Annotated in this window: 39 protein-coding genes and 1 pseudogene; 23 read left to right on the top strand and 17 right to left on the bottom strand. The window is 67.9% G+C overall.

Annotated features, from left to right (window positions below; genetic code table 11):
- The first annotated feature begins 426 nt into the window (after positions 1–426).
- Positions 427–1,488, top strand: a complete 1,062-nt coding sequence (gene tssA, locus FD678_RS20080) for a type VI secretion system protein TssA (RefSeq protein ID WP_140728022.1) — start codon at positions 427–429, stop codon at positions 1,486–1,488.
- 77 nt (positions 1,489–1,565) lie between these two features.
- Here tssA and FD678_RS20075 read toward each other — a convergent pair whose 3' ends face one another.
- The 8 genes from FD678_RS20075 to FD678_RS20040 form a co-directional block, all read right to left on the bottom strand.
- Complete coding sequence (locus tag FD678_RS20075) at positions 1,566–2,339, bottom strand: OmpA family protein (RefSeq protein ID WP_140728021.1); 774 nt, start codon at positions 2,337–2,339, stop codon at positions 1,566–1,568.
- Positions 2,340–2,341: 2 nt separating this feature from the next.
- Positions 2,342–3,325 carry a type VI secretion system-associated protein TagF gene (tagF, locus tag FD678_RS20070; RefSeq protein WP_140728020.1) on the bottom strand — a complete coding sequence of 328 codons (984 nt, stop codon included), beginning with the start codon at positions 3,323–3,325 and terminating at the stop codon, positions 2,342–2,344.
- Positions 3,322–7,032, bottom strand: coding sequence for a type VI secretion system membrane subunit TssM (tssM, locus tag FD678_RS20065; protein ID WP_140728019.1), 3,711 nt, complete (start codon positions 7,030–7,032; stop codon positions 3,322–3,324). The genes tagF and tssM overlap by 4 nt, the downstream gene beginning before the upstream one ends.
- A gap of 15 nt (positions 7,033–7,047) precedes the next feature.
- Positions 7,048–8,445, bottom strand: coding sequence for a hypothetical protein (locus tag FD678_RS20060; protein WP_140728018.1), 1,398 nt, complete (start codon positions 8,443–8,445; stop codon positions 7,048–7,050).
- 704 nt (positions 8,446–9,149) lie between these two features.
- The gene (locus FD678_RS20055) at positions 9,150–9,545 is read right to left on the bottom strand and encodes a hypothetical protein (protein ID WP_140728017.1); all 396 of its coding nucleotides are present in this window, start codon (positions 9,543–9,545) and stop codon (positions 9,150–9,152) included.
- Positions 9,496–10,203 carry a peptidoglycan recognition protein family protein gene (locus tag FD678_RS20050; protein WP_140728016.1) on the bottom strand — a complete coding sequence of 236 codons (708 nt, stop codon included), beginning with the start codon at positions 10,201–10,203 and terminating at the stop codon, positions 9,496–9,498. Before FD678_RS20050 ends, FD678_RS20055 begins: the two co-directional genes overlap by 50 nt.
- Complete coding sequence (locus FD678_RS20505) at positions 10,200–10,766, bottom strand: PAAR domain-containing protein (protein ID WP_218569898.1); 567 nt, start codon at positions 10,764–10,766, stop codon at positions 10,200–10,202. Before FD678_RS20505 ends, FD678_RS20050 begins: the two co-directional genes overlap by 4 nt.
- Positions 10,767–10,865: 99 nt before the next feature.
- Complete coding sequence (locus FD678_RS20040) at positions 10,866–11,723, bottom strand: M15 family metallopeptidase (RefSeq protein WP_140728015.1); 858 nt, start codon at positions 11,721–11,723, stop codon at positions 10,866–10,868.
- Positions 11,724–11,918: 195 nt separating this feature from the next.
- Between FD678_RS20040 and FD678_RS20345 the strand changes: the two genes are divergently transcribed.
- From FD678_RS20345 to lpxO, 6 genes are all read left to right on the top strand, one after another.
- Positions 11,919–12,674, top strand: coding sequence for a hypothetical protein (locus tag FD678_RS20345; RefSeq protein WP_177497933.1), 756 nt, complete (start codon positions 11,919–11,921; stop codon positions 12,672–12,674).
- 25 nt (positions 12,675–12,699) lie between these two features.
- Complete coding sequence (bioF, locus tag FD678_RS20025) at positions 12,700–13,911, top strand: 8-amino-7-oxononanoate synthase (RefSeq protein ID WP_140728012.1); 1,212 nt, start codon at positions 12,700–12,702, stop codon at positions 13,909–13,911.
- A gap of 108 nt (positions 13,912–14,019) precedes the next feature.
- Positions 14,020–14,781: a pimeloyl-ACP methyl ester esterase BioH gene (bioH, locus tag FD678_RS20020; protein ID WP_140728011.1), complete on the top strand. Its 762-nt coding sequence runs from the start codon at positions 14,020–14,022 to the stop codon at positions 14,779–14,781.
- 67 nt (positions 14,782–14,848) lie between these two features.
- The gene (locus FD678_RS20015; protein ID WP_140728010.1) at positions 14,849–15,631 is read left to right on the top strand and encodes an SDR family oxidoreductase; all 783 of its coding nucleotides are present in this window, start codon (positions 14,849–14,851) and stop codon (positions 15,629–15,631) included.
- Positions 15,632–15,688: 57 nt separating this feature from the next.
- Positions 15,689–16,576, top strand: coding sequence for a malonyl-ACP O-methyltransferase BioC (bioC, locus tag FD678_RS20010; protein WP_140728009.1), 888 nt, complete (start codon positions 15,689–15,691; stop codon positions 16,574–16,576).
- 96 nt (positions 16,577–16,672) lie between these two features.
- Positions 16,673–17,575, top strand: a complete 903-nt coding sequence (lpxO, locus tag FD678_RS20005; protein ID WP_256661983.1) for a lipid A hydroxylase LpxO — start codon at positions 16,673–16,675, stop codon at positions 17,573–17,575.
- Here lpxO and FD678_RS20000 read toward each other — a convergent pair.
- The 4 genes from FD678_RS20000 to FD678_RS19985 form a co-directional block, all read right to left on the bottom strand.
- Positions 17,562–19,079 (bottom strand): ArnT family glycosyltransferase, encoded by a 1,518-nt coding sequence (locus FD678_RS20000; protein ID WP_140728007.1) that lies wholly within the window; start codon positions 19,077–19,079, stop codon positions 17,562–17,564. The two genes, lpxO and FD678_RS20000, sit on opposite strands and share 14 nt — an antisense overlap.
- A 76-nt stretch (positions 19,080–19,155) precedes the next feature.
- On the bottom strand, positions 19,156–19,572 hold the full coding sequence (locus FD678_RS19995; RefSeq protein WP_140728006.1) for a ketosteroid isomerase-related protein: 417 nt from the start codon (positions 19,570–19,572) through the stop codon (positions 19,156–19,158).
- A 160-nt stretch (positions 19,573–19,732) separates the two neighbouring features.
- Positions 19,733–20,341, bottom strand: a complete 609-nt coding sequence (locus FD678_RS19990; protein ID WP_218569897.1) for a YdcF family protein — start codon at positions 20,339–20,341, stop codon at positions 19,733–19,735.
- The gene (locus tag FD678_RS19985) at positions 20,338–21,288 is read right to left on the bottom strand and encodes a pyridoxal-phosphate dependent enzyme (protein ID WP_218569896.1); all 951 of its coding nucleotides are present in this window, start codon (positions 21,286–21,288) and stop codon (positions 20,338–20,340) included. Before FD678_RS19985 ends, FD678_RS19990 begins: the two co-directional genes overlap by 4 nt.
- A 174-nt stretch (positions 21,289–21,462) precedes the next feature.
- Here FD678_RS19985 and FD678_RS20500 point away from each other — a divergent pair, with 174 nt between their 5' ends.
- From FD678_RS20500 to FD678_RS19970, 3 genes are all read left to right on the top strand, one after another.
- Positions 21,463–21,870: a hypothetical protein gene (locus FD678_RS20500; RefSeq protein WP_218569895.1), complete on the top strand. Its 408-nt coding sequence runs from the start codon at positions 21,463–21,465 to the stop codon at positions 21,868–21,870.
- A gap of 587 nt (positions 21,871–22,457) precedes the next feature.
- Positions 22,458–24,341, top strand: a complete 1,884-nt coding sequence (mnmG, locus tag FD678_RS19975) for a tRNA uridine-5-carboxymethylaminomethyl(34) synthesis enzyme MnmG (RefSeq protein ID WP_140728003.1) — start codon at positions 22,458–22,460, stop codon at positions 24,339–24,341.
- Positions 24,342–24,488: 147 nt separating this feature from the next.
- Positions 24,489–25,016, top strand: coding sequence for a DUF4142 domain-containing protein (locus FD678_RS19970; RefSeq protein ID WP_140728002.1), 528 nt, complete (start codon positions 24,489–24,491; stop codon positions 25,014–25,016).
- 5 nt (positions 25,017–25,021) lie between these two features.
- Here FD678_RS19970 and pcaD read toward each other — a convergent pair whose 3' ends face one another.
- Entirely contained in the window at positions 25,022–25,807 is a 786-nt protein-coding gene (gene pcaD, locus FD678_RS19965; RefSeq protein WP_140728001.1) for a 3-oxoadipate enol-lactonase, read from the bottom strand.
- A 252-nt stretch (positions 25,808–26,059) separates the two neighbouring features.
- Between pcaD and FD678_RS19960 the strand changes: the two genes are divergently transcribed.
- The 6 genes from FD678_RS19960 to FD678_RS19935 all read left to right on the top strand — a co-directional run bounded on the left by FD678_RS19960 (position 26,060) and on the right by FD678_RS19935 (position 31,332).
- Complete coding sequence (locus FD678_RS19960; protein WP_140728000.1) at positions 26,060–26,605, top strand: gamma carbonic anhydrase family protein; 546 nt, start codon at positions 26,060–26,062, stop codon at positions 26,603–26,605.
- Complete coding sequence (locus tag FD678_RS19955) at positions 26,602–27,447, top strand: AAA family ATPase (protein ID WP_140727999.1); 846 nt, start codon at positions 26,602–26,604, stop codon at positions 27,445–27,447. The genes FD678_RS19960 and FD678_RS19955 overlap by 4 nt, the downstream gene beginning before the upstream one ends.
- Positions 27,448–27,450: 3 nt before the next feature.
- Positions 27,451–27,762, top strand: coding sequence for a DUF2164 domain-containing protein (locus FD678_RS19950; protein WP_140727998.1), 312 nt, complete (start codon positions 27,451–27,453; stop codon positions 27,760–27,762).
- Between the two features lie 15 nt (positions 27,763–27,777).
- The gene (locus FD678_RS19945) at positions 27,778–28,956 is read left to right on the top strand and encodes a vWA domain-containing protein (RefSeq protein ID WP_140727997.1); all 1,179 of its coding nucleotides are present in this window, start codon (positions 27,778–27,780) and stop codon (positions 28,954–28,956) included.
- Between the two features lie 113 nt (positions 28,957–29,069).
- Entirely contained in the window at positions 29,070–29,981 is a 912-nt protein-coding gene (locus FD678_RS19940) for a DUF2167 domain-containing protein (RefSeq protein ID WP_140727996.1), read from the top strand.
- A 157-nt stretch (positions 29,982–30,138) separates the two neighbouring features.
- Positions 30,139–31,332 (top strand): serine hydrolase domain-containing protein, encoded by a 1,194-nt coding sequence (locus tag FD678_RS19935; RefSeq protein WP_140728023.1) that lies wholly within the window; start codon positions 30,139–30,141, stop codon positions 31,330–31,332.
- 399 nt (positions 31,333–31,731) lie between these two features.
- On the opposite strand, the gene FD678_RS19930 is transcribed toward FD678_RS19935, so the two are convergent.
- The 3 genes from FD678_RS19930 to FD678_RS19920 form a co-directional block, all read right to left on the bottom strand.
- On the bottom strand, positions 31,732–31,989 hold the full coding sequence (locus FD678_RS19930) for a YkgJ family cysteine cluster protein (protein WP_218569899.1): 258 nt from the start codon (positions 31,987–31,989) through the stop codon (positions 31,732–31,734).
- 66 nt (positions 31,990–32,055) lie between these two features.
- Positions 32,056–33,237: a glutathionylspermidine synthase family protein gene (locus FD678_RS19925; protein WP_140727994.1), complete on the bottom strand. Its 1,182-nt coding sequence runs from the start codon at positions 33,235–33,237 to the stop codon at positions 32,056–32,058.
- Between the two features lie 35 nt (positions 33,238–33,272).
- Positions 33,273–33,833, bottom strand: a complete 561-nt coding sequence (locus FD678_RS19920; RefSeq protein ID WP_140727993.1) for a DUF1190 domain-containing protein — start codon at positions 33,831–33,833, stop codon at positions 33,273–33,275.
- Between the two features lie 175 nt (positions 33,834–34,008).
- Between FD678_RS19920 and ilvD the strand changes: the two genes are divergently transcribed.
- Positions 34,009–35,847: a dihydroxy-acid dehydratase gene (gene ilvD, locus FD678_RS19915; protein ID WP_140727992.1), complete on the top strand. Its 1,839-nt coding sequence runs from the start codon at positions 34,009–34,011 to the stop codon at positions 35,845–35,847.
- Positions 35,848–35,857: 10 nt separating this feature from the next.
- Here the strand turns inward: ilvD and FD678_RS19910 are convergent.
- Positions 35,858–36,892 (bottom strand): annotated as a pseudogene (locus tag FD678_RS19910) (integron integrase).
- 176 nt (positions 36,893–37,068) lie between these two features.
- On the opposite strand from FD678_RS19910, the gene FD678_RS19905 reads away from it, so the two are divergent.
- The 6 genes from FD678_RS19905 (at position 37,069) to FD678_RS19885 (ending at position 41,704) form a co-directional block, all read left to right on the top strand.
- Positions 37,069–37,656 carry a hypothetical protein gene (locus FD678_RS19905; protein ID WP_140727991.1) on the top strand — a complete coding sequence of 196 codons (588 nt, stop codon included), beginning with the start codon at positions 37,069–37,071 and terminating at the stop codon, positions 37,654–37,656.
- 76 nt (positions 37,657–37,732) lie between these two features.
- Complete coding sequence (locus tag FD678_RS19900) at positions 37,733–38,401, top strand: hypothetical protein (RefSeq protein WP_140727990.1); 669 nt, start codon at positions 37,733–37,735, stop codon at positions 38,399–38,401.
- A gap of 117 nt (positions 38,402–38,518) precedes the next feature.
- A complete protein-coding gene (locus FD678_RS19895) occupies positions 38,519–39,832 on the top strand; it encodes a HEPN domain-containing protein (protein WP_140727989.1) in 1,314 nt (437 codons plus the stop codon).
- A gap of 736 nt (positions 39,833–40,568) precedes the next feature.
- Positions 40,569–41,009, top strand: a complete 441-nt coding sequence (locus tag FD678_RS19890; RefSeq protein ID WP_218569893.1) for a hypothetical protein — start codon at positions 40,569–40,571, stop codon at positions 41,007–41,009.
- A 62-nt stretch (positions 41,010–41,071) separates the two neighbouring features.
- Positions 41,072–41,356 carry a DUF6959 family protein gene (locus FD678_RS20935; RefSeq protein WP_372237542.1) on the top strand — a complete coding sequence of 95 codons (285 nt, stop codon included), beginning with the start codon at positions 41,072–41,074 and terminating at the stop codon, positions 41,354–41,356.
- 57 nt (positions 41,357–41,413) lie between these two features.
- Positions 41,414–41,704, top strand: a complete 291-nt coding sequence (locus FD678_RS19885) for a hypothetical protein (RefSeq protein ID WP_140727987.1) — start codon at positions 41,414–41,416, stop codon at positions 41,702–41,704.
- Positions 41,705–41,861: the final 157 nt, after the last annotated feature.

The following is a 41,861-nucleotide window of genomic DNA, read 5'->3' as shown; positions in this document are numbered from 1 at the left end:
CGTCCACCCAGTAGTCGTACCCCCGCGAGACCTCCTCGCGCCCGTACCACCGCTCCACCACCTGCGCCGGCAACCCCGCCAGCTCCAAGCGGTGCAAGCGGCTCGCGTCGGTCAGACGCGCCGACTGGGCCAGCAACTCCTGCAGCGATTCCATTTGCTCCACCTGACTGTCCGGGCCAGACGAGCGCCGGCCGATCCTGGTCCTCATGCCTGGGAAAGCGGCGCCCCAGGCACCTCCATCCGCCGAACCATGCCTGGTCGGCCGGCCGGCAACCTGCGCTACACCGTTCGGGCACATCCTTTCATGGCCCCCGGCAGGCATGCGCCATGCCGTTTGGCCCAAGCCTTGCATGATACTGGATGGCGGCCGATCGCACAGGCCACGACAGGCTAGAATCGGCGCCTCCGTTCCCTGTGAGACCCGCCATGCTGGATCTGGATGCCCTGCTGGCCCCGATTTCGGACGACGCCCCTGCGGGGCAGGACCTGTCCTTCTCCACCGAGTTCGACCGCATACAGGAGTACCGCCGCGCGGACGACCCCACGCTCGACCAAGGCGAGTGGCAGACCGAGATCAAGTACGCCGACTGGTCGAACGTGCTGCGGTCCTGCACGGAGCTGCTGCAGACCCGGACCAAGGACCTGCGCCTGGCAGGCTGGCTGGCGGAAGCCGCCACGCAGGTCCGTGGCTTCCCCGGTCTGACCGACGGCTACCGGCTGATGGCCGGACTGTGCGAGCGCTATTGGGACCAGGTGCACCCGGTGGCCTACGACGGCGACCAGGAGGAGCGCATCGGCAACCTGAGCTGGCTGTTGTCGAACTCCCTGCAATGGCTGCGCAACGTCCCCATCGCCGCCGCGCCGCAAGGCCGTTTCTCCCTGGGCGACTTCGAGGCCGCCCACTCGCGCCATGGTCACGAGGATGCCGGCGACGGCCGTCCCAGCCTGGAGCAGTTGGACGCGGCGCGCCGCGACACGCCGGCCGAGTTCTACCGGCAGGTACTGGCCGCGCTGCCCGAATGCGGCCAGGCACTGGCGGCCCTGCAGGCGGCCGTGGACGAACGCCTGGGGCTGGATGGCCCGAGCTTCAGCGCGGTGCGCGAGCAGATCGAGCATCTGCAGCGGACCGTGCAGCGGTTCGCGCGCGAATCCGGCCTGCTGCTGGATGGCGACACCGGCGCGGACGAAGCCGACGCGGATTTCGCGTTCGCGGGATCGGCCGCGGACGAAGCCGCGCCGCCGGCACCGGCGCGCGGCGCGGCGGGAGCGCCGACCACGCGCAAGGAGGCCTTGGCGCAGTTGCGGCAGGTCGCCGAGTTCTTCCGCCGCACCGAACCGCACAGCCCAGTGGCCTACCTGGCCGAAAAAGCCGCGCGCTGGGGCGAGATGCCGCTGCACGTCTGGCTGCGCCGCGTCATCAAGGACGACATGGTGCTGAACCAGATGGAAGAGATGCTGGACCTCGACCAGAACCGCGACGGCCAATAGGCGCCGCGACGGGGTGCAGGCCCGCTGCCGGAGCGGTGCTGCCGGCAGCGCCGCCGTTGCCCGGCGGGGCCGCGCTTCTACTGCACCTTGAACTCGATACGGCGGTTGCGTGCGCGCCCGTCGGGAGCGTTGTTGTCCGCGACCGGCTCGTCCGGGCCTTTGCCGAGCACGTCCATGCGGGCACCGGCGATGCCCTTCTGCACCAGGTAGGCCTTCACCGCCTGGGCGCGCGCATGGCTGAGTTCGAGGTTGCTCTCGCGCAAGCCGACGTTGTCGGTGTGGCCGATGATCAGGAAGCGCGCATCCGGCATCTGCGACATCTTCTCGACCATCTCGTCGAGGATGCGCATGCCCAGCGGAGTCAGGCGGGCGCTGCCGCTCTGGAACTCGATGATGCGGTTGGCCAGGGTCTGGTCGAGCACCTCCTGCGCCGAGCCGTCCGCGCGCAGTGCGTTGGTGACGGTATAGGCGGTGTTGCTCGCCAGGCTCAGGTCGCTGGCGACCTGCTGGCGCTGCGCCTCGTTCACCACCTGTCCGCTGATGCGCACGGCCTGGCCGTTGACCTCCAGCTTGCCCGGCGAGACGCGGCGCAGGCCGGGGGTGATCATCGCCCCCACGTACTCGCCCCAGTTCGGCGGGGTGGGAATGGATTCGACCTGCACGCGGTCCACCACGCGCGCGTCGCCGTAGACGCTGCGCAGGTTGCCCAGGATGCGCTCCTTGGTGGCCTGGTCGGGCACGACGCCCTCGGCTATGACCGTGCGTTCGCCGCTGCCGGCGGCGGTCTGCGCGTGCGCGGCCGGCAGCCACGTCACGGACAGGAACAGGGCGGTGAGAAAGTGGAGTCGCATGCTCATGTTCCCAGGAAGGTTTCGCCGAACAGCTTGCGGGCGGTACCCAGCGCGAGCGTGTCGCGCTCGAGGTAGCTGGCGAAGCGGTTGAGGTTGTAGTCCGCCTGCAGGTAATCCTCGACCCACTCCGCGGCCTGCACTTGGATCAGGAAATCGCCGGCCTCGCGCGGGTCCAGCGCCGCACGCAGGACCTGGTGGTCGGCGCCGTTGAAGCCGACCAGCATGCGCGGCGCCGCATCGTTGCGGATCAGCACGGCCAGTTCGAAATCGCCGCGCGCGACGAAGCAGGCGACCACGTCCAGCCAGAATGCGGCCACCAGCGGCCGATACAGCGGGTCGCGCGGCAGCGGGAAGTCCAGTGCCTTGTCCACGCTGACGTTGCCGCCGGCCAGGATCGGCTGCAGCAGCAGGCCCAGGGCGGGCAGGACCTGGCGCAGTTTCACGTCCGTGTGGCCTGCCGCGTGCAGCAGGCCCTCGAGCGAACCCAGCGTCTGCATGTCGAGGAAGTCGGCGAACGTGGCGTTGTACGCCTTCGCGTCGGGGTTGAGCACGAAGCGCGTCTCGGCCATCTCGGCCAGCACCGCGGTGGCGTCTTCCTGCGCCACCGCTTGCGCGGCCAGGCGCGAAAGCCCGGCCCAGGCCTTGTTCATCGCCAGCGGCGCGCGGCCGATGAAGGCGAGCGGATCGCCCACTTCCAGGCGTACCGCCGACAACAGCGGGAACCGCCGCTGCGAGGCGTCGCGGCTGGGTTGCAGCTGCCCGCCCAGCACGGTGCGGCTGCGCGATCCGAGGAAGGCGAAATGGATGTCCGCCGCGTCGTCGTAGATGCGCTTCCAGTCCGGGTTCTGGCTGAGCAGTTCCACGCCCAGTCCCGCCCAGCGGTCGAGCCAGGCCAACAGCTGGTGGTTGTCGGCGGCGCGCACGAAGTCGCCGCGCGAAGGCACCTTGCCGAAATAGGAAACCGCCGCGCTCACGTCCCGGCTCACCGGCCACCTCCGCGGGTTGCCTCGGTCGGCGCGGAGGCCGCGGGCGCCTGCGGCGCCGGAGCGGCCGCCGGCGAACCGGCCACCGTGGCCGGCAATTGCAGGCCCTTCTGCCAGTCCGAACCGCCGCCACCGTTGTCCGACGGCTTCTGCACGATCCGCATCTGCACCGGCACGGAGATGCTGTCCGTCGACCAGGTCATGTTGTAGGTCGAATCGCCGGCACCCTCGGTCTTGGCGGCCTGGAACAGCTTGCTCAGGCCCTGACGGCCAGGACCGTCGAACACCGTGATCGTCCGCCCGTCGGTGCTGACGGCGGTGATGCGCGCGCCCGGCGCCCCGGTGGGATTGGGGTACTGCATGGTCATCGGCTGCGGCGGCGTGTTGCGATAGCGCAGCACCTGGCCATCGATCTCGATGGTGTACTCGATCGCGCCGACCGCCGGCGAAGGCGTGAGCTGGAAGATGTAGGTGTCGTTGGCGCCGGCGCCGCCCTGGCTGCTGACCCAGTTGCCGTAGTTGGCGATCAGCTCGCTGGACAGCGTGATTCCCATCCCGGCCCAGCGGCGCGGCTCGAGCAGGCTGCCGCGCTGCAGGACCAAGGTGCCGAGCGCGTCCTTGTTGAAGGCCGAGATCGCGCCGCTGCTGCCGAAGATCGTGGCGATGTCGCTGGCGGCCGCATCCACGTCGCTGTTGAGGTTGAACGGGTATTGCTTGCCGATGCCGTTGCGGAACGGGTCGTACACCTGGGCCACCCAGCCGCGGTTGATCTCGGCCTCGGTCGGCGGCACCAGCGCGGCGAAAGTCTGCGTCAGCGGCCGCAGCAGCAGCGGCCGGATCGCCTCGCGCTGGTCGTCGTCCAGCCCGGTCAGCACCTGCTCGTCGACCAGCGCCTGGGCGGCGCTGAGCTCGGAGCCCTCGTTGCCGAAGGTGTCCTGCATCAGCTTGCGCGTGCCCACGCCGACCTCGCCCTGGTTCTTGATCGCGTTCAGGCGGGTGCGCAGCTTGGACAGCGTCTGGAAGTAGGCATCGATCACCGCCGGCTGGTCCTGGCGCGGCGTGGTCAAGCGGGCCAGGCCGTCGAAGGCCTTGCCGATCGGGCCGACCGGCAGTTGCTGCGCGGCGGCCTCCGGATCGCGGCGCAGGATCGTGCGCTGGAACCAGGCGACGAAGCCGCTGGCGGCCTTCTTCGAACGCGCCTCGGCGATCGGGTTGTCCCAGACGGTCTGCTCGTTGATCTTCTGCAACAGCAGCTTCAATGGCGAATTCGCCGGGTCGCCGATGCGGTTCATGCGCTGCACCGCCTGGTCGAAGTCGCCGAACGACGCCACGCTCAGGCCGGCGACGAACTTGCGCCATTCCTGCGCGTATTCCTGCTTGTACAGGCCGACCAGTTCGCGCGCGATGTGCTCGGGACTGCCGGCCAGCGACAGGTCGCTCTGCTCGGTGGTGCCCAGCACCCAGTCGGTGGTCGACAGCTGGGTGTTGGAGGCCTCGCTGATCGCGTCCTTGACGTACTCCTCCCAGGCCTGGCGCGAGAACGCGCCGGAAATGGCGTAGCTGCCGGCGATGGCGTCGCCGTTGCGCTCGTCGCCGATCAGCGAACCGACGGTGATGGTGGGGAAGCGGGCCGCCGCGCGCGCCTTGATCTGCGCGAACACCCGCTGCATCGCCGGCTGGCCCTTCATCACCTGCGCCAGCGCCTCGCGGCTGTCGTTCACCAGCGCGACCTTGGTCTGGACTTGCGGCCAGGCCGGGTCGTCGGCATGCGCGACGTAGAAGGTCATCAGCTTCTCGCCGGCGCGCAGCATCTCCTCGCGCGTCATCTGGCCGCGGTTGGCGTCGAGCCAGTTGCGCCAGAACAGGGTCAGCTGCTGGGCCAGGTGGGCGCCTTCGACGTACTTGCGGTTGCCCAGCATCAGGTAGGTCTTGAGCGCGTTGTAGGCGTCGTTGGTGCTGGTGGGCGAAGCGTCCTGGTAGAGCGTCTCGCTCTCGGCCGCCTTGGGCGTGGACTGGCCGAGTTCGGCGCGATGGCTCACCACCTGCGACAGGAAGCTTTCCAGGTTGGCCACGGCGGGATCGAGCATCACCTGGCGCATGCCCTGGTAGTACTCGGACATCAGCTTCTTCTCGATGTTGCCGCCCTGGTAGAGGCCGAGGCTGGTGGTGATGCCGCCCTTCTCGCGGTAGCGCTGGAGCTGTTCAAGGCGATCCTGCAGCAGCAGCAACGCATCGATGCGGGACTTCAGGTCGACCCGGCCTTCCTGCAGGCGCACGGCCTGCTGCAGGTCCTTGGTCGCGTTCTCCACCAGTTGCGCGTTGGTGGTGTAGGACCAGGTCCACAGGCCGAGCGCCAGCGCGAGCACGCCGACCGCGCCCAGGAACACGCCGTAGCGCAGCCGGTTCTGGTGCGGGCTGGAGTATTGCCGCACCAACTGCTTGTCGGCGAAGACGACCTTGCGGAACAGGTCCTTGAGGAAGTACGCGGTCTGCCCGCTCGGTGCCACGTCGGCGGTGTTGCGGCCGGCCTGCAGCGCGAACTGGCGGCCGACGCGCTCGGAGGCGTGGTGCACCGACTGGCCCTCCTGCAGGGCGCTGCTGAAGTAGAAGCCGCGGAACACCGGCTTGAACTGGTACGGGTTGTCCTCGAACAGCGTGGCGATGAACGTGCGCAGCGCCGGCTTGATGCCGACGAACTCCAGCGGCAGCGTCAGCAGGCCCGGCGAGACCTCGCGGCCGCGCTGCATCGCCATGTGCGACAGGCTCATCTCCTTGACGCCGTCGGCCAGTTCGTCGAAACCGGCGTCGAAGGCCGCCAGCGCATCGGTCTGCGAGTTCGGGTCGTACGGCAGGGTGGTGCCCCACACGCTCTCGCGCTCGGACGGGTCCAGGTGCTGGAAGAACTCGGTGAATCCGGCGATCAGGTCGGCCTTGGTGAACAGCACGTAGACCGGCGCGAACACCTCCAGGCGCTCGGTGATCTCCTGCACGCGCTGGCGCAGGCTCTTGGCCAGCTCGATCGCGAACTCCGGCTTGCTGCCGGACAGCTCGGCGATGCTCGCGGCGATGATGATGCCGTTGATCGGCGCGCGCGGTCGGTTCTTCTTGAGCAGGCTGAGGAACGTCAGCCACTCCATGCGGTCCTCGACGCTCACCGAGTAGCGCCCGGCGGTGTCGAGCACGATGCCGGTGGTGGTGAAGTACCAGTCGCAGTTGCGGGTGCCGCCGATGCCCTGGATGACGTTGCTGCGGTTGTCCTGGAACGGGAACTGCAGGCCGGAGTTGAGGATCGCGGTGCTCTTGCCGGCGGCCGGGTTGCCGATGATCACGTACCAGGGCAGTTCGTAGAGTGCGGCCTTGCCCTTGAGCACGCCGATGCGAGAGGACTTGATCGCCTTGACCGCCTCCATCATGCGCGTGCGCAACGCCTCGGTGTCCGCGCGCTGCGCCGGCTGCGCGGCGGCCACGGCCTTGTCGGCCTGGTCCTGCACCATCGCGTCGAGGCGCTTGGCCGCGCGCCGCGCCAGCAGGCGCCGCACCAGCCATACCAGCAGGGCGACCAGCAGCAGCGCCGCCAGCGCGACGGCCGCCCAGACGCCGATCTCGCGCAACCCGTCCGCGCCGAAATAGGCCATCGCTCCCGCGCCTATCAGACCGAGCACCATCCACACGCGGTAGTCGCTGAGGTAGTACCTGAAATTGCTCAACATCGCTTGGCTTTCCGGTTAGGCGGCCTCGGCCTGCTCGGGCCGGACGTGCGTTTCGGGGGAAGAATAAGGGTGGAGGACGGTCGCCCAGCGACTGTCCGGATGATCGACGCCCAGCACCAGCACGGCACCGCCGGTCTGCTGCTGGCGGGCGTGCGCGATGGCCAGCAGGGCCAGCGGCGAGGCCAGTTCGATCGCGCCGGTGCTCGCCGGCAGCGACAGGCATTGGCTGGGGATGTCCAGATCGGGACACAGCGAGTGCGCCACCTGCCCGGCCTCGGCCGCCTGTTCGGCCTGCGCGCCGGCGTCGCTGACCACGAAATCCACCGCCTGGGCGTCCAGCGCGATGGCCTCCAGCACCTCGCCGGCCAGCTGCACGCCCAGGCGCGCGCGCTGCAGCACGCTGGCGCGCGCCGCGACCGGCGCGCGCAGCGGCCGCCACAAGCGCGCATGCGGTGCCCCGGCGGGAGCGGCCGCGGCATTGGCGAGCAGCACGCCGGCCGCGGCCTCGCCCGGGACACGGCCGTCGGGATGGCGGTTCCGGTACAGCTTTCCCTGCAGTTGCCAGCGTTCGATCACGTCCGGGTCGATCGCCGAATAGGCCGACAGCAGCAGGTGCCAACGCGGCACGCCGGCATCCTCGTCGGCCAGGCGCTGCAGTCGCTCCCACACGCGGTTGGCGTCGTAGGCCGGCACCACCTCCACGGCGTAACGCCGCGGGTCGACGCCGGCGTCGGCCAGCTGCTGCGACAGCCAATCGTGCAGTGCCGCGCGCAGCGGCTCGTGCATTTCCGGCTCGACCAGGCATTCGACCGACAACGTGCGCTCCACCGCCATGGGCCGCTGCTGGCGCCAACCGGCCACGACCCGCTCTTCCGCCTCCGGCAGCGATGGCAACGCTTGCAGCACCTGCAGCAGCAACTCGTCCAGTACCGGCTCGAGCAATGCCATGGCACGGCGCAGGCGCGGTGCCGCCGCATGGTCCGGCGGCAGCGCCGATGGATCGGGCAGGTCGGCCACGTAGCCGGCGAACACCGGCAAGCCGTCATGGTCCTTCAAGCGCGGATGCAATCCCGGGCGGGGTGCGGCCACCGGTTGCGACAACAGCACGGGCACGTCCAGGCCATCCGGCAGGCGCAGCGCAGAGCCCAATACGGCCAGGCCGGTCGCCGCGGGCGTGGCATCGCCGGCGGCAGGATTGGGCGTGGCGCGCGCCGGCTCGCCCTCGCCCTCTCCTTCGGCGATCCGCGCAGCCGCGCGCTCGGCCGCACGCGTGGCCATCGAGCGCACCATCCAGCCACCGCCGAGCAGGCCGGCCGGGAGCAGGCCCAGCATGCCCAGGATCTCCATGCCGCCGGGCGTACTGCCGCTCTGGCGCCAGTACGCGATCGTGCCGGCCCAGGTAAGGCCGAACACCAAGACGACCGAAGCAGCCCTGCGTATAAAAGCGGACATGATGATCAAAAGCGCCTGTCAGGGTGCTGGAGGGCAGCCGGGCACGATGCAGCGTTCGGCACGAATGATGAACAAGCCCCCTTCATCTTGCATTTCCCGGTGCGACCGGTGAGCCGAACAGACGATGACAGGTCGCCGCTGTGATCGCGCCAGGCGTCCGCGGAACTTGAACCACCTGCAAACCATCGTCCATGTGCCTTATACAGAACTTACCATTGTAGTTACGAGTACCGTACTTCCCCACCTGGGGCGACCTAATGCTAAAAGAGTAGGGCCACTCATCCTTCAAGCCAGCAGGTTGGACCGTGTCGACATAACCGGGCGGCAGTCGATGGGATGCCAAACATTCGCCAGGCCCAAGCCGCAAAGGGGGGTTCCCGACATCCAGGACTATTTGCCATGAAATTACGCCCCGGTGATCGCCTTCCTCGCCGCCCGAAATGATTCCCGCAGCATCAATATCCACAGAATCTCCCTCATCCCTGGGAATGCATGCAAGTACTGTCTCGCCTTCGGCTCGGATATCCAGCGACCTTGCACCCTTAGAAGTAGCACATGTTGACCCTGTCGAAAGCAGAAGCGCCAGTGCAATGCCCATGCGCGATGTGCGGGCAATCGTAACCTTCCTGTGAATGAAACCAGACATTCTCAGTCCCGATTCTTCTTCATTCACCGCTCATCGCATCGGGTGGCAACAGAACGAGAGAACGGCACTCGTTCGCCACGCACCCCCAATAACGCACTTCGCCCGCAGCCTTCCATTGGGCCATGCCTCCACCATTAATTTCGTAGTCCCATACGCGACCTCCAACCTGGAGCTTGCCGGTGATGGAGCACTCCACCTGATAAAACTCCTCATACGGACTTTCCTTGTACGAATTGCTTAACTGGAAGAAGCGCTTCACATCAAGCTTGGAAAGCGACCAGCCGCCGCAAGCCTTCTGCAAGGAATCGCCTTCGCGTCCGGTGTAACTAGGCGCATTGACTTCAAGGACCTCGACCCCCCCATTTTCATGGGACTGGCTTGCCAGGCTGCACGAGAGAAGCAGCCCCGACAGCATCAATGCTGTAAAGCCCTTCCCCTTCTCCTGAAGTCTTGTATGAAATCTTGTCGTGTTCATAGATGTCACTATCCTGGACCCCATACTCCGCTTTGAGAACAGAGATCACATGTCGGATCGATTTCGATTGTTCCGCTGTCGGCGCCTCCCACTTGGAACCGTCGTGATCTGCAACCACTTCAATCCCGACGCTGTCCTCGTTCATTGGATAGCGCGAGGGGTAGTCCTTCACCTTTTCGTGGTCATGCACTTTTGTCGGCGCCCATCCCCACGACTTGATCAACTTCGCTTCATCGGCTGGGCAGGCACCGCCCTCATAACAGCGTGATTTTATTTTCCCGACGTGATGAGTCTTCTTAAGCAAACTCGCGGTTTGATAGACAGTCCCGTCCTTGTCGACTATGAAGTGTGTACCGATACCCTTTTCGAATGACTGCAAGGGCGACGCCAGCGTTTTCGAATCGGTGCGATGGAGCACAATGGCCTTTGGTCCATCCATGCTCCCTTTTTCCAGTGCAGGAATCTTCTTCAGAACAAAACCGGCGTTTTGGACATACCCGTTCTCGTCGACGTATGTTTCAACGTCGATTGTGGCTCTTTCAGCTTGTTCGACTGGCGTCGTAGTCGCCTGCCCTACGGGAACGGATTTTGTGCTCATGTCGCCTGCTCCTCCAATAACTCAACACGGAGTACCTGAGGGAGCTCGGTCGCCACCAAATGTGTTCTTCCCCCGTCATCCGTTACACCCTCCTCGACTCCCCCGTCTTCACGAAGAATTCGATATTGCCGATTTGCAAGAGGTTTTCCCGTCAGCTTTGACTTGAGAATAAATCCCTCGTCGTATTGACCTTGCTGGATCGCCGCGCCGGCCGTCGCGACGGAAGCCACCGCGGCCGCGGCCGCCGCTGTACTCGAACCGCCCTTTCCGGCGCCGCCGCCACTGCCTCCACCGCCGCCGCCCGAGTCGACCGTGGCGACCATCTGCGAGGAGATCAGGGTGCCGCCGCAGGCGGTCTTGTCGCCATGGCGGGCCACCGGGCTACCGTCGATGAGCAAGCTGCCGTCCCCGCTGACGATGGAGGTCTGGCCGTGCTTGCTGCACACCACGCGGTCGCCCACGCGGGCCACCTGCTTGCCGGCCACGTCGGTCGCGCCCGAGCCGGAAACGACGCTGCCGCCGTGGTCGAGGCGGTCGCCCACAAGAATGAAGGGTCGTGACATCGGCAATGCTCCTTGTTCGAATCTCCCCGGCCATCCATCGCCAGCCTGAGTCACGGCGATCCGGTGAGGCGTAAACGATACCAGCCCACCCGGGCCACTTCACCCCTGGGCCTGCCCGGCGCGCCGCGCGGCGCGGGCGGCCCGGCAGGCCGAAGCCATTTCCACGTGGACGTAGTCCTTGATGCTGCGCCAGTCGCCGCCCCACTCCAGGCCGGCTTGGCGGGCGAGCTCGCCATACAGGTGATAGCCCCGGCGGGTCCATTCGTCGCCCATGTCCCATTGCAGCCGCCCGTCCCGGATCGGCGCGCTGTCGACCGCCAGGCCGTACTGGTGGCAGCTCTGCCAGGCGCCGGCCCGGGTCGCCTTGCCGGCCCCCATCAGCTCGGCCTGGCGCTCGGGGCTGCGGTAGCCCTCGACCAGCACCATCTCGTAGCCGTACTGGCGGCGCATGACCTCGTAGATGGCCAGCACCCGCTGCTGCAGCGCCGGGTCGATGCGCTCCCAGCGCCGGTCGGCGGTCACGACCTCGGGGCGTTCGCGCCGGATCTCGGCGGTGGTGAACACCTCCGGCGGCGGCGGCGGTGGCGGCACCAGGCGTTCCCCGCGCAGCAGCTGGGCGATCATGGTGCGCGACTCGGACAGGTCCTCGCCCTGGAAGTCCTCCAGCACCACATGGCGGCGCAGCGACAGGATCAGCAGCGGCGGCACGACCAGCAGCAACACCGCCGCCACCAGCACCCAGCGATGCCGGGACACCGAATCGCCCAGGTCGCCCACCGCCGTCGCGACGCCCGCCGTGCGACGGCCAGGACGCGGTCGCCGCCAGCCGTCCAGGCGCGCCCGTACGCGCCGCAGCGCCTCCGACACGCGCTCGGCCAAGCCCGGAAACAGCAACCATGCGCATAGCGCCGCGAACGCCAGCACGAACGCGACCGCCATCAAGACCACCCCGACCATCCTTACCCGCCCGGCTCCTTTGGTTGACGCCCCCAAACCAGCCAATAGAATGCGGAAGGTTCGGGCATCGGTCCGACAATCCCCTTCTGCAAGGGCTGGAAGCGCTTGAATAATGGCGGAATGAATCGTCCAAGTCTCCTCTCGGGGAACTCGACCGGCACCGGCCCGGGCGCTCCCAGCCGGATTCTTGCGGACATGGAAGGTCGCTCGGTCGAACGCACCGCGCCGGCCGAGGCCGTCGCGCGGATGCGCCAGGCCTCCTGGCGGCTGCCTGCGCTGGCGGCCGGCGTGGTGTTGGTCCTGCTCGCGATCTGGTGGTGGAGCCGCAGCGGCGTGCCCTCCCATGACGACGCGCCCGCGGCCTTCGCCGCGCCCTCGGCCGCCGCTCCCAAGGCGCCTGCACCGACCCCGGAGGCCGGCGGCGCGATGATCGTCGATGCGCCCGAGGCAGCCCCGGCGGCCCCGCACGCGGGAACGGCGAACGCGCCCGCCGCGACGCCTGCGGCCGCCGGCCCGGGCGCGGCGCCGGCCTCGCAGGCGCCTGCTTCGGCGTCCGTCGCGGCCCCCGCCGCCGCATCGGCCACGGCCAGCACGACCGGCAAGCCACGCGCGCAGGCATCCAGCCGTACCGACGGCGCCCAGGCCCGCCGCACCGGTGCCAAGGACGAGGAAGACCTGCTCGGCACGCTGATCGGCATCATCAAGCAGAAGCCCGGCGAGTCGCAGCCCGAGTCGATGGACGCGCTGATCGCGCGCATCCAGGCCGAGAACAACGCCGAGGCGGCCAACCGCAAGGCGTTCGACACCATCGACCAGAGCGCCTCCACCCAGTCCAACATCCAGGTGCAGCTGCGCCGCTGCCCGGCCGCCAATACCGCGCAAGGCCTGGAGTGCCGGCGCAAGATCTGCGCGAAGATGGCGGGCAAGGATCCCGCCTGCCCGGCACGCTGACGCCATCCGTCCCCAGGAACCTCCCGTGGCCCGACCCGACCTGCACGAACGCATCCATGCGCTGCGTGCGCAGCGCGCGGCCCAGCAGCGGATCCGGGTGCGCCGCGCGATCGGGCGCCGCGACGGCGTGCGCCTGGAGGTCGACGGGCGCTGGCTGACCGGGTTCTGCTCCAACGACTATCTCGGGCTCGCGCAGCAGTTCGAGGTGGTGGCCGCGCTGCAGGACGCCGCCGCGCGCGAAGGGGCCGGCTCCACCGCATCGCACCTGGTCTGCGGCCACCATGCGCTGCACGAGGCCCTGGAACGCGAGATCGCCGACTGGCTCGGTTACCCGAGCGCGCTGCTGTTCGGCAGCGGCTTCATCGCCAACCTCGCCGTGCAGCAGGCGCTGCTGAGCGACGAGGACGACGTGTGCGTGCAGGACCGGCTCAACCACGCCAGCCTGCTCGATGCCACCCGGCTGGCCGGCGCGCGCCTGCGCCGCTACCCCCACCTGGACGCCGAAGGCGCGATGCGCCAGCTCAAGGGCGCCGCCGAGGGCGCGGCGATGCTGGCCAGCGACGGGGTGTTCAGCATGGACGGCGACATCGCGCCGCTGCGCTCGCTGAGCCTGGTGGCGCGCATGCAGCAGGCGCTGTTCTACGTCGACGACGCGCACGGCGTGGGGGTGCTCGGCCCGCAGGGCCGCGGCAGCGTCGCCGAAGCCGGATTGGGCGTGCAGGAAGTGCCTTTGCAACTGGCCACGCTCGGCAAGGCGCTGGGCGGCTACGGCGCCGTGGTGGTCGGCGAGGAGACCTTGGTGCGGCACCTGGCCGAGACCGCACGCCCCTACATCTACACCACCGCCTTGCCGCCAGCGCAGGCGGCCGCGTCGCTGGCGGCGACCCGGCTGGCGCGCCGCGACGAGTGGCGCCGCGAGAAGCTCCGCGCGCTGATCGCCGCGTTCCGCGAAGGCGCGCGCCGCCATGGCCTGGAGTTGATGGCCTCCGATACCCCGATCCAACCGCTGCTGTGCGGCGACGAATCCACGACGATGGCCATGTCGGCCGTGCTGGAGAAGGCCGGCTTCCTGGTCGGCGCGATCCGCCCGCCGACGGTGCCGGAAGGCAAGGCACGGTTGCGCATCACGCTCTCGGCCCTGCACACGCCGGCGCAGGTCGAAGCGCTGGTGGAGGCCACCGCGCGGGCACGCGACGAGGTGCGACAGCCGCGGCAGGTGGCCGCGCTTGGCGGCTGATGGCCGCGGAAGCGGCATGCTGCGCCCCTTCATCCGCCCTCCCGGATCTTCTCCCGCGAGGGAAGAGGTGATCCGGCGCGGCTCTCGATCTATCCCGGAACGACCACGATGCATATCGAAACCATCGGCCAAGGCCCGGCACTGGTGCTGATCCACGGCTGGGCCCTGCACGGGGGCGTGTTCGCCCCGCTGGCCGAGCGACTCTCCCCGCACTTCGAACTGCACCTGGTGGACCTGCCCGGCCATGGCCACAGCCGCGACGATGCCACGGCGTTGTCGCTGCCGTTCGTGGTGCACGACATCGCCGCGGCCACGCCGCCGGCGGTGTGGCTGGGATGGTCGCTGGGCGGCCTGTTCGCGTTGCAGGCGGCGGCCACGCTGCCGCAGGTGCAGGGCCTGGCGATGATCGCGGCCACGCCGCGCTTCGTGCGCGGCGAAGCGTGGCCGGACGCGGTCGAACCGAGCGTGTTCGAGCAGTTCGGCCGCGATCTCGCGCAGGACTATCGCGGCACGCTGGAACGCTTCCTGGCCCTGGACACGCTCGGCTCAGAACATGGCCGTGCCGAACTGCGCACGCTCAAGGACATGCTGGTCGCGCGCGGCGAGCCGGCCCCGCGCGCGCTGCAGGAAGGGCTCCGCCTGCTCGAACGCAGCGACCTGCGGCGCGCCCTGCCCGGCCTGCGCAAGCCGAGCCTGTGGATCGCCGGGCAGCGCGACCGGCTGGTACCGGCGCGCGGCATGCAGGCCGCGGCCGCGCTGGCGCCGGGCGCGCAGGCGATCACGATTGCCGGTGGCGGCCACGCGCCGTTCCTCGGCCATGTCGACCAGGTGGCGGAGGCGGTGCGAGGCTTCGCCGCCGCGCTGTACTGAACTTTGTGGGAGGGACCGAGGTCCCTCCCACAACGAAGCTTCCCTGTTCATCACGAGGAACGACATCATGGATCTTGGGATCGCCGGCCGATGGGCGCTGGTGTGCGGCGCCAGCAAGGGCCTGGGACTGGGCTGCGCCCGCGCGCTCGCCGCCGAGGGCGTCAACCTGGCGATCGTCGCGCGCCATGCGGAGGACCTCGCCATCGCCGCCGCCGGCTTGCGCGAACTCCCCGGCGCACGCGAGGTGCGCACCGTCGCCGCCGACATCGCCAGCGAGGCCGGGCGCGCCGCGGCGCTGGCCGCCTGCCCGCGCGTGGACATCCTGGTCAACAACGCTGGCGGCCCGCCGCCCGGCGATTTCCGCGACTGGCGGCGCGAGGACTGGCTGGCCGCGATCGAGGCCAACATGCTCGCGCCGATCGAGCTGATCCGCGCCACCGTGGATGCGATGCAGGCGCGCGGTTTCGGCCGCATCGTCAACATCACCTCCAGCGCGGTGAAGGCGCCGATCGACATCCTCGGGCTCTCCAACGGCGCGCGCGCCGGCCTGACCGGCTTCGTCGCCGGACTGGCACGCAAGACCGTCGCCCACAACGTCACGATCAACAACCTGCTGCCCGGTTCGTTCGACACCCAGCGGTTGCACGCCACGCTGGTCGCGCGCGCCCGGGCGCAGGACCTGAGCCTGGAGGACGCCACCCACCAGGCGCAGGCGAAGATCCCGGCGGGCCGCTTCGGGCGCCCGGACGAGTTCGGCGCCGCCTGCGCGTTCCTGTGCAGCGCGCAGGCCGGCTACATCACCGGGCAGAACCTGCTGATCGACGGCGGCACGTATCCCGGCACGTTCTGAGGGGCCGCCACGCAAGGCTCGCGCCGGTGCCGGCAAACGCGCGACAATAAGCCGGCAATGACCCCGACCTTCGATTCCCGCCACGTCCGCCGCGCGTTCTCGCGCGCCGCCGGCAGCTACGATGCCGCCGCCGCCCTCCAGCACGAAGTGGAAAAGCGCCTGCTCGAGTCGCTCGACTACCTCGACGGGCGCACGCCGCAGGTCGTGCTCGACGTCGGCGCCGGCACCGGGCATGCCACCGCCACGATGAAGAAGCGCTGGCCGAAGGCGCAGGTGATCGCCATGGACATGGCATTGCCGATGCTGCACGAGGCGAAGAAGCAGGCCGGCTGGTGGAAGCCGTTCGCGCGCGTGTGCGCGGATGCACGCGCGCTGCCGGTCGCCGACGGCAGCGTCGACGTGATCTTCTCCAACCTGTGCCTGCAATGGGTCGAGGACCTGCCGGCGGTGTTCGCCGGGTTCCGGCGCGCGCTCAAGCCGGGCGGCCTGCTGCTGTGCTCCACCTTCGGCCCGGACACGCTGGTCGAACTGCACGAGGCGTTCTCGCAAGTCGACCCGGTCCCGCACGTCAGCCGCTTCGCGCCGATCGCGCAGTTCGGCGACGCGCTGATGCTGTCCGGCTTCCGCGACCCGGTGCTGGACCGCGACCTGTTCACGCTGACCTACGACGACCTGCCGGCGCTGATGCGCGAGCTGCGCGCGATGGGCGCCACCAATGCGCTCAGCGCGCGCCGCGGCACGCTGACCGGCAAGGGCCGCTTCGCCGCCGCCGCTGCCGCCTACGAGCCGCTGCGCCGGTCCGACGGCAAGCTGCCGAGCAGCTGGGAGGTCATCTACGCCCACGCCTGGGCGCCCGACCCCGGCGCCCCGATCCGCGAGCGCGGGCAGGACGTCGCCTCGGTACCGGTCGGCTCGATCCCGATCCGGCGCCGTCCGCGCGACTGAGCGTTCCCGGCCGGGCGGCAGTCAGCCAGCCGCCGCCGGAAGGACTAGAATCGCCCGGCTGGCGCCTCCGCGCCCCTCCATCGGTTCCCCTGCATGATCAAGTGGCTCATCATCGCGCTGTTCCTCGCGTCGGCGCTCTACATCCATTTCCGCGGCCGCGTGCGGCACCGGCTGAGCCGGCAATTGCTGGACCACTCCACCTTCATGGCGCCGATCAACGCGCTGATGTACCTGTGCTCGCGGGTGCCGACCACGCCGTTCATCGATCCCGGCAAGGAATTCCCCGAGCTGGCGCCGCTGCGCGAGCAATGGACGGCCATCCGCGACGAGGCGGTCGCGCTGGCCGAACTGAAGAAGATCAAGGCCGCCGACGGCTATACCGACGTCGGCTTCAACTCGTTCTTCCGCCGCGGCTGGAAGCGCTTCTACCTGAAGTGGTACGGCACCGCGCATCCGTCCGCGGCCGAGCTGTGCCCGCGCACCACCGCGCTGCTCGCCTCGATCCCGACGGTCAAGGCGGCGATGTTCGCCGAGCTGCCGCCGGGCAGCGAACTGCGCCCGCACCGCGACCCGTTCGCCGGCTCGATGCGCCTGCACCTGGGCCTGGCCACGCCGAACGACGACCGTTGCTTCATCGAAGTGGACGGCCAGCGCCACAGCTGGCGCGACGGCGAATGGACCATGTTCGACGAGACCTACATCCACCACGCGCGCAACGACACCGACCGCGACCGCATCATCCTGTTCTGCGACATCGAGCGGCCGATGCGCTGGCGCTGGGCGCAGGCGCTGAACCGCGCGGTCGGCAAGACCCTGCTCGCCGCGGGCGCCTCGCCCAACCAGGACGGCGACAAGACCGGCGGCATCAACCGCCTGTTCCGATACTTCTACGCGGTGCGGCTCAAGGCCAAGGCGCTGAAGGAACGCAACAATCCGCTCTACCAGACGCTGAAGTGGGGCATCTTCGCGCTCGTCGTGGTGGCGATCATCTACCTGTGATCGCCTCCGGGCGTTCCGGCTTGCGCACGACCTCGAAGAACAGCCGGCCGTAGTACGGCCGGCCCAGCGCGCGGGCATCGTAGCCGCGCGCATGCAGCGCCGCCAGCACCTGGGGCCAGTCCTGCCGCTTGCAGATCCACAGCTGGTCCGGCTCGTGTTCGGCCAGCTCGTGGTCCAGGTCCGAGTCGTATTCCGGATTGAAGCGCCCCCGCGGCGGCCATGGCGCCAGCGAGATTTTCTCGACCTCGGCATCCAGTTCCAGGCGCAGGCCGTAGCGCGCCATGTCCTGCACGAACACCACCTCGCGCAACGGTGCCGGATGGATGCGCCGGATTTCCCGCGCCCAGGCCGCCGAGTCCTTGTGCGTGGGCATCCACGCCACCGCCAGCTTCAGCCCGAGCAGCAGCGCGCCCCAGGCGAACAGCCAGCGCCAGCGCGGCAACGTCCGCCCGTCGTGCTCGCGCTGCACCGCCACCAGCAGCGCCAGCGGCGCGAACAGCGGCAACAGGTACAACGGCAGGCGCGAGCGCGCCAGGCAGAACACCGCCAGCGGCAACAGCCACCACAGCGCCAGCAACAACCGCGCCGCCTCGCGCTCGCGCAGCCGACGGTCGCGCCATGCGTCGCGCGCCAGCCGCGGCAACGCGCGGACGGCGCGCAGCAGCGGCCAGGTCCACGGCAGCGTACCCAGCAGCAACGTGGGCAGGTAGATCTTCAGCCAGCCATACCATTCGCCGTTGCGGCCGAAGTCGTCGGTGGCGATGCGGCCGACCACCTCGTCGCCGGCCAGGTAATGCAGCAATCCCGGCGTATCCAGCACCACCGCGACATACCACGGCAGCGCCAGCAGCACGAACACGGCCAGGCCCGAAACCTGCAGGGTGCGACGCCTCGGCCCGGGCATCAGCGCGTTGTAGACCAGCATCACCGCCAGCGGCAGCAAACCGGGCGGCCCCTTGGTCAGGAAGGCCAGGGCCAGGCCGGCCCACATCAGCGCGGTCCAGGCCCGGCCATGCACGGGCGAAGGCGCCGTGCGCGCGCGGACGAAGGCCCACATCGCCAGCGTTTCCCACAAGGCCAGCAGGTAATCGGTGGTGATCTGCTGGGACGCCGCGAACGGCATCAGCATCGTGGCATAGATCGCCGCGGCGGCCAGTGCCAGCGGTCGACGCCCGGGGAACAGCGCGCGCGCCAGCGCGAACACCAGCCCGATGCAGCCCAGATAGGCCAGCGCCGCGGGCAGCCGCGCCGCCCATGGCCGCTCGCCGAACGCACCGACGCTGGCGGCGATCGCCCAGTAGGTCAGCGGCGGCTTGGTCCAGTGCCCGGTCTCGTGATTGCGGCGCGGCGTCAGCCAGTCGCCGCTGTGCAGCATGTTCAGGCCGACGTTGGTATAGCGCCCTTCGTCGGGCTCCCAGATGCCGCGCGCGCCGAGAAAGGCCAACGCGAGCAGGCACGACAGCACGGCCAGCGTCGCGACCGGTGAGCGCAGGGACAGGCGCATGCGGGGTTCGGCAGGGGGAGCCGCATGCGACCGTAGCCGCCGCCGGGTCGGAGAATTGTCGAGGACGCCGGTGCCGCTACGCCGCGGCGGAGACCTGCTCGATCCAGTCCTGCAGGTTGTAGTAGTTGGTCACGCGGGCGATGCGGCCATCGCGGACGTCGAAGAACGCCCCGCCGGGCAGCACGTAGCGCTGGCCGCGCGCCTCCGGCAGGCCCTCGTCGGTACGGTGGTACTGGCCATGCACGACGTATTCGGCGCCGACCCGCGTGCCATCCGCGTTCGCCATCAGCGCGATGTCGCGCAGCTGCTCGCTGTAGCAGGCATTCATCCGCGCGAGGAAGGCCGAGAACGCCGCCCGGCCGGTCTCGCGCGGCCCCTGGTTGAGATCGTGCGCCACGTCGTCGGCGAGGCAATCGAGCATGCCGTTCCAGTCGCCGCGGTTGAAGGCGTCGTAGTAGCGCTGCACCAGTTCGAGGGCGGCTTGCCGGGTCATTGTCGGGAGCATTCCGGGGAGAACCGCCATCATAGTGGCGATCCAGGAACCGTGCACACGCGCTCTCCCGCCTCCAACGATGCGACCGGAGCAGACGCCACTTCAGTAAAGGGGCGCGCCGGAGGGGATTGGAAGCCGCGCCATCCCCGCGGTTGCGATCTCAGGCGGCGCGAAAGAACAGGTCCCGGTGGAAGAAGTAGACCTCCTGCAGCAGGAACCGCCAGCTGGTATGGAAGCTGCGGAAGCGCGTGCTCGGCGTGGACGAGGCGAGCGCGTCGATGCCCAGCTCGCGGCACAGCCGCAACGCGCGCGCCATGTGCAGCGGGTCGCTGACGATGATCGCGCGGTGCATGCCGTGCGCCTGCATCAGCGCGCGCGCCTGTTCCAGGTTCTGGCGCGTGGTGCGCGACACCGTCTCGATCAGGATGTCCTGCTGCGGCACGTCGTGGCGCAGCGCATAGCGGCGCGCCACCTGCGATTCGGAGAAGCGCGCGCCGCTGCCGCCGAATCCGCCGGTGAAGATCAGCTTGGGCGCATAACCGGCGCGGTACAGGTCCAGGCCGTGGCGGATGCGTTCCTCGAACACCGGCGAGGGGCGCGCGTCGTAGGCGGCCGCGCCGAGCACGATCACCACGTCGGCCTGCGCCGCCTGGTCGCGCTCGCCCACCCACACGATCCAGACCGCGACGCCCAGCAGCCACAGCATCGCCAGGACCAGCAGGCGCCACAGCCAGCCCCAGGGCCCGAGCCGCTTGCGTGCTGCCCTCACGCCGCGGCCGCCCATGGCAAGGCGTCGAGGTCGACGTTGCCCCCCGACAGCACCAACCCGACGCGGCGCCCGGCGAAGCGTTCGGGCGCCGACAGCACCGCCGCCAGCGCGATCGCGGAGGACGGCTCCACCACCTGCTTGAGCACCTGCCAGAGCAGGCGCATCGCCTGGACCGTATCGGCATCGGCGACGGTGACCACCTCGGCCCCGGCCGCCTGCAGGATCGAGAAATTGGGCCCGCCGAGCGTCCCGCGCAGGCCGTCGCAGACGGTATCGGGCACGAAATCGATGCGCCGCTCGCCCGCCGCCAGCGAGCGCGCGGTATCCGCCGCACCGGCCGGTTCGGCCAGCACGAGCTCGCACCCGGGGGCGGCGCCGCGCAGCGCCAGCGCAGCGCCCGAGGCCAGCCCGCCGCCGCCGACGGGCACCACCAGCACGTCCAGGCCATCGGCCTGGCCCAGCAATTCCAGCGTGGCGGTGCCCTGTCCGGCGATCACGGCCGCATCGGTGTACGGATGCACCAGGCAGGCGCCGGTATTGGCCTGGACCTCGGCGCAGGTGCGCTCGCGCGCGGCGATCGACGGCTCGCACCGCCACAGCGTCGCGCCGTGGCGGACGATATTGCTCAGCTTGGCCGCGACCGCGCCGTCCGGCACCACCACGTGGCAACCGATGCCGCGGGTGCGCGCCGCCAGCGCCAGCGCCGCGCCATGGTTGCCGGACGAATGGGTGACCACGCCCCGCGCGGCCCGTGCCTCGTCCAGCGACCACACCGCGTTGCAGGCGCCGCGGAACTTGAACGCCCCGCCGCGCTGCAGGTGCTCGGCCTTGAAGTGCAGCCGCGCCCCGCTGAGCGCGTCCAGGGCCCGTGATCGCAGTACCGGCGTGACCTCCGCATGGGGGGCGATGCGCGCCGCCGCCAGCAGCACGTCGGTGAAACCAGGCAATCCGGGTTCGATCATCCGCCAAGGTTAACGTATCGTCCCCGGACGCCAGGAGCCCGGCGCGGCGCCCGCCGCCACCGGGCGACATGAAACATTCATCGCGACAACGGGAAGTTAAGGACGGATTCAATGCGTTACGCCGACATTGGCAGCATGCCCAAGAGGAGGGGTCCACCAATGAAAACCCGCATGCTCCTGGCCGCCGGGATGCTGGCCCTCCTCGGCGGCTGCGCGACCTACGACTACACCGGCGGCGCCAGCGGCGGCTACTACCGCGGCACGCCGAGCGTGCAATACCGCTATCCGCCGGGCTACTACGGCGGTTACTACGGTGGCTACGGCCCGTACTACGGCCCCGGCTGGATAGGCCTGTACGACTATCCGGCCTATCCGGGCCGCTACTACTACCGGCCGCCGCCGGTCCGCCGCCCGCCGTCGGGCAATGCCGGCCCGCGGCCGCCGCGCCCTTCGCAACCGGCCCCGCCGCGTCCGAGCGTGCCGCGGCAGTCGTCGCCCTCGCCCTGGCGCGACCTGAACCGGATCAAGCAGCCGGGCCGATCGGGAGTGCGGACCCAGGAACCATAACTTTCGGGACTTGCGACGACAGCCACAATTCGTGTTGCGGAAAAGCTTGCTTTTGATCGGCGCTTGGCGCGAAGCTACGCCTCGGTCGTGACGCGACGCGTCGCATTCTGACGCGAGCCGTTACACAGCCGTTTCAATGTCGATGTCCGACAGGGAAATCTGGATCCCCCCTGTTCCGGCCCTGTCGGATATCGGCGCCTACAACGCGAAGCCCCGGCCCTGCCGGGGCTTCGTCTTTGGGTTTCCCGCTCCGGCGGAATCCCGGCCCCATGCCCCTGGTGCGCGGGATTTCCCTCCGGATCCGCGCAATGGCCATACGGGCTTGCGAAGGATTCGCGCCAAAGAAAAAGGGCCGGCAGTCCCCCGACTACCGGCCCCGTGCTACCCCGGGGTGCGCATGGCTGGCCCCTGTTCCAATTCCAGCCGTTTACGCCATGCAGGCGCAGTGCCACACCAGGTGCAATCGGGTTATCTGCACGAAGCATGCCAGCTTGAGGGTGCGTTGCTTAAAATGCGAACCAGCGCCCAGAAATCCCCTCCCCCGCGGCCGGGCCGCGGCCCCTCCGTCCACCTCCGTACCGTTTGCCATGACCCGCTCCTTCCATCGCCATGACGTGATCGTGATCGGCGGCGGCCATGCCGGCACCGAAGCCGCGCTGGCGGCCGCGCGTGCCGGCGCGCGCACGCTGCTGCTGACCCACAACATCGAGACCGTCGGCGCGATGAGCTGCAATCCGGCGATCGGCGGCATCGGCAAGGGCCACCTGGTCAAGGAGATCGATGCCCTGGGCGGGGCCATGGCGCACGCGGCCGACCTGGCCGGCATCCAGTGGCGCACCCTCAACGCCTCCAAGGGCCCGGCGGTGCGCGCCACCCGCTGCCAGGCCGACCGCGCGCTGTACCGCGCCGCGATCCGCCGCATCGTCGAGGCGCAGCCGAACCTGACCGTGTTCCAGGCCGCGGTCGACGACCTGGTCATCGAGGGCGACGCGGTGCGCGGGGCGATCACCCAGACCGGCCTGCGCTTCGAGGCCGGCGCGGTGGTGCTGACCGCCGGCACCTTCCTGGCCGGCAAGATCCACATCGGCCAGACCCAGTACACCGCCGGGCGCATGGGCGATCCGCCGGCCACGACCCTGGCCGCGCGCCTGCGCGAACGCCCGTTCGCGATCGACCGGCTCAAGACCGGCACGCCACCGCGCATCGACGGCCGCACCCTCGACTACGCGGTGATGGAGGAACAGCCGGGCGACGACCCGCTGCCGGTGATGTCGTTCCTCGGCCAGGTCGCCGAGCATCCGCGCCAGGTCAGTTGCTGGATCACGCATACCTCCGAGCGCACCCACGAGATCATCCGCGGCGCGCTCGACCGCTCGCCGCTGTACACCGGCCAGATCGAGGGCATCGGCCCGCGCTACTGCCCGTCGATCGAGGACAAGGTGGTGCGCTTCGCCGAGAAGACCAGCCACCAGATCTTCGTCGAGCCGGAAGGGCTGGACGTGGTCGAGATCTATCCGAACGGCATCTCCACTTCGCTGCCGTTCGACGTGCAGCTGGAACTGGTGCGCTCGATCCGCGGCTTCGAGCAGGCGCACATCACCCGGCCGGGCTACGCGATCGAGTACGACTTCTTCGATCCGCGCGGGCTGAAGGCGACGCTGGAGACCAAGCTGGTCGAGGGCCTGTTCTTCGCCGGCCAGATCAACGGCACCACCGGCTACGAGGAAGCCGCCGCGCAGGGACTGCTGGCCGGGCTCAACGCGGCGCGCTTCGTGCAAGGCCGCGACGGCTGGTCGCCGCGTCGCGACGAGGCCTACCTGGGCGTGCTGGTGGACGACCTGATCACCCACGGCACCACCGAGCCGTATCGCATGTTCACCAGCCGCGCCGAATACCGGTTGCAGCTGCGCGAGGACAATGCCGACGTGCGCCTGACCGCGGCCGGCCGCGAACTGGGCGTGGTCGACGACCGCCGCTGGGCCGCATTCCAGGCCAAGCAGGAAGCGGTCGAGCGCGAGAGCCAGCGCCTGCGCGCGCTGTGGGCGACGCCCGGCAACGCGCTCGGCCGCGAGGTCGAGGCGACGCTGGGCGTGGCGGTCAGCCGCGAGACCAACGTGCTCGACCTGATCAAGCGCCCGGAGCTGGACTACGCCAAGCTGATGACGGTGCCCTCGCTCGGCCCCGGCGTGGACGACGCCAAGGTCGCCGAGCAGGTCGAGATCAGCGTGAAGTACGCCGGCTACCTCGATCGCCAGCGCGACGAGATCGCGCGCCAGCAACGCCACGAGGCCACGCCGATCCCGGAGGGTTTCGACTACGCCGGCGTGCGCGGGCTCTCGGCGGAAGTGCAGCAGAAGCTGGAACGCGTGCGCCCGCAGACCATCGGCCAGGCCCAGCGCATCCCCGGCATGACGCCGGCGGCGATCTCGCTGCTGCTGGTGCACCTGGAACGCGCGCGGCGCGTGGCGTAGCGCGCCCGTCCACGCGGCGGCTCGACGCGATCCTCACGGCACCGGCGGGTGCGCCGGCCCTCCCTTGAAGCGGACTGCACGCCGCCCGGACGCGGGAATCACGATCCGCCGGGCACGCTGGCCCCACCTTACACCGGAGGGGCCGCCATGCCTGCCCGTACTCTCGCCAGCACGCTGTTCGTTCTCCTCGCCATGGCCGGAAGCGGCGCGGCGCAATCCCCTTCCAGCGCCCGCGGCGCGGCGCTCGATCAATCCGCCGCGCTCGGCGTCCTGAGCGCCATCAACACCTCGGAGATCGACGCCGGCAACCTGGCGTTGCAGAAGCAGGTCACCGGCCCGGTGCGCGAATACGCGACCCGCATGGTCAAGGAACACGGCGAGAACAACCGCAAGGTGGCGCTGCTCGAACCGGACCTCGCGGCCGCGCCGGCCAAGGCGCAGATGGCGAAGGGCCAGCAGGAGCTGGCCACGTTGAAGACGCTCGACGGGGCGGCCTTCGCGCAAGCCTATGTCGCGGCGATGGTGAAGGACCACACCGAAGCGCTACGGGCGCTGGACACCCAGCTCATCCCCGCGGCGTCGACGCCCGCGGTCGTCACGCACCTGCAGACGACGCGGCACCATGTCGCCGACCATCTCGAGGCGGCCAAGCGGCTCCAGAGCGGGGACAGGTAGGCGCGTCAGGCGCCGGCCTGCAGGAAGTCCTGCAGCACCCGGTTGAAGTCCTGCGGCGATTCCAGGTTGCACAGGTGCCGCCCACGGACCTTGCAGAAGTGGCCCGCGGCCACGTTGTTGGCGACGTACTGCAGTTCGTGCGGCGGACACACCGGATCGTCGTCGCCGGCGATGGCCAGCAAGGGCGCGGCGATGCCTGGCAGCGCGTGGCGGAAGTCGGCCTGGGCGACCGCGTGGCAACCGCCGATGTAGCCCTCGCGCGAGGTCTCCAGGAAGCTGGTGACGACCTCGTCGATCACCAGCGGATGGGCGGCGATGAAGCCCGGGGAGAACCAGCGCTGCACGGTGCCGTCCACCAGCGCGGTGAGCCCGTCCTGCTGCACCTGCCGGATCCGCTGCGCCCAGGTCTCCGCCGTGCCGATCTTGGCCGCGGTAGAGCAGACCACCAGCCGCTGCAAGCGCGCGCCGGCGTTCAGGCCCAGCCATTGCCCGGTCAGGCCGCCGATCGACAGGCCGCAGAAATGCGAGCGTTCCACGCCGAGCGCATCCCATAGCGCCAGCACGTCGCGCCCCAGGTCGGCGACCTCGTAGGGCCCGGGCGACGTGTCGGACTGGCCGTGCCCGCGCCGGTCGTAGCGCAAGACCCGATAGTGCGGCGCCAATGCCTCCACCTGCGGATCCCACATGTGCAGGTCGGTGCCGAGCGAATTGCAGAACGTCAGCCATGGCGCATCGTCGCGCCCCTCGATGCGGTAGTGCAGGCGATGGGTGGGCAACTCGATCAGCGGCATGGGCGGGACTCCGTGGGCAGGAAGCGACGTGCCGAACAGAGACCAGGAACGCAACCGAAGCCTGTCCGGAAAGCGAAGCATGCCGGACGAGGAGTTAGAAGCGCGTGGCCGGCCTTGGCAACCGTGCACGCCGTCGCTGTTTCCGCCGCTCGCGCGAACCGCGCGACGGCGATGCGCATGCCAGGCGTTCCACAAAGCGCCCGCGCATGCCGGTTATCATCACGCCGTACCGCCCCGTATCCGGAGAACGCCGTGCCCTCGATCCGCCCCTTCCTCGACAAGGTCCCGCGACTCGGCGCGCGCGTCTACGTCGACGATGCCGCCACCGTGATCGGCGACGTGGTGCTGGGCGAGGACGTCTCGGTGTGGCCGGGCACGGTGATCCGCGGCGACGTCAACCACGTGCGCATCGGCGCGCGCAGCAACCTCCAGGACGGCACCATCGTCCACGTCAGCCACCACAGCCCCTACAACAAGGCCGGCCATCCGACCCTGGTCGGCGAAGGCGTCACCATCGGCCACGGCTGCATCATCCATGCCTGCACGATCGGGGACTACAGCCTGATCGGCATGGGCGCGTGCATCCTCGACGGCGCCGTCGTGGAGAAGCACGGCTTCGTCGGCGCCGGCGCGGTGGTCGGGCCCGGCAAGGTGGTGCGCTCGGGCGAGCTGTGGCTGGGCAACCCGGCGCGGCCGGCGCGGCAGCTGTCCGACCAGGAGATCGAGAGCCTGCACTACTCGGCCGACCACTACGTGCGGTTGAAGGACAAGTACCTCGGCATGGAGGCCGCGCGATGAGGTTCGAAGGCACCGCGCGCTACGTCGCCACGCCGGAGCTGATGCAGGCGGTCAACGCCGCGATCGCGCTGCAGCGCCCGCTGCTGGTCAAGGGCGAGCCCGGCACCGGCAAGACCCTGCTCGCCGAGGAGGTGGCGGCCGCGCTCGACGCGCCGCTGCTGACCTGGCACGTGAAGTCCACCACCAAGGCGCAGCAAGGCCTGTACGAATACGATGCGGTCAGCCGCCTGCGCGACTCGCAACTGGGCGATCCGCGCGTGCACGACATCGCCCACTACATCCGCAAGGGCAAGCTGTGGGAAGCGTTCGAGAGCGAACGCCGCGCGGTGCTGCTGATCGACGAGATCGACAAGGCCGACATCGAGTTCCCCAACGACCTGCTGCACGAACTGGACCGCATGGCCTTCGACGTCTACGAGACCGGCCAGAGCGTCGTCGCGCGGCACCGTCCGGTGATCCTGATCACCTCCAACAACGAGAAGGAACTGCCGGACGCGTTCCTGCGCCGCTGCTTCTTCCACTACATCGCGTTCCCGGACGAAGCCACGCTGCGGCGCATCGTCGACGTGCACTTCCCCTCGATCGACCGCACGCTGGTGTCGCGCGCGCTGCGCGCCTTCTTCGAGTTGCGCGAGGTGCCCGGCCTGAAGAAGAAGCCCTCGACCTCCGAGCTGATCGACTGGCTGCGCCTGCTGATGGCCGACGAACTCGCCGCGCGCCAGCTGGCCGACGCCGAGCCCTCCAAGGCGCTGCCGCCGCTGGCCGGCGCGCTGGTCAAGAGCGAGCAGGACGTGCAGCTGCTGGAGAGACTGATGTTCCTGCACCGGCGACAAGGGCGCTGAACCATGCAGAAGATCGCGTTCGACAAGGACGAGAAGGCCGCGCTGGTGGGCAAGCTCCAGCGGTACTTCGCCGAGGAGCTGCGGCAGGACATCGGCCGGTTCGATGCCGAGTTCCTGCTCGATTTCGTTTCCGGCGAACTCGGCGCGCACTACTACAACCGCGGCCTGCGCGACGCCCAGGCCGCGTTGGCGGCACGGCTGGACGAGATCCAGGACGCGATCCACCAGCTGGAAACGACCGACGGACCACGCCAGGTGAACGCGCCCATTTGCCCGCACGAGACTCGCCGGGGCCATGCCGCCCCTGCCGGTTGAGCGGGAGGCACCGCGATGTTCCTGCGCCTGTTCCATGCCTTGCGCGCCGAACGCGTCCCGGTCACGCCGCGCGAATGGCTGGACCTGCTCGGCGCGCTCGAGGCCGGCGTGACCGATCCTGAGCCGCAGGCCCTGTATGCCCTGGCGCGCACCGCGCTGGTCAAGGACGAACGCCACTACGACCGCTTCGACCGGGCCTTCGGCCGCTACCTCAAGGACGTGGCGGCCGCGCCGGCGCAGGCCTTGCAGGCGGCGATCCCCGGCGATTGGCTGCGCGCCGCGCTCGGCCGCGAGCTGACCGAAGAGGAGAAAGCCGGGGTGCAACGGCTCGGCTCGCTGGAAGAGCTGATGCGGCGCTTCCTCGAGCGCCTCGGCGAGCAGCACGAACGCCACGAAGGCGGCAGCCGCTGGATCGGCACCGGCGGCACCAGCCCGTTCGGCAATGCCGGCCATCACCCCGGCGGGCTGCGCGTCGGCGGCGAAAGCCGCGGGCGCATGGCGGCCAAGGTGTGGGAGCAACGCAGCTTCCGCGAACTGGACGGCGATGCCGAGCTCAGCCCGCGCAACCTCAAGCTGGCGCTGCGGCGGCTGCGCCGGTTCGCACGCAGCGGCGCCGCCGACGAGTTCGACCTGGAAGCCACCGTCGCCGCGACCGCCCGCGAGGGCGGCCTGCTGGACGTGCGCATGCGCCCCGAGCGGCGCAATGCGGTCAGCGTGATCCTGCTGCTGGACATCGGCGGTTCGATGGACGACCACGTGCATGCCGCCGAAGCCCTGTTCGGCGCCGCGCGCGCCGAGTTCAAGCGGCTGGAGCATTTCTACTTCCACAACTTCCTCTACGAGCACGTGTGGACCCATGCGCGCCGGCATCCTTCCGATCGCGTCGCCACCTGGGACCTGCTGCATCGCTATCCCGCCGGCCATCGCGTGATCGTGGTCGGCGACGCCTCGATGCATCCCTACGAGATCAGCCATCCCGGAGGCGCCAGCGAATCCTGGAACGCGGAATCCGGCGCGACCTGGTTCCAGCGCCTGGCGGCGCACTTTCCCCACCTGGCCTGGATCAACCCGCTACCGCGCGAACGCTGGGACTGGACGCCCTCGGTCGGCATGGTCCGGCACCTGCTGGAGGAGCGCATGTTCCCGCTCACCCCGGACGGCATCGGCGATGCGATGACGCGGCTGTCGCGTTAGCCCGCCGGCATCGCCGGCAAGCATCGCGCGCTCCCCGCGGCGCATTGTCCGCGCCGCGCATTTGCGCGACACTGCGCGCCTCGGCGTGGGGACGCCGGCGAAAGGAATCACCGATGAAGACATCGACGTTGGGCCGCGGCCTGCTGGCCGCCTGCGTGTTCACCCTGTCCGCCTCCATCGCCTCGGCCGAGCCGGCCGGCGAAGGCGAAATGACCGCCGAGCAGTTCCTGCAGTCGTTGCACTTCCGCGACGGCCACATCGAGATCCCGCAGGCCAAGGCGCACTTCGACCTTGGCCAGGAATTCCGCTACCTCGACCAGGCCGACGCCCGCCGCGTCCTGGAGGAGTTCTGGGCCAACCCGCCGGACGAAAGCGTGCTGGGCCTGGTGGTACCGCGCCATCCGGCGCTCGACGAGGACGGCAGCTGGGCCGTGGTCGTCACCTATGCCGACGATGGCTACGTCTCCGACGCCGATGCGGCCAAGATCGACTACGACGAGCTGCTGTCGGACATGAAGCAGGGCACCGCCGAGGACAACCAGGCGCGCCGGGAGCAGGGCTATGGCACCGTCGATCTGGTCGGCTGGGCCGTGCCGCCGCGCTACGACGCCGGCAGCAAGAAGCTGCACTGGGCCAAGGAGCTGCACTTCGAAGGCCAGCAGGACAACACGCTCAACTACGACATCCGCGTGCTCGGCCGGCATGGCTACCTGAGCCTCAACGCGATCGCCGACATGAACGAGCTGGAGCAGGTCCGCGAAGGCATGCAGAAGCTGCTGCCGATGACCGGGTTCGACGAAGGTTCGCGCTACGCCGACCACAACCCCTCCACCGACAAGATCGCCAGCTACGGCCTGGCCACGTTGATCGGCGGCGGCCTGGCCGCCAAGGCCGGGCTGTTCGCCAAGCTCGGCCTGGTCCTGGCGAAGTTCTGGAAGCTGCTGCTGATCGGCGTGGTGGCGGTGGGGGCCGGTATCCGCAAGCTGTTCGGCGCGCGCAAGGAACGACAAGGCACCGTGCGCTGACGCGGCGGGAAAGCGGCGCACCGCAGCATCCCATCGCTGCGCTTGCGGGGGCGTACCGGGCCGCCTACGGTACGTCCGCCCAGCCGTGGAGGAACAGCCGATGTCCCAGTCCGCCCATCCCGATGCCGGCCGGCGCCGTTTCCTGCACGGCGCGGCGATGGCCGGCATCGCGCTCGCCCTGCCCTGGGACGTGCGGGCACGCACGCCCGCCCGCACATCGCCGATCGACGACGCCATCGACCGCGCCCTCGCCGAGCACCGGCTGGTCGGCACGGTGGTGCTGGTACGACGCGATGGCAAGCCGTTCCACCAGCGCATCGCCGGGTTCGCCGACCGCGAGGCGAAGCTGCCGATGCGGGCCGATGCGCTGTTCCGCTTCGCCTCGGTCAGCAAGCCGGTGGTGACCACCGCGGCGATGGCGCTGGTGGCGCGCGGCAAGCTCGAACTCGACGCGCCGGTGGCGCGCTGGCTGCCGGAGTTCCGCCCGGCGCTGGCCGATGGCACCCGTCCGGACATCACTCTGCGCCAGTTGCTCGTGCATACCTCCGGGTTGACCTATCGCTTCGAGGAAACCGGCGCGGATCGCGCCTATGCCAGGCTCGGCGTATCCGACGGACTGGACCGGCCCGGCTTCGACCTGCAGGAGAACCTGCGCCGGCTCGCGCAGGCGCCGCTGCTGTTCGCGCCCGGCACGCGCTGGAACTACTCGCTCGGCATCGACGTGGCCGGCGCGGCGATCGAGCGCGCCTACGACGGCACGCTGGCCGAGGCGGTGCAGCACCTGGTCGGCAAGCCGCTGGGCTGGCGCGACACCACGTTCCACGCCACCGATGCCAAGCGCCTCACTACCGTTTACGTCAACGACGGCCAAGCGCAACCGCACCGCATGGCAGGACCGGAGCACGTGCCGCTGGTGCCCGGCGCCGAGGGCGTGTCGTTCGACCCGGCGCGCGCGCTCGATCCGGCCGCCTATCCCTCCGGCGGCGCCGGCATGGTCGGCCGCGCCGACGAATTGATGCGGTTGCTCGACACCCTGCGCAGCGGCGGCGGCGACGTACTGCCCGCCAGGCTCGCCGCGGAGATGGGGCGCGACCAGGTCGCGCCGCTCGAAAGTTCGCCGGGCACAGGCTTCGGCCTCGGCTTCTCGGTGCTGCGCGACCCGGCCGCGGCGAAGTCGCCCGAGTCCCCCGGCACCTGGCGCTGGGGCGGCGTGTACGGCCACAACTGGTTCGTGGATCCGGCACGCAAGCTGAGCGTGGTCGCACTGACCAACACGCTGTACGAAGGCATGTCCGGCCGCTTCGTCAACGACCTGCGCGATGCGGTGTACGCGCAGGTGGGCAGGGCTTAGCGCGGGAGTCGGGAGTCGGGAGTCGGGAGTCGGGAGTCGGGAGTCGGGAGTCGGGAGTCGGGAGTCGGGAGTCGGGAGTCGGGAGTCGGGAGTCGGGAGTCGGGAGTCGGGAGTCGGGAGTCGGGAGTCCAAAACAGGCTCTTTGACCTCGATTACCTGTCAAGTGTTTTCAGGTTTTTTGCGCTGATTTTTGCTCTTTTGTGGGAGGGACTTCAGTCCCGACAGAAGGCCGGTAAAGCCTGTCGGGACTGAAGTCCCTCCCACAACTGCACTCGATCCGAAGTGAGCTTGTCGCTTTTCCGGGTCCCCGGTCCTGGGTCCCGCGTCCCGGCTTCTCCGATAAAGCCCCATCGCGGCTGAAGCCGCTCCCACAAAAAAGCCGCGCCTGCGTATTTCTACTCAATCCGGCTGCGTCGCCCGCTCCAGGTCGCCCAGCAACCGCAGCGCTTCTTCGCGCGAACCGCCGCACATGTCCAACGAAGGCCGCAGCCGTCCGCAGAAGTCGGGGCGCTCCGGTTTGCCGAACACGTTGCAACGCATCTGCGCGTCCAGCTGCGCGCACGCCACGCCCGCGGGCTTGCCACCCGGCATGCCCGGCAAGGGCGACGTGATCGAAGGCGCGATGCAGCAGGCACCGCAGCCGTCGCGGCAACTCAGGCAGGTATCCACCGCACCGGGCCATGCGCTTGTGGGAGGGATCTCGATCCTTCCCGGGGATGCTGCTTACGCATACAGCGTCGCCGGCGCATCGTCCTCGACGATCGCATGCGGCACGAAGCGCGCGCTGTCGCGGGTGATCGGGCTGTCGTCCTCGCGGATGCCGATGCCGCAGGCGCTATCGCCGACGATCCAGCTGCCCACCAGCGGATAGCCGCCATCGAAGGCCGGCAGCGGATGCGCCGCCTGGCGGATGCACGGGCCCGCGTACGGCCCGTCGCTCTCCAGCCGGCGACCATCCGCGAGGTGCATCGCGACGTTGGCGCCCTCGCGCGAATGCAGCGGCTTGCGCACCCAACCCGGCGGCAGCGCGCCGCCGTCGTCGAAATGCGCCTCGAGCAGGTTGGGATGGCCACGGTGGCGTTCCCACAGCAGCGGCAGCACGCCCTTGTTGCTCAGCAACGCCTTCCACGGCGGCTCGAGCAGGCGCAGCCCGGAACGCGGCAGGGCGCGGCCGAACTCGTCGGCGAACAGGTCTTCCAGCGGATACAGCTTGAACAGCGAGCCGATCACGACGTCATCCAGGTCGGTGAAGCGCCCGTCCTCGGCCAGCCCGACGTCCTCGATCGCGATCGCCGCGCCATGCAGGCCCGCCTGCGCCGCGCAATCGCGCAGGTAGGCCACGGTGCCCTGGTCCTCTTCCGATCCGCGTACCGCGGCGAAGTACAGCGGCGGCGGCAACTGCGCCGACAGGTCGCCGAAACGGCCGACCAGCGCTTCGTGGATCCAGTTGAACTGGTCCGCCCCCGCCGGCAGGCGCCCGGCGCCGCGCTGGTCCTCCAGCCACTGCCACTGGAAGAACGCCGCCTCGAACAGCGAGGTCGGCGTGTCGTAGTTCAACTCGTACAGCTTGGCCGGGCCACGGCCGTCGTAGGCGAAATCGAGGCGCCCGTACAGGTGCGCTTCGCCGCGGCGCCAGCTGTCGGCGATCCAGTCGCGGAACGGCTCGGGGATCGCCAGCCGCGCCATCAGCGCCTCGCTCGCGACGATCTCGCCGACCAGGTCCATCGCCATCGCGTGCAGCTCGGCGCTGGGGTCCTCCAAGTCGTCCTCGATCTGGCGCAGGCTGAACGCGTAGTACGCGCGCTCGTCCCAATAGCGTTCGCCGTCGATGGTATGGAAACGGAAGCCGCATTCGGCCGCCAGCGCACGCCAGTCGCCGCGCTCGATGATGGGAACGCGCCGCATCAGGACGCGCCCTGCCCGTGAACCGCCCGCACGCCTCAGCCGCCGGAACCGATGCGGCTGCCGCTGCTGCCGCCGAAGCCGCCGCGGCTGACGGTCACCGCGCGGTTGGGCGTGCTGGTGACCGGCGTCAGCGCCGACTTGCCGGTGCCGATCCCGCTGGCGGTGTTGAGTCCCCCGGTCCCCGGCGCGGTGGCCGGGCGCGCCCAGCCGGCGTTGCGGTCCTGGTACGCCGGCGCGGCCGCGGGCTGGGCCAGGCCGGCGCGGTTGTTGAGCATCTGCGACATGAAGAAGCCGGCCATCATCGGGCCGATGAAGGAGTGGCCCGCGGAGGTGCGCTGCTCCACGCACTGGTCGGGCGGGTAGTCCTTCTCGCACTCGGCGCGGCTGGCGTACTTGGGCGCGGCGTCGGCGGATTGCCGGCGCGCCTGCTCGAACGCGGTGCGGCAGGCCGACGGATTGCCGGTGGCCTCCACGCAGCTCTCCACGGAGGTATACAGCCCCTCCTGTACCTGAACCGGCTGCTCGCGCTGGCAGGCGGTGAACAGCAGCGGCGCGGTGCTCATCAGCAGCAATGCGGTGGTCTTCGATCGCTTCATGCGTCTGTTCCTGTCGTTCCAGCCGCACATGATGCCCGTTCCTCCCCGGGCACGCACTTCGCGCGGCCCGGCCGCGGATGCGCCACGCCGGCGAAGTTGCAGGCGCAACCAAGGAAATCCCGTATAAAGGACCGGTATTTCCCGCCAGCCACTGGCCCGCCAGACCGCAGCACCCATGCCCGAATATCGCTCCAGGACCTCCACCGCCGGCCGCAACATGGCCGGTGCCCGCGCGCTGTGGCGCGCCACCGGCATGAAGGACGACGACTTCCACAAGCCGATCGTCGCCATCGCCAACTCCTTCACCCAGTTCGTGCCCGGGCACGTGCACCTGAAGGATCTCGGCCAGCTGGTCGCGCGCGAGGTCGAACGCGTCGGCGGCGTCGCCAAGGAGTTCAACACCATCGCGGTCGACGACGGCATCGCGATGGGCCACGACGGCATGCTGTACTCGCTGCCCAGCCGCGAGATCATCGCCGACGCGGTCGAGTACATGGTCAACGCGCACTGCGCCGACGCGCTGGTGTGCATCTCCAACTGCGACAAGATCACCCCCGGCATGCTGATGGCCGCGCTGCGGCTCAACATCCCGACCGTGTTCGTCTCCGGCGGCCCCATGGAGGCCGGCAAGACCCGGCTCGCCGACCACAAGCTCGACCTGATCGACGCGATGGTGATGGCCGCCGACCCGAACGCCAGCGACGAGCAGGTCGCCGCGGTGGAGCGCAGCGCCTGCCCGACCTGCGGCTCGTGCTCGGGCATGTTCACCGCCAACTCGATGAACTGCCTGACCGAGGCGCTGGGCCTGTCGCTGCCGGGCAACGGCACCGTCGTGGCCACCCATGCCGACCGCGAGCAGCTGTTCCTCAAGGCCGGGCGCACCGCGGTCGAGCTGTGCCACCGCTGGTACGGCGCCGAGGACCCGACCGCGCTGCCGCGTGGCATCGCCACCTTCGCCGCGTTCGAGAACGCGATGACGCTCGACATCGCCATGGGCGGTTCGACCAACACCATCCTGCACCTGCTCGCCGCCGCGCAGGAAGCCGAGGTGCCGTTCACCATGCGCGACATCGACCGCCTGTCGCGGCGCGTGCCGCAGCTGTGCAAGGTCGCGCCGAACACGCAGAAGTACCACATCGAGGACGTGCACCGCGCCGGCGGCATCATGGCGATCCTCGGCGAGCTGGCGCGCGGCGGCCTGCTCGATACCGGCGTGGCGACCGTGCATGCCAGGACGCTCGGCGACGCCATCGCCCGGTGGGACGTCGCGGCGACCCAGGACGAAGCCGTGCACACGTTCTACAAGGCCGGCCCGGCCGGCATCCCGACCCAGGTCGCCTTCAGTCAGTCCACCCGCTGGCCGAGTCTGGACGCCGACCGTGCCGAAGGCTGCATCCGCGACGTCGAACATGCGTTCTCGCAGGAAGGCGGCCTGGCCGTGCTCTACGGCAACATCGCGCTGGACGGCTGCGTGGTGAAGACCGCCGGCGTGGACGAATCGATCCACGTCTTCGAAGGCACCGCGCGCGTCTACGAAAGCCAGGACGCGGCGGTCAAGGGCATCCTCGGCGACGAAGTGCAGCCGGGCGACGTGGTCGTGATCCGCTACGAGGGCCCCAAGGGCGGCCCCGGCATGCAGGAGATGCTGTATCCGACCAGTTACCTGAAGTCCAAGGGCCTGGGCAAGAAGTGCGCGCTGCTGACCGACGGCCGCTTCTCCGGCGGCACCTCCGGCCTGTCGATCGGCCACGCCTCGCCCGAGGCCGCCGCCGGCGGCGCGATCGGCCTGGTCCGCGACGGCGACCGCATCCTGATCGACATCCCCAAGCGCTCGATCGACCTGCTGGTCCCCGACGAGGAACTGGCCGCGCGCCGCGCCGAGCAGGACGCCAAGGGCTGGAAGCCGGCGCAGCCGCGCGCGCGCAAGGTCAGTACCGCGCTGAAGGCGTATGCGCTGCTGGCCACCAGCGCCGACAAGGGCGCGGTGCGCGACAAGGCGCTGCTGGACGGCTGAGCCCCCCGGCTCAGCGCCCGCCACGGTCGAGCGGGCTGCGTACCGCATTGGCTCCCCGGCCAAGCACATGCGTGTACAGCTGGGTGGCCGCCACATCCTTGTGGCCGAGCAGCTCCTGCACCGTGCGGATGTCATGGCCGGCTTCCAGCAGGTGCGTGGCGAAGGAATGCCGCAGCGTGTGGCAACTGCTCGGCTTGTCCAGTCCCGCCTGCCGGCAGGCCGCCTTGACCGCGCGCTGCAGCCCCTTCTCGTCCACATGATGCCGCCGCACCGCGCCGCCGCGCGGATCGACGCTGCGCCGTGGTGCCGGGAACAGGTACTGCCAGCCGATCTCGCGCGCCGCGTTCGGATACTTGCGCGCCAGCGCATGCGGCAGCCAGACCTCGCCGAAGCCGGCCTCGATATCGCGCGCATGCACGCGCCGCGCCTCTTCCACCTGTGCCAGCAAGGCCTCGCGCAACGACTGCGGCAGGATCGTGCGGCGATCCTTTCCCTCCTTGCCATCGCGCACCACGATCTCTTATCGGCCGAAGTCCACGTCCTTGATGCGCAGGCGCACGCATTCCATCAGGCGCATGCCGGTGCCGTAGAGCAGCGCGGCCATCAGCAAATGCCGCCCGTCCATCTGTTCCAGCAGCATGCCCACCTCCGCCTCGCTCAACACCACCGGCAGCCGGCGCGGGCGCTTGGCGCGCTGGATCTCGTCCATCCAGGGCAGCTCTCGCCCCAGCACCTCGCGATACAGGAACAGCAATGCGGCCAGCGCCTGGTTCTGCGTGGAGGGTGCCACCTCGTCGTGCACCGCCAGCCGGGTCAGGAACGCCTCCACTTCCTGCGCCCCCATCGTGTCCGGGTGGCGCTTGCCGTTGGCGAGGATGAAGCGGCGTATCCAGCCGACGTAAGCCTCCTCGGTCCGCCTGGCCCTGCCAAGCCGCCGCAGGCGCCCGCGCACCTGATCGAGCAGCCTCGGCGGCGGCCCTGCCGCTGAAGAACGCGAGCGTGCAACATCCTTGGCGAGCGCCTGATCCGGGTGATACCGTGACATCCGAGCCTGTCCACAGGGAGGAGGCGACATGTTTACGCACGGGGGTTACACACCACAGCCAGCGGAATGCCAGGCAGGGCGTGGGGGGCGGATGGAAAATCAGGTAGGGATTCCCGGACCACACACCGGGGCTATTCCCAATTTTGTCTTCGAATAGTAGTTAGCCATCACACCCAATGACAAAGTATCTCAACCATCTAAGCATCAAGCATCGTGGCAAGCCCATACCCTATGGCGGCGATGGAGTTCTCCGCGATGATGGCGACGCCAATTACGGCTTTAGGTACGTAAAAGGTGATGAGGCAGCGCTCCGCGCCATACCAGAGCTAACCAGAGACCCCGCACTCCTGGACTTGGTTCTTGCCGTAAACGCCAAGGAAACAGGCTTGTTTTCCGTAGGCTGCGTCAGCGGGCCTGTTGATGACGAGCGCGGGCACAGAGACTCTGGCTACATTGAATTCGCAATCAACTCAAAGTCCGCCATATCCGACGCCACGAGCTACTTTCCACTCTTCTTCCACTTCGACCGCTTTTTGTATGAGGCAAAGTTTTCCGCCCCCGTCTCATTCAACTGGGAGCTAGAGGGCGCTACGTTTCTGGAGTGTGGCAGCGCTTCTGGATTCACTTGCGCCATCATCATTAACACTGATTACTCTGCAACGCGAGAAGAGGCTACGCACATCTGGTCCGAGTCGCTTGGAGCACTTGCATACTTCCTTCAGAGCGTGCCCCCTGAGCGGGCAGACTTCCTGTACCTGCAGTGATGGCTAACAATTCATTCAAGCCGAAGCCGCTTCGCGGCTCGGCTTAATTCAGGCGTTAGGCGCCGCAACCAAGCTCATGACGCATCCCGCGCATAGCAAGAACGTAGCAGCATCCCTCGAGGAGCTGGCAAGTGATGCGCAACAGCTGCGACGCATCATGATCGAGCTGGTTGCTCCTTCTGGAAGCCCTATGTTTCCCTTGGACTTCCTAGCCTTCGCGGCCACGAAACGCCATGCCAGTACCACCAGTGCATTTGTGTCTGCCATCAATTCTTGGAACATGGTCGTTGCAAGAACATTGCTAAGAACTCACATCGACACTTCGCTCAGATTTTCTGCAGCGTGGCACGTTGAAAGCCCACATGATTTCTCAATGGAGGTTCTGAAGGGTGCGCGGATAGATAAGTTGAAGACTAGATCAGGAGATCGTCTTACGGACACCCATCTGGTGAAACTCCACGCGGATGAGCATCCTTGGCTTCCCAATGTCTACGAGCATCTTTGTGGGTACGTACACTTCTCCGGCTCCCACATCACAGATTCAATTAGTGACTTGAGCGACGGGGACCAAACCATCGAGTTCTTGATCTCTGACCAGGACCAGAAATTTCCAGAATTCAGTTGGCTTGAGGTGGTGGATTGCTTCCGAGAAGCAACGGGGATCCTTGAGACATACTTACGTGGCTGGGGCTCAACCAAGCGATTGTCACCGGAGCAGCTTGAATCACTGCGTAGCGGCACCTAACAATTGGTTCAAGCCGAGACCGCTTCGCGGCTCGGCTTAAATGGTGACGTGTACCATTCCGCCGTGCCGCGTAGCGGTCCGGCTTAACTCAGGCGTTAGGCCGCAGGAACAAACGACGTGCCCCTCAACCTCCATCCAAATTGCCTCGCTCAGCTTCGCGCCTCTATCGCGGAGCAACTTCCGCAGATCCAGGTGAGGAATGGGATGTTTCTGTCTTCGGGTTCGACGGTGCTCCTGTTTCTGGCCCAAGCGGCACTTCCCACTACCGGTAAGACTCACGCGCGGCTACTGAGGCTCATTGGGGAGACCCCGCTTATTGACTTTGTGAGCGGAACGCTCGCGCGAGAGCTTCTTGAGAATCAGACTTACGAAGCGGAAGTGGGCCCAAAGGCACTTACATCCATTGAGGCCTACGCGAACGCTGCGGAAGTTAGTTCCAGGCTAGTAGCGGAGTTCGAGTCACTTCCATGGCAGTACACCGTCACCCTTCCCCTTCCTGTTTCATTCTCCGAAGTGTTCTGCCCGCAGGTTGGGTTCTTTGCCCTCTCGGATGCCGTATGCATCCGATGCGGCGACGAAGCGATGGCAGGCGCTTACCCATTGGAATCCGGCATAGAGAAGCGCGACCAAGACATTGCAGGCGGTGGACTTGCTGCACTTCTCATTCCGCAGAAGCCCGAATGGAAGGCTGAGAGAGCCTACCTTCAGGTGCAGGTTGAAGGCTTCATCGGAAAATTTACACAAACTGAGCCGCTGCTTGATGCCATCGGGTTTATACGATCGTTCTTCGGTCTTGGGCTCGCGCTGCGACTCTTCAGGCACGAGTCCACCTACCAGCAGTATCCTCAAAAGCAGAAGGCGTTTATTCACCGGAGCATTAATGGGAACTGGGTGATAGAGGACGTGAGCGAGCTTCAGTCAGTTCACTCGGAAACCATCCGGGACCTACAGCTCCACGACTTGGATGGTGCTCTCAATACTGCTGAAAAGCAGGGTGCCTGGATGAAGAGGCAGCTAACCTCTATATCCGCGATTGTCAAAGCGACGGAGCGGACTCAGAATATTACTCTCGGCGCGCAGTGGCTTCTTGACAGTTATTCGGGCTCTGACGAACTCCTGCAATTTGTTCAGGCGGCAGTCGTCGTAGAAATATTGCTTGGAGAGAAGGCGTCGTCGGATCTCGTGGGGCTCGGTGAGTTACTCTCGAACAGGTGTGCCTACCTGATTGCCACCTCTCACGCGGAGCGTGCGCAGCTGCTGCAGGATTTTCGGACGATCTACGATGTGCGTTCAAAGATCGTGCATCGGGGAAAGAGCCGATTGCAGCTAAGAGAGAGAGTGCTGGGCGACAAGCTGCGTTGGATGTGCCGACGCATCATCCAAGAAGAGGTGAAGCTGCTTGAACAGGATGCCAAAGCCGCTGCGGCCTAACAGGTCGTTCGACGCGGACACGCACCGGCAGGGCGCCGCGAGCCGTGCGCGGGAGCATACGTCTCGCGGCGCCCTGCCGGTGCGTGCCGGTCAACTCCGACGTTAGAGCGCTATGACAGTTTCAGTGCCCGACGAAGCTCTTAGCGCCGCACGGCGTGAACTGGCCGAGTTCTTCTTGGCATTTGCTCGGTTTGAGTTCGCGCTCAAGGCCTCTAGCTACGCAAAGCAAGGTCAGTGGGGCGCGGAGGTGGATTGGCGCAGATTCGCAGATGAGGTAGGCCCTGCGCTACTCCCGCCAAAAAGCGAAGCGCTTCAAGGTGCCGTCGCCTACCTATCTGGTGAGCCACCGCTGCAACAGACCTGGTCAGACAACCAACTTGGCTGGGCCAAGCGCACGCCGCCTGCTGACTGGTCAGAGATGCGCGTACTGCTCTTCTACGTACAAGGAGCCCGTAACAATTTGGTCCATGGCGCCAAGTTTGTAGCGCGTGAGAGCCAAGACCAGGCGCGAGATCGTAAGCTATTGCTCGCGGCCTCTTGCGTCATTGACCATTGTCTTCAAGCATCCGAGCGTGTAAGCCGTGCGTTCTACAGCGGCGCGCTCTAACAATTCATTCAAGCCGACGCCGCTTCGCGGCGCGGCTTAACTCAGACGTTAGGCGCTATGCATCCTAGCCGGCATGTATTCCCAAAGAACTGGCCTGCACCAGATGAGTACCTGCTTGAACTTGGCAGAATGACCGTGCTCTGGGGATCGCTAGAGTCTGCTTGTGTAGTCGCCTTCGGTAAGTTATCAGGCTACGAGCAGACCTTAGACATTCGCGCGGTCATCATCACTGCACATCTCAACTTCCAGCAACGAATTGATGCGATTGCAACGCTTTGTGAGCATCTCGCACCAGACTACCCGACCCTGTCGGACTACGAGGTTGTGATCAAACAGCTCAAAGCTGCACAGAAAGCTAGGAACAAGTTCGCTCACAATCCGATATCTGTGGACGAATCAGGCCAAGTGGGGATTGCCTACGCAACAGCTCGCGGCACACTTAAGCTCAACATGGAGACGATTCATCTGGCTGACATAAAAGAGGCGTGTTCCAAGATTCACAAGGCTTTGTGTTCCCTGCATTCGCTGATTACGGGGCATAAGGTCATGCCAATCTGGGATCGCGCCTAACAATTCATTCAAGCCGACACCGCTTCGCGGCGCGGCTTAATTCTGGCGTTAGGCACCAGACTATGCATATCAGAAACGTTGAGATTTACTCGGACCAGAGCAATGCTGTGATCATGCGTCATCCTGATCGGCGCTTTCCCGGCGTGTTGGTTCAAGGGGACTCGCTCTACTCTCTCTGCGTGCAAGCCGACGATGCCTGTGCTGCCGCAAGGGGCAAGCTAAGTTCCTCCGCATACGACGAGCTCAATGAGCTACGAAACGCCCTTTGGAATTATCTCAACCACTACAAATCAGTACTCGGTGAGCATCAGATTTCGCTGCCATTTAGCGATGGCCATGGTGCCTAACAATTCATTCAAGCCGAAGCCGCTTCGCGGCTCGGCTTAATTCAGGCGTTAGGCCGCATGCAGAATCCCTATTCCCCACCTAGATCCAAGCTTGCTGCAGCCGCCAACAGCTTTGGCAAAAGACTGGGTGCGCTTCTTGTCTTAGCTTGGTTGATTTTCGTGACTGCGCTGGGCTTTCTGGGGACCATCTTCTCTGCGGTAGCGTTGGCAACCCCGGATAAGGATCAGGCTCCATCCATTGTCCCGCCAACGGATGGCCAGCTTTGGCTGCAATTGACGCTATGGGTAATCCTTCTAGCCTTTGGTGTTTGGCGTATCGTTGGATGGCGGTCGCGCTGGTGGCTGTGAGTGCGGCCTAACAATTCATTCAAGCCGAAGCGGTAGTTCCTTCGGTTCAGTGGACACCCTGAGCTAACTTTCAGGAGTGTTCCAATGCCAAAACCAGGTCCAAGAACCACCGCTCGCTACAGCAATGGTTTCAAGGCCACCGCGGTGCGCCTGAGTC

Source organism: Pseudomonas sp. Hp2 (assembly GCF_006386585.1).
Lineage (GTDB): Bacteria > Pseudomonadota > Gammaproteobacteria > Xanthomonadales > Xanthomonadaceae > Pseudomonas_S > Pseudomonas_S boreopolis.
This window is presented reverse-complemented; position numbering and strand designations above follow the sequence as displayed.

Bases quoted from the DNA above. Each gene is read 5' to 3' on its own strand.
- tssA (WP_140728022.1), top strand. From the start codon at position 427: ATGCTGGATCTGGATGCCCTGCTGGCCCCGATTTCGGACGACGCCCCT.
- FD678_RS20075 (WP_140728021.1), bottom strand. From the start codon at position 2,339: ATGCGACTCCACTTTCTCACCGCCCTGTTCCTGTCCGTGACGTGGCTG.
- tssM (WP_140728019.1), bottom strand. From the start codon at position 7,032: ATGTTGAGCAATTTCAGGTACTACCTCAGCGACTACCGCGTGTGGATG.
- FD678_RS20055 (WP_140728017.1), bottom strand. From the start codon at position 9,545: ATGCTGTCGGGGCTGCTTCTCTCGTGCAGCCTGGCAAGCCAGTCCCAT.
- FD678_RS20050 (WP_140728016.1), bottom strand. From the start codon at position 10,203: ATGAGCACAAAATCCGTTCCCGTAGGGCAGGCGACTACGACGCCAGTC.
- FD678_RS20505 (WP_218569898.1), bottom strand. From the start codon at position 10,766: ATGTCACGACCCTTCATTCTTGTGGGCGACCGCCTCGACCACGGCGGC.
- FD678_RS20040 (WP_140728015.1), bottom strand. From the start codon at position 11,723: ATGGTCGGGGTGGTCTTGATGGCGGTCGCGTTCGTGCTGGCGTTCGCG.
- FD678_RS20345 (WP_177497933.1), top strand. From the start codon at position 11,919: ATGGAAGGTCGCTCGGTCGAACGCACCGCGCCGGCCGAGGCCGTCGCG.
- bioH (WP_140728011.1), top strand. From the start codon at position 14,020: ATGCATATCGAAACCATCGGCCAAGGCCCGGCACTGGTGCTGATCCAC.
- FD678_RS20015 (WP_140728010.1), top strand. From the start codon at position 14,849: ATGGATCTTGGGATCGCCGGCCGATGGGCGCTGGTGTGCGGCGCCAGC.
- bioC (WP_140728009.1), top strand. From the start codon at position 15,689: ATGACCCCGACCTTCGATTCCCGCCACGTCCGCCGCGCGTTCTCGCGC.
- FD678_RS20000 (WP_140728007.1), bottom strand. From the start codon at position 19,079: ATGCGCCTGTCCCTGCGCTCACCGGTCGCGACGCTGGCCGTGCTGTCG.
- FD678_RS19995 (WP_140728006.1), bottom strand. From the start codon at position 19,572: ATGACCCGGCAAGCCGCCCTCGAACTGGTGCAGCGCTACTACGACGCC.
- FD678_RS20500 (WP_218569895.1), top strand. From the start codon at position 21,463: ATGAAAACCCGCATGCTCCTGGCCGCCGGGATGCTGGCCCTCCTCGGC.
- mnmG (WP_140728003.1), top strand. From the start codon at position 22,458: ATGACCCGCTCCTTCCATCGCCATGACGTGATCGTGATCGGCGGCGGC.
- FD678_RS19970 (WP_140728002.1), top strand. From the start codon at position 24,489: ATGCCTGCCCGTACTCTCGCCAGCACGCTGTTCGTTCTCCTCGCCATG.
- pcaD (WP_140728001.1), bottom strand. From the start codon at position 25,807: ATGCCGCTGATCGAGTTGCCCACCCATCGCCTGCACTACCGCATCGAG.
- FD678_RS19955 (WP_140727999.1), top strand. From the start codon at position 26,602: ATGAGGTTCGAAGGCACCGCGCGCTACGTCGCCACGCCGGAGCTGATG.
- FD678_RS19950 (WP_140727998.1), top strand. From the start codon at position 27,451: ATGCAGAAGATCGCGTTCGACAAGGACGAGAAGGCCGCGCTGGTGGGC.
- FD678_RS19945 (WP_140727997.1), top strand. From the start codon at position 27,778: ATGTTCCTGCGCCTGTTCCATGCCTTGCGCGCCGAACGCGTCCCGGTC.
- FD678_RS19940 (WP_140727996.1), top strand. From the start codon at position 29,070: ATGAAGACATCGACGTTGGGCCGCGGCCTGCTGGCCGCCTGCGTGTTC.
- FD678_RS19935 (WP_140728023.1), top strand. From the start codon at position 30,139: ATGGCCGGCATCGCGCTCGCCCTGCCCTGGGACGTGCGGGCACGCACG.
- FD678_RS19925 (WP_140727994.1), bottom strand. From the start codon at position 33,237: ATGCGGCGCGTTCCCATCATCGAGCGCGGCGACTGGCGTGCGCTGGCG.
- FD678_RS19920 (WP_140727993.1), bottom strand. From the start codon at position 33,833: ATGAAGCGATCGAAGACCACCGCATTGCTGCTGATGAGCACCGCGCCG.
- ilvD (WP_140727992.1), top strand. From the start codon at position 34,009: ATGCCCGAATATCGCTCCAGGACCTCCACCGCCGGCCGCAACATGGCC.
- FD678_RS19905 (WP_140727991.1), top strand. From the start codon at position 37,069: ATGACAAAGTATCTCAACCATCTAAGCATCAAGCATCGTGGCAAGCCC.
- FD678_RS19900 (WP_140727990.1), top strand. From the start codon at position 37,733: ATGACGCATCCCGCGCATAGCAAGAACGTAGCAGCATCCCTCGAGGAG.
- FD678_RS19890 (WP_218569893.1), top strand. From the start codon at position 40,569: ATGACCGTGCTCTGGGGATCGCTAGAGTCTGCTTGTGTAGTCGCCTTC.
- FD678_RS20935 (WP_372237542.1), top strand. From the start codon at position 41,072: ATGCATATCAGAAACGTTGAGATTTACTCGGACCAGAGCAATGCTGTG.
- FD678_RS19885 (WP_140727987.1), top strand. From the start codon at position 41,414: ATGCAGAATCCCTATTCCCCACCTAGATCCAAGCTTGCTGCAGCCGCC.